At 45.4% G+C, this 57,671-nt stretch carries 53 protein-coding genes (1 of these 53 only partly in view); 34 read left to right on the top strand and 19 right to left on the bottom strand.

Features of this window, described 5'->3' with window-relative positions:
- Positions 1-91 precede the first annotated feature (91 nt).
- Together LEP1GSC047_RS10095 and glf are read left to right on the top strand one after the other, a co-directional pair.
- Positions 92-1,876: a glycosyltransferase family 2 protein gene (locus LEP1GSC047_RS10095; RefSeq protein WP_020988650.1), complete on the top strand. Its 1,785-nt coding sequence runs from the start codon at positions 92-94 to the stop codon at positions 1,874-1,876.
- Entirely contained in the window at positions 1,860-3,005 is a 1,146-nt protein-coding gene (glf, locus tag LEP1GSC047_RS10090) for a UDP-galactopyranose mutase (RefSeq protein ID WP_010418525.1), read from the top strand. Before LEP1GSC047_RS10095 ends, glf begins: the two co-directional genes overlap by 17 nt.
- 11 nt (positions 3,006-3,016) lie before the next feature.
- Here the strand turns inward: glf and LEP1GSC047_RS10085 are convergent, their stop codons facing one another.
- Together LEP1GSC047_RS10085 and LEP1GSC047_RS10080 are read right to left on the bottom strand one after the other, a co-directional pair.
- Positions 3,017-4,567 carry a glycosyltransferase gene (locus tag LEP1GSC047_RS10085; RefSeq protein WP_010418526.1) on the bottom strand — a complete coding sequence of 517 codons (1,551 nt, stop codon included), beginning with the start codon at positions 4,565-4,567 and terminating at the stop codon, positions 3,017-3,019.
- A gap of 9 nt (positions 4,568-4,576) precedes the next feature.
- Entirely contained in the window at positions 4,577-5,347 is a 771-nt protein-coding gene (locus LEP1GSC047_RS10080) for a glycosyltransferase family 2 protein (RefSeq protein ID WP_020988770.1), read from the bottom strand.
- 176 nt (positions 5,348-5,523) lie between these two features.
- Here LEP1GSC047_RS10080 and LEP1GSC047_RS10075 point away from each other — a divergent pair, with 176 nt between their 5' ends.
- The 17 genes from LEP1GSC047_RS10075 to LEP1GSC047_RS09995 all read left to right on the top strand — a co-directional run bounded on the left by LEP1GSC047_RS10075 (position 5,524) and on the right by LEP1GSC047_RS09995 (position 23,128).
- Entirely contained in the window at positions 5,524-6,933 is a 1,410-nt protein-coding gene (locus LEP1GSC047_RS10075) for an SLC13 family permease (RefSeq protein WP_010418531.1), read from the top strand.
- A 9-nt stretch (positions 6,934-6,942) separates the two neighbouring features.
- Complete coding sequence (locus LEP1GSC047_RS10070) at positions 6,943-7,869, top strand: NAD-dependent epimerase/dehydratase family protein (RefSeq protein WP_010418532.1); 927 nt, start codon at positions 6,943-6,945, stop codon at positions 7,867-7,869.
- Positions 7,870-7,960: 91 nt separating this feature from the next.
- Positions 7,961-9,235, top strand: coding sequence for a CapA family protein (locus LEP1GSC047_RS10065; RefSeq protein ID WP_020988730.1), 1,275 nt, complete (start codon positions 7,961-7,963; stop codon positions 9,233-9,235).
- A 160-nt stretch (positions 9,236-9,395) separates the two neighbouring features.
- A complete protein-coding gene (gene rpsF / locus LEP1GSC047_RS10060; protein ID WP_010418535.1) occupies positions 9,396-9,671 on the top strand; it encodes a 30S ribosomal protein S6 in 276 nt (91 codons plus the stop codon).
- Entirely contained in the window at positions 9,664-10,104 is a 441-nt protein-coding gene (locus LEP1GSC047_RS10055; protein ID WP_010418537.1) for a single-stranded DNA-binding protein, read from the top strand. The genes rpsF and LEP1GSC047_RS10055 overlap by 8 nt, the downstream gene beginning before the upstream one ends.
- A 15-nt stretch (positions 10,105-10,119) precedes the next feature.
- Complete coding sequence (gene rpsR, locus LEP1GSC047_RS10050) at positions 10,120-10,440, top strand: 30S ribosomal protein S18 (protein ID WP_010418539.1); 321 nt, start codon at positions 10,120-10,122, stop codon at positions 10,438-10,440.
- Between the two features lie 11 nt (positions 10,441-10,451).
- Positions 10,452-10,916 (top strand): 50S ribosomal protein L9, encoded by a 465-nt coding sequence (gene rplI, locus LEP1GSC047_RS10045; protein ID WP_010418540.1) that lies wholly within the window; start codon positions 10,452-10,454, stop codon positions 10,914-10,916.
- 10 nt (positions 10,917-10,926) lie between these two features.
- Entirely contained in the window at positions 10,927-12,249 is a 1,323-nt protein-coding gene (dnaB, locus tag LEP1GSC047_RS10040) for a replicative DNA helicase (protein ID WP_010418544.1), read from the top strand.
- A 75-nt stretch (positions 12,250-12,324) separates the two neighbouring features.
- A complete protein-coding gene (gene aspS / locus LEP1GSC047_RS10035) occupies positions 12,325-14,130 on the top strand; it encodes an aspartate--tRNA ligase (RefSeq protein WP_039934807.1) in 1,806 nt (601 codons plus the stop codon).
- A gap of 5 nt (positions 14,131-14,135) precedes the next feature.
- The gene (locus LEP1GSC047_RS10030) at positions 14,136-15,104 is read left to right on the top strand and encodes a PhoH family protein (RefSeq protein ID WP_039934804.1); all 969 of its coding nucleotides are present in this window, start codon (positions 14,136-14,138) and stop codon (positions 15,102-15,104) included.
- A 4-nt stretch (positions 15,105-15,108) separates the two neighbouring features.
- Positions 15,109-17,517 (top strand): HD family phosphohydrolase, encoded by a 2,409-nt coding sequence (locus LEP1GSC047_RS10025; RefSeq protein ID WP_010418552.1) that lies wholly within the window; start codon positions 15,109-15,111, stop codon positions 17,515-17,517.
- 95 nt (positions 17,518-17,612) lie between these two features.
- A complete protein-coding gene (gene ybeY / locus LEP1GSC047_RS10020; RefSeq protein ID WP_039934803.1) occupies positions 17,613-18,011 on the top strand; it encodes an rRNA maturation RNase YbeY in 399 nt (132 codons plus the stop codon).
- Positions 17,984-18,757 (top strand): DNA repair protein RecO, encoded by a 774-nt coding sequence (recO, locus tag LEP1GSC047_RS10015; protein ID WP_039934606.1) that lies wholly within the window; start codon positions 17,984-17,986, stop codon positions 18,755-18,757. The genes ybeY and recO overlap by 28 nt, the downstream gene beginning before the upstream one ends.
- Positions 18,750-19,007 carry a hypothetical protein gene (locus LEP1GSC047_RS10010; RefSeq protein ID WP_010418559.1) on the top strand — a complete coding sequence of 86 codons (258 nt, stop codon included), beginning with the start codon at positions 18,750-18,752 and terminating at the stop codon, positions 19,005-19,007. The genes recO and LEP1GSC047_RS10010 overlap by 8 nt, the downstream gene beginning before the upstream one ends.
- Positions 19,008-19,026: 19 nt before the next feature.
- On the top strand, positions 19,027-20,790 hold the full coding sequence (argS, locus tag LEP1GSC047_RS10005) for an arginine--tRNA ligase (protein ID WP_010418562.1): 1,764 nt from the start codon (positions 19,027-19,029) through the stop codon (positions 20,788-20,790).
- Complete coding sequence (locus LEP1GSC047_RS10000) at positions 20,787-22,043, top strand: nicotinamide-nucleotide amidohydrolase family protein (protein ID WP_010418564.1); 1,257 nt, start codon at positions 20,787-20,789, stop codon at positions 22,041-22,043. The genes argS and LEP1GSC047_RS10000 overlap by 4 nt, the downstream gene beginning before the upstream one ends.
- Positions 22,040-23,128 carry a WD40 repeat domain-containing protein gene (locus tag LEP1GSC047_RS09995; RefSeq protein WP_010418568.1) on the top strand — a complete coding sequence of 363 codons (1,089 nt, stop codon included), beginning with the start codon at positions 22,040-22,042 and terminating at the stop codon, positions 23,126-23,128. Before LEP1GSC047_RS10000 ends, LEP1GSC047_RS09995 begins: the two co-directional genes overlap by 4 nt.
- A gap of 11 nt (positions 23,129-23,139) precedes the next feature.
- Here LEP1GSC047_RS09995 and LEP1GSC047_RS09990 read toward each other — a convergent pair whose 3' ends face one another.
- From LEP1GSC047_RS09990 to gap, 7 genes are all read right to left on the bottom strand, one after another.
- Positions 23,140-24,132, bottom strand: a complete 993-nt coding sequence (locus LEP1GSC047_RS09990) for a response regulator transcription factor (protein WP_010418571.1) — start codon at positions 24,130-24,132, stop codon at positions 23,140-23,142.
- A 2-nt stretch (positions 24,133-24,134) separates the two neighbouring features.
- Positions 24,135-25,259, bottom strand: coding sequence for an LIC_12097 family sensor histidine kinase (locus tag LEP1GSC047_RS09985; RefSeq protein WP_039934604.1), 1,125 nt, complete (start codon positions 25,257-25,259; stop codon positions 24,135-24,137).
- 5 nt (positions 25,260-25,264) lie between these two features.
- Positions 25,265-26,035 carry an endostatin-like outer membrane lipoprotein LenA gene (gene lenA, locus LEP1GSC047_RS09980; protein ID WP_020988712.1) on the bottom strand — a complete coding sequence of 257 codons (771 nt, stop codon included), beginning with the start codon at positions 26,033-26,035 and terminating at the stop codon, positions 25,265-25,267.
- Positions 25,971-26,357 carry a preprotein translocase subunit SecG gene (gene secG, locus LEP1GSC047_RS09975; RefSeq protein WP_010418579.1) on the bottom strand — a complete coding sequence of 129 codons (387 nt, stop codon included), beginning with the start codon at positions 26,355-26,357 and terminating at the stop codon, positions 25,971-25,973. Before secG ends, lenA begins: the two co-directional genes overlap by 65 nt.
- A 167-nt stretch (positions 26,358-26,524) precedes the next feature.
- Complete coding sequence (tpiA, locus tag LEP1GSC047_RS09970; RefSeq protein ID WP_010418581.1) at positions 26,525-27,277, bottom strand: triose-phosphate isomerase; 753 nt, start codon at positions 27,275-27,277, stop codon at positions 26,525-26,527.
- A gap of 38 nt (positions 27,278-27,315) precedes the next feature.
- Complete coding sequence (locus LEP1GSC047_RS09965) at positions 27,316-28,503, bottom strand: phosphoglycerate kinase (protein WP_180993200.1); 1,188 nt, start codon at positions 28,501-28,503, stop codon at positions 27,316-27,318.
- Positions 28,504-28,505: 2 nt separating this feature from the next.
- The gene (gap, locus tag LEP1GSC047_RS09960) at positions 28,506-29,513 is read right to left on the bottom strand and encodes a type I glyceraldehyde-3-phosphate dehydrogenase (protein WP_010418586.1); all 1,008 of its coding nucleotides are present in this window, start codon (positions 29,511-29,513) and stop codon (positions 28,506-28,508) included.
- 186 nt (positions 29,514-29,699) lie between these two features.
- On the opposite strand from gap, the gene LEP1GSC047_RS09955 reads away from it, so the two are divergent.
- The gene (locus tag LEP1GSC047_RS09955; protein WP_010418590.1) at positions 29,700-31,373 is read left to right on the top strand and encodes a hypothetical protein; all 1,674 of its coding nucleotides are present in this window, start codon (positions 29,700-29,702) and stop codon (positions 31,371-31,373) included.
- Here LEP1GSC047_RS09955 and lepB read toward each other — a convergent pair.
- Positions 31,368-31,925, bottom strand: coding sequence for a signal peptidase I (gene lepB, locus LEP1GSC047_RS09950; RefSeq protein ID WP_010418592.1), 558 nt, complete (start codon positions 31,923-31,925; stop codon positions 31,368-31,370). The two genes, LEP1GSC047_RS09955 and lepB, sit on opposite strands and share 6 nt — an antisense overlap.
- 107 nt (positions 31,926-32,032) lie before the next feature.
- Between lepB and LEP1GSC047_RS09945 the strand changes: the two genes are divergently transcribed.
- From LEP1GSC047_RS09945 to topA, 5 genes are all read left to right on the top strand, one after another.
- On the top strand, positions 32,033-32,605 hold the full coding sequence (locus LEP1GSC047_RS09945) for a gamma carbonic anhydrase family protein (RefSeq protein ID WP_010418595.1): 573 nt from the start codon (positions 32,033-32,035) through the stop codon (positions 32,603-32,605).
- Entirely contained in the window at positions 32,598-33,671 is a 1,074-nt protein-coding gene (locus LEP1GSC047_RS09940) for a hypothetical protein (protein WP_010418597.1), read from the top strand. The genes LEP1GSC047_RS09945 and LEP1GSC047_RS09940 overlap by 8 nt, the downstream gene beginning before the upstream one ends.
- Before the next feature lie 229 nt (positions 33,672-33,900).
- Positions 33,901-34,830 (top strand): cysteine synthase A, encoded by a 930-nt coding sequence (cysK, locus tag LEP1GSC047_RS09935; protein WP_010418600.1) that lies wholly within the window; start codon positions 33,901-33,903, stop codon positions 34,828-34,830.
- 720 nt (positions 34,831-35,550) lie between these two features.
- Positions 35,551-36,399 (top strand): oxygenase MpaB family protein, encoded by an 849-nt coding sequence (locus tag LEP1GSC047_RS09930; RefSeq protein ID WP_010418602.1) that lies wholly within the window; start codon positions 35,551-35,553, stop codon positions 36,397-36,399.
- 40 nt (positions 36,400-36,439) lie between these two features.
- Positions 36,440-38,284: a type I DNA topoisomerase gene (gene topA / locus LEP1GSC047_RS09925; protein WP_010418604.1), complete on the top strand. Its 1,845-nt coding sequence runs from the start codon at positions 36,440-36,442 to the stop codon at positions 38,282-38,284.
- 11 nt (positions 38,285-38,295) lie between these two features.
- Here topA and LEP1GSC047_RS09920 read toward each other — a convergent pair whose 3' ends face one another.
- Positions 38,296-39,093 (bottom strand): ABC transporter ATP-binding protein, encoded by a 798-nt coding sequence (locus LEP1GSC047_RS09920; RefSeq protein ID WP_010418606.1) that lies wholly within the window; start codon positions 39,091-39,093, stop codon positions 38,296-38,298.
- Positions 39,080-40,561, bottom strand: a complete 1,482-nt coding sequence (locus LEP1GSC047_RS09915; RefSeq protein WP_010418610.1) for an HDOD domain-containing protein — start codon at positions 40,559-40,561, stop codon at positions 39,080-39,082. Before LEP1GSC047_RS09915 ends, LEP1GSC047_RS09920 begins: the two co-directional genes overlap by 14 nt.
- A 117-nt stretch (positions 40,562-40,678) precedes the next feature.
- On the opposite strand from LEP1GSC047_RS09915, the gene LEP1GSC047_RS09910 reads away from it, so the two are divergent.
- Positions 40,679-40,972: a hypothetical protein gene (locus LEP1GSC047_RS09910; protein ID WP_052580695.1), complete on the top strand. Its 294-nt coding sequence runs from the start codon at positions 40,679-40,681 to the stop codon at positions 40,970-40,972.
- 97 nt (positions 40,973-41,069) lie between these two features.
- Positions 41,070-41,315 carry a hypothetical protein gene (locus LEP1GSC047_RS09905; protein WP_010418615.1) on the top strand — a complete coding sequence of 82 codons (246 nt, stop codon included), beginning with the start codon at positions 41,070-41,072 and terminating at the stop codon, positions 41,313-41,315.
- 104 nt (positions 41,316-41,419) lie between these two features.
- On the opposite strand, the gene LEP1GSC047_RS09900 is transcribed toward LEP1GSC047_RS09905, so the two are convergent.
- From LEP1GSC047_RS09900 to LEP1GSC047_RS09885, 3 genes are all read right to left on the bottom strand, one after another.
- A complete protein-coding gene (locus LEP1GSC047_RS09900) occupies positions 41,420-42,271 on the bottom strand; it encodes a hypothetical protein (RefSeq protein WP_010418617.1) in 852 nt (283 codons plus the stop codon).
- A 188-nt stretch (positions 42,272-42,459) separates the two neighbouring features.
- The gene (gene panD, locus LEP1GSC047_RS09890) at positions 42,460-42,816 is read right to left on the bottom strand and encodes an aspartate 1-decarboxylase (protein ID WP_010569412.1); all 357 of its coding nucleotides are present in this window, start codon (positions 42,814-42,816) and stop codon (positions 42,460-42,462) included.
- A 14-nt stretch (positions 42,817-42,830) separates the two neighbouring features.
- Positions 42,831-43,364 carry a type II toxin-antitoxin system antitoxin SocA domain-containing protein gene (locus LEP1GSC047_RS09885; protein WP_010418627.1) on the bottom strand — a complete coding sequence of 178 codons (534 nt, stop codon included), beginning with the start codon at positions 43,362-43,364 and terminating at the stop codon, positions 42,831-42,833.
- 12 nt (positions 43,365-43,376) lie between these two features.
- On the opposite strand from LEP1GSC047_RS09885, the gene lipB reads away from it, so the two are divergent.
- The 6 genes from lipB (at position 43,377) to LEP1GSC047_RS09850 (ending at position 53,527) form a co-directional block, all read left to right on the top strand.
- Positions 43,377-44,015, top strand: a complete 639-nt coding sequence (gene lipB / locus LEP1GSC047_RS09880; protein WP_010418629.1) for a lipoyl(octanoyl) transferase LipB — start codon at positions 43,377-43,379, stop codon at positions 44,013-44,015.
- 319 nt (positions 44,016-44,334) lie between these two features.
- Entirely contained in the window at positions 44,335-45,351 is a 1,017-nt protein-coding gene (locus LEP1GSC047_RS09870; protein WP_020988609.1) for an LIC_12071 family protein, read from the top strand.
- 6 nt (positions 45,352-45,357) lie between these two features.
- Positions 45,358-46,155, top strand: coding sequence for an STAS domain-containing protein (locus LEP1GSC047_RS09865; RefSeq protein WP_010418633.1), 798 nt, complete (start codon positions 45,358-45,360; stop codon positions 46,153-46,155).
- A 2-nt stretch (positions 46,156-46,157) separates the two neighbouring features.
- Positions 46,158-47,747, top strand: a complete 1,590-nt coding sequence (gene murJ / locus LEP1GSC047_RS09860; protein WP_010418637.1) for a murein biosynthesis integral membrane protein MurJ — start codon at positions 46,158-46,160, stop codon at positions 47,745-47,747.
- Positions 47,748-47,771: 24 nt separating this feature from the next.
- Entirely contained in the window at positions 47,772-47,996 is a 225-nt protein-coding gene (locus LEP1GSC047_RS09855; protein WP_010418640.1) for a DUF167 domain-containing protein, read from the top strand.
- Positions 47,997-48,001: 5 nt separating this feature from the next.
- On the top strand, positions 48,002-53,527 hold the full coding sequence (locus LEP1GSC047_RS09850; RefSeq protein WP_010418642.1) for an LA_1737 family protein: 5,526 nt from the start codon (positions 48,002-48,004) through the stop codon (positions 53,525-53,527).
- A gap of 71 nt (positions 53,528-53,598) precedes the next feature.
- On the opposite strand, the gene groL is transcribed toward LEP1GSC047_RS09850, so the two are convergent.
- Positions 53,599-55,236, bottom strand: coding sequence for a chaperonin GroEL (groL, locus tag LEP1GSC047_RS09845; RefSeq protein WP_010418645.1), 1,638 nt, complete (start codon positions 55,234-55,236; stop codon positions 53,599-53,601).
- A 19-nt stretch (positions 55,237-55,255) separates the two neighbouring features.
- A complete protein-coding gene (gene groES / locus LEP1GSC047_RS09840) occupies positions 55,256-55,543 on the bottom strand; it encodes a co-chaperone GroES (protein ID WP_010418648.1) in 288 nt (95 codons plus the stop codon).
- Between the two features lie 882 nt (positions 55,544-56,425).
- Here groES and LEP1GSC047_RS09830 point away from each other — a divergent pair.
- On the top strand, positions 56,426-56,761 hold the full coding sequence (locus LEP1GSC047_RS09830; protein ID WP_010418652.1) for an Mpo1-like protein: 336 nt from the start codon (positions 56,426-56,428) through the stop codon (positions 56,759-56,761).
- Positions 56,762-57,145: 384 nt separating this feature from the next.
- Here LEP1GSC047_RS09830 and LEP1GSC047_RS09825 read toward each other — a convergent pair whose 3' ends face one another.
- Entirely contained in the window at positions 57,146-57,559 is a 414-nt protein-coding gene (locus LEP1GSC047_RS09825) for a DUF5360 family protein (RefSeq protein ID WP_010418655.1), read from the bottom strand.
- A gap of 3 nt (positions 57,560-57,562) precedes the next feature.
- Positions 57,563-57,671, bottom strand: the final stretch of a protein-coding gene (locus tag LEP1GSC047_RS09820; RefSeq protein WP_020988760.1) for an adenylate/guanylate cyclase domain-containing protein. Its footprint extends 1,169 nt past the window's final position; 109 of the gene's 1,278 nt are visible here — the last part of the coding sequence; its start codon lies off the right edge, out of view; it ends in the stop codon at positions 57,563-57,565.

The following is a 57,671-nucleotide window of genomic DNA, read 5'->3' as shown; positions in this document are numbered from 1 at the left end:
CAATTTGATGCGGTACGATTTAACCGTTAAGATGGATATTGATGGAGGAATTCTATGATGCCTATAAATAATATGATCGGATCCCTTTCTAATGCATGAGGTTCAGAGGCTCGTCACTCCTATATTAAAAGGATCCGAATCTCTTTTTTTCGAGCCTTCTTCCGGCATAACCGGCATTTCTTCCGTCTCGAAAAATGATACTTCGACAATAATTCTTTCGGCAAAGGAGTCGCTTTCCTTCGCTTCTTATTTTAACGCGATTTTTCCACGGCATTTGGTTCGAATGTACGGCAGCGGGAAATACTATTTCGAATGTTTATTGGAGGGGGAGGGTAATCTTGGAATCGAATTCCGTTTTAGAAACGGCAAGAGGTTTAGTTTCTTTTCAAAAGATATAAACGATTCGGACGGACAGGTTTTAGTAAAAGTCGAATTAGAGATAAATTCCGAGTCTCCCGAGATTATCTATCCGATATTGAAAGCCGGAAGCCGCCTAAAATTTTCCGATGGAAAATTAAAAAAAGCTTCGCCGGCACTTAGATCCGGGAAATTAGCGATTTGCATTTGTACGTACAAGCGCGAAGAATTTCTATTCAATAATCTAAATACCTGGCTGGCGGATCCTGCCGTTGTTAAAAGAATTGCAGTTTTTATTTCGGATAATGCCGGAACTATTCTAGCTTCTCAAATGCCGAAAGGTTTGGAGAGTCATCTTTTTCATAATCCGAATTACGGCGGCTCTGGCGGTTTTGCTCGAGCGTTTCTTGAAGCGAAGGATATTGGAAATTACGATTACTTCGCATTTTGCGACGATGATGCGGTGATCCATCCGGAATCTTTTTTTAGATTGATTTCAATACTTGATTCCTCGGAAAAACCGGAGAAATTGCTGCTATCAGGGGCAATGCTCGATTTAAAAAGGCCGAAGGAAGTTGTAGAGGCGGGCGCGAAATTCCACATTAATGATTCCCGGATCACTTCCTATTATGCGGGGACCGATTTGAGCCTATCGAAAAATTTGGAATCTTACGCGATAGAAGATATCGGGAATGCAAAGAATTACTCGGGCTTTTTTTTCACCGGATTCGGGACGAGAAGCGGCCAAGCGACCGAATTATATCCTCCTTTCTTTATTAGAGGCGACGACATAGCGTTCGGGCTGACTCGTTCCGAATCCGGATTGGAGGTCCTCTCTTATCCCGGAATAGCCGTTTGGCACGAGCCGTTTTATGCGAAAGTCAATCCGTGGGTGGAATATTATAATTATAGAAATTACGGAATTATACATTTTGCCTTCAATAAAGGCCGACCTTGGGCATTAATCAAAGTTTATGCGGTTCGTTTTTTTGCTTATCTATTCACATTCCAGTATGAGACGCTAAAGGCGGCTATAGACGGGGTCCGAGATATTTTAACGGGGCCGACCTTGTTGAACGGGTTGGACTTGGAAGCAAAACACCTTGAGGTGATGAGAAAATATGCTCACGAGGCGATCAGGACGGGAGGCCCGCTACTGAAACGAAACGGGTCAATGCAAATTATATTTAATGTAGTATTGCTGCCGTTTTCTTTAATTAGCTTCAATTTAATTTCTTTCCCTTTTTTTTCCGCTCGCATGAATCGCTCGCGGGGTGTAGCCGGCGCCGTATTCAACTCTTCCGGAAGTTCCTTGCTTTTCGATTTTGACGAAAGACGCCCGGAAGTTTACGTAAGAACCAGAAGTATCGGGAAAACTTTTAACCTTGCGCTATCCGCCCTGCGTATAATATTTGAAATTATTATTCATCATCGCCGTTTATCTTTACTTTGGAGTAAAGAATTTAGCGGATTAAGTTCCGAATCTTTTTGGAGACAAAAACTTGCACCATTCAGGTGACGAAAACTCTCGTAAGATACTTATCGTAGGTGCAGGTTTTTCCGGCGCCGTTGTCGCTCACGAACTATCCGAAAGTCTAGCTCCTGGACCGCTGATAACCGTGCTGGACCAACGTTCTCATATTGCAGGGAATTGTAATACTCATCGCGATCCATCGACAGGCGTAATGCTTCATGAATACGGCCCTCATATTTTCCATACGGATGATTTGGATACCTGGGAATATGTGAACTCCTTCGTTCGATTTAGGCCCTTCATCAATAGGGTTAAAGGCGTTCATCAAGGTGCAGTCTATTCGTTGCCGATAAATCTCCATACGATCAATCAACTTTTCGGAACTCAGTTTGGGCCCGAGGACGCGAAGAAATTCCTCAAGTCTCAAGCCGCAACGAATATCGACGAGCCTGCGAATTTCGAGGAACAGGCTTTGAAATTTCTAGGAGAGAAAATATACAAGGCCTTCTTTTACGGCTATACTCGAAAACAATGGGGCTGCGATCCTAGGGAGCTCCCCGCGTCGATTCTGAAACGGTTACCCGTTCGATTTAATTACGATGACAATTATTACGCGGATCCCTACCAAGGAATTCCTGAAGAAGGTTATACCGAAATCGTTCGCAAGATGTTGAACCATCCGAATATACGCGTGGAGTTGGAAAGAAAGTTCTTACCGGACCGGGATTTGATCGGTTATGATCATGTCTTTTATACCGGGCCGATCGACGAGTTTTTCTCCTTTCGTCACGGTCGATTGGGTTATAGAACGGTGACTTTCGAGCGCCATGAAGGTGAAGGCGATTTCCAAGGCAACGCAGTATTAAACTATTGCGATGTTGACGTGCCTTGGACTCGAATTCACGAGCATAAACATTTCGCTCCTTGGGAAATTCATGATCGAACCGTTTGGTTCAAAGAATTCAGCAAGGAAACTTCGCCTAACGATATTCCATATTATCCTAAGAGATTAAACGAAGATATGGAAAAATTCGCTAAATACGAAGCGGAAGCTGCTCAGCAGACTAAGGTCACTTTTTTAGGTCGATTAGCCACTTATCGATATATGGATATGCATCACGTGATTAAAGAGGCGAGGGCGGTCGCGAAAGAATTTATCGATAAAGCGAAATAACCACAATTCGCTTAACGGTTTAACTCGATCGTGGAATTCTTCTCATCATTCAAATTCAGATATTCGGACCAAAAAGGGAATTCGTAATAACGGTCCGCATCCTTTCTGATTTTGGCGGAAATTTCCGGAAAATTTTTCCAGATTCGAAACGTTAAAAACAGACATTTAAAAACCAGCGTGATCAAGGAATTCCGAGTAGGTTGCAGTGCAAGCACGGATTTCTGGAGCAACTCCGCATTTTCCGATTTTGGTAGTTCGCAGGTCTGAAAGTCGAATAAGGCTTTTCCGGTATACTCTAATGCAAGACGGTTCAAGGAGAATGCGTTCTTTAGCAATCGATAAAGAGAGAATTTTAAGAAATCGCTTCGATCGTAGTTTTTGAATCTAAGGATGTTTAAGAAAAGATAATTTCTAATTTGATAATAGTAGTTCCATTTTCGCGCCTTCTTGGGAAAGGCTTCATGCCAAGCTGCGATACCGTTTAACGCAAGGACTTTCGATCCGTTGCGAATCGAATATTCTACGTCGTCTCCCTTTAGAAAGAACGGGAGAGGCAGCCCTAATTTTTTAACCGATTTTACCGGAAGGCAACAAAACCACCAACCTGCGTATAATCCTTCCGTTTCGTCTTCGATCTCGTTCCGAATCAGATTTTCGGCCGTTCGAAGATCCATATCGTTTCCGTTGATTCGGGTCGACACTCCGTTCCACGCCGCGTTTCTTTCATATTGTAGATACGGTATCTCTATATCGACCAGCCCGCCTCCAACAAAATGTTCGGCATAATCCTCTTTGAGCATCGACACGAACGAATAAACAATTTCCAAAGACGTGATGGAGAATTTTATATCGTCGTCTAAGAGGAGAATATGGCTGAACGAAGAATCCGAAAGAGCTTCGATGATCCCTCTCGTAAATCCTCCGGCGCCGCCCAAATTCGGATTAGGAATCACGCGTATAAAATCCGGAACATTTTGATCGACTATAGTCCCTCCGTTATCGACTACGTACGTTTGAACGCTGCCTTTTAAGATGGAGGACTTGCGATGGAATATTCCGGTCGTCAGATTTTTTAGGTTGGCTTTGATGAATTCTTCTCGTTTGAAAGTACAGAATACGATCGCGAGTCGTATTTTATTTCTAGCAAAGTCGGAATAATAGCCTGCTCCGTATATTTCACAAGCCGTTTCCCTTGAGACGATTTCGGGAAACAATATATCGCAATCTAGATCGCTTAAATTAATCTTTCCGATAAAATTGCCCTGACATTCCTGCTCTAAAAGAACTTCGTACTTTACTCCTGCCTTCGTTAATTTCGCTCCGACAATTCGGGCGGAAAATTCCCCTTTTCCTTCGAATCGTATTTCTAGATCGGAGACGGTCGTGTATTTCTTCCACTTTCGCACCGAAAATGAATTAAAATAAGTGCAGAAACTCGCCTTGACTTCCGGGCCCAGAGATATTCGGTTATTAACGATTGATATAGGACCGTTGCTTTTTAGGTAGAGCTCGGATTCCTCCGTTTTGTTTTCGGGACCGAATCGGATTTCGTACAATTGCATGAGTAAAAATTAGATTCGATTAAAGTAATATTTTTTCATAGCCACTAAGCCCCATGCGCCCGTATAAAACGCGGCGGAAATCCAGCCTAGCTTTTCCCGGTTTTTAAGCATTCGGAAGTGGGGTAGAATTACGTTTTTCTTATTGGATGTCAGGGCTCCCTTTCTTACTCGGTAGCTGGCGAGTATTTTAGGGTTTCCGATACTGTACGGAATTTTTTTAAGAATGTCCAGCCAAAGTGCATAATCGTCTCGAAGACTTTTCAAACTCACGTCGAAATACATTTTTCCGAGCGTTTCAGTGTCGTAGATCGCCGTTAAAAGACCTACGCGATTATATAAAAGATTTTGCCGATAAGTGATCGGCCCGCCGGCGGCCATATAGGGTTTCAAAATTTCCCGATCCGATTCGTCCACGATCCGATAAGATGAAAAAGAAAAGGCCACTTTTTCATCCTGCATCAATTTGATTTGCTCGCTTAGGAATTCGGGGTCCCAAAGATCATCGGCATCCAAGAAAGCTATATAACGACCTTTAGCCGCCAGAATTCCTTGATTACGACTGTCCGCAGACCCTGAATTCCTTTCTTTGAAAATGGATTTGATTCTGGAATCCTTCTTCGAATAGGTTTGCATAATCTCGCGACTGGAATCTTTGGACTGGTCATCGACCAAAAGCAATTCCCAAGATCCGTATTTCTGATTTAAAACACTCTCTATACTGGCCGCTATGAATTTTTCCGCGTTATAAACGGGCATGATGATGGATACGAGTTGCGTCATTCGGATAGCTACTGAATTGAAGTCATTTTTTTCCGTAGAGTTAGTCGGACTACAATTTTTTGTACCGACGAATTCGAGGAAAGAATCGAATGAGTGCTTGCACTAAAGATTGACAGAATAGGAACTTGTTGTTGGAATTCCCAAGCGTTCTATTCTTTCGCTTCGATTAAAATCATATGACCCGCACGCTCATAAAGCTCTTCGTTTCGATCCTACTCGCCTGCCTTCCTCCTCTCTGCTCCTATTTCGGCTGGCTTCCGTATTCCGTCGGAGCCATGTTTTCCATATTATTACTCTCTGCATGTTTTTGGATTTTCGAAGTGATTCCGGGACATGCGACTTCCTTGCTTGTCATTTTTTTAGAAATTTTGCTCTTCTCTAATCCGGGGAAATGGGAATTTTTAAATTTGGTCAGGCCGATAAACGGTAAGCCCCTTGCCCCGAGCGTATTTCTCACTGCGATTGCCGACTCTGCCGTGATCCTCTTTTTAGGGGGTTTTGCGCTGGCTAAAGGTTGCGTGAAGGTGGGAGTCGATAGATGGCTCGCGAATCGAATTCTTCCTATTTTTGGCACTTCTCCCCGTTTTGTTTTGATGGGTTTGATGCTTGTTTCCGCCGGTATCTCTCTCTGGATGAGTAATACGGCAACCGCTTCCTTAATGATCGCGTTAGTGTTTCCTTTATTGCAGATTTTGCCGGAGGATGAAACGTTTCGGAAGGGAATTTTGATCGGAATTCCCTTCGCCGCCAATTTGGGAGGAATCGGTACGCCGATAGGATCTCCTCCTAATATAATAGCGTTCGCTAATTTAAAAAATCACGGTTTCGGAGATTCCATCTCCTTCGGTTCCTGGATGCTAGTCGCGATTCCATTGCTATTGATATTATTGTTTTTTGCATGGATTTGGATTTTAAAGGCATTTCCGGCCAGTCCCGGATTGGCCCTTTCTCTAAGCTTTGCCGAAGAGAACGATAAGGCATCAAGACGAAAATTGCGTTTTGTACTGGGTACCTTCCTTTTCACCGCTTGTCTATGGTTGTCGGAATCCTTTCACGGAATTCCTGCGGGAGTCGTGGCGATGATTCCTCTGGTCTTATTCACTTCGTTTGGAATATTAAATTCACATGATATTCGTTCCCTGGAATGGGACGTACTCATTCTCGTAGCGGGAGGTATCGCGCTCGGTACGGGAATCGAAAAGAGCGGAGCGGGAGAATGGTTCGGTTCGTTGATCGGCTCCAATGCGGGGCCGGCGGAAAGCATTTGGGTTTTGACGCTTTTCTTTTCGGTCGGATTATTTCTTTCGACGTTTTTATCCAATACGGCGACGGCGAACTTACTCGTTCCCTTGGCCATACCCGTAGCCGTTCTACTTTTGCCTGGGAACGAGGCATATGTGATCCAGCTTGTATTGGGGACGGCCTTGGGAGCCTCTCTGGCGATGTCCTTACCCGTTTCCACTCCACCCAATGCGGTCGCGTATGCCGTCGGCGGATTCGAGATAAAAGACATGGCGAAAATCGGAGTTCGAATCGGCTTACTAGGATTAGTTTTGGTTCTTCTCGGTTTTTTTATCTTCGGTTAATCGATACGAATGAAAGTTTTACTTACCGGATCTAACGGTTTCGTCGGCAGTCGTCTCGCTCCGCTCTTAAAGTCGCAGGGTATTCAAACAGTGATCGTATCTTCGAATCGCTTGGCAACGGGAGATACGAACGAATTGGACGAGTTGCTGTCGAAGCACTCGGGGCAAATCGACGCCATCGTGCATTTAGGAGGCCGCGCTCATGTTGTGCATGATAAGGAAGACGACCCGAAGCTCGCTTTCTTTAAGGCGAACGTCGAGACTACGAAACTTTTGGCCGAGTTTGCGATTCGATGTAAGATTCGGAAATTTATTTATATCAGTTCCGTAAAGGCTTTAGGAGAACGATCTCCCGCAGACAGACCTCTGACGATCGAGGACGAGCCCGAACCGGAAGACGATTACGGTGGAACGAAGTTGGAAGCGGAAAATACGTTACGCTACATTTGCTCAAAGGAGCTCCTACAGTATACGATCCTTCGCCCGCCATTGATCGTAGGAGCCGGAGCGAAAGGAAACCTGGATCGTCTCACCTGGCTCGTAAAAAAAGGAATTCCGTTGCCGTTTGCAGGGATTAAGAATAAAAGAAGCCTAGTTGGTGTTCGAAATTTCTGCGATGCAATATTGTTTAGTTTGACTGAAGCAAGTACGGACAATCGAGTTTTTTTAGTCAGCGATTCTTCGCTTTCCACACCGGAACTCTTTCGAGCGTTCTCCCGGGCTCTTTGCGTACGGGATTCGCTCTTCTATTTCCCCCCGGGTATTCTCCGCCTATTGCGATTCTTACCCGGGTTCCGAGGAATAATCGATCGCTTGTGCGGTTCCTTAGAAATCGATTCGTCTCCTTTGTTCGAATTGGGCTGGAATCCTAAAGTCCCGATTCAGGAAGAAATGCGAGCCCTTTGTTCCGATCGGCAAACAGGCGCTTCGAATTGAATTCCTTATATTCTCCTATCCTTTAAATCCTCTCTTTCCCTCCCCCAAAACTTATTTCCAAATTCCGTTCCTCCGCCAGGATGGTCGGGCGATGGGATTCCGCTTCAAACTCAGCAAATACTTTTCTTCAGCACGATCTCATTCAGTCTTTCTCTCCTTGGTTCTGCTCGTTTGCATATCTGCGCACGGATGCACTAGCTCTTCCAAAATTCCCGCTCCTCCCGCTACGGTAAGTTCATCGACGGAAACTTCCGGGTTTACCGACCAGCTTCGTAGCGGGTTGGAAAAGCTGATCGGACGGGAGGACGATCCGGAAGTTTTAAAAGTGTTGGTGGGTGGGGATGTCATGTTCAATTGGGGAATTCGCGATACGATCCGCGTCAAAGGGGAGCTGGCTCCCGTCCAAGGCTTGAAAAGTATATTCGAAGAAGTTGATTTACGAATGTTGAATCTAGAGACCCCGGTCGTATCGGAAAAATCCTGGGATTTGGGTAAGTCTTACGTATTCCAAGCCAAGGACAAGGATTTGGACTCCTTGTCCTATCTGGGAGTGGATCTTGTTTTTTTAGGAAATAATCATGCAATGGACCACGGTTCGGACGGAATCGCTGAGACTAGAAAATTCCTAAAAGATAGAGGGATTTCGTTTATCGGTGCGGGAAAAAATCTGGACGAAGCCTTAGGTCCCTGGTCTCTCGAAAAAAAAGGAACGAGGCTGACCGTTTATTCAGCTACGAACGTCGCCGAAACTCGCGAGAATTATGCGAGTGATAAGCCCGGAGTATTGTACTTCGAACCGTCGCTCATCTTGCCGAACTTAAAAAAAGATCCGCCGATCGTTCCGGAAAAATCCGGAAAAAAGGGCCGAAGGTTCAGAAAAGTCAGGGCAGTTCCGCCTTTGCGTAAAACGACGCCTCTCGATCCGGGGTTTAGAATGGTCTCTCTTCATTGGGGAGTAGAGTATTCTCCCCTTCCCACGAAAGAACAGCGAGATCAGGCAAGACTTCTACTCGAAAACGGAGTTCAAGTCATCGTGGGTCATCATCCTCATATTCCCCAGGGAATCGAGAGAATCGGTCGAGGGATCGTATTTTATTCTTTGGGAAATCTTATTTTCGGAAGCCGTAATACGTATCTAAACCACAACCTGATTGCGATACTTCATATAAAAAAAGGAAAATTACTCCGAGCGGAACTTGTGCCGATTTTCGGAAAATTCCAAACGGAAATTCATCAAGTCAGGCCTTTGGAAGGGGAAGAGGCTAGAGTGTTTCTAAAGGAGATCGCGGTTCTTTCGGAGGATTTAGGAACTAAGATTCGAATCGAGGGTGATCGAGGCTGGATTGAATTGGAGGACCTGAAATAAACTCCAACGCTTTGAAGGAAAGAAGCAAAGGGTCTTTCTAATTTGCGATTTTACTGATATATCAGACTTGACCCCTCGACCTACTGCCCAAAAATAGGGGAAAATCCGATTCTTCTGCTCGCCGCGAATCGCAGACGGGCTTTTTCCATAGGAGAAACTTTTGAGAAACTACGAGATAACCACAATTACGCGTTCTACCGCGAAGGAAGCCGCTAAGACTGAAGTTGTTGACATCTTCAAAAAGCATTCCGTCAACGTGACCGCCGAAGAAGATTGGGGCCAAAAAAAACTTTGGCATCCCATTAAACACCAGGACTACGGGACCTACACTCATTTCAAGGTAAACGCAGAACAAGCAGCAATCGAAAAGGTAGAACGAGACTTCAAGCTAAACCAGAATCTTCTCCGTTCTATGATCGTCCGGCTCAATGGCTAACGATATCAATCGGGTGACCCTGGTTGGGCGCCTAACCCGAGATCCGGAATTTAAAACGGTGAACGGGACTTCCCTGGTGAATTTTTCCCTGGCTAACGGCCGAACCTACGTCTCCAACGGTGAGAAGAAAGAGGAAACTCATTTCTTCGACTGTGAGGCTTGGGGCAAGGGAGCAGATATCATCCAGCAATACTGTAAGAAGGGCAAGCAGCTCGTCGTCGAAGGACGACTCAAGCAGGATACCTGGGAAACCATGGAAGGCAAGAAAGCCTCCCGGATCCGGATCGTCGTGGAGAACTTCCAGATGATCGGAGCTAAGGAAAGTGGGGGCGGAGACTACGGTTCATCCGCTGCTACAGGCGGATCTTCCTACGCGACTACTTCTCACGAAGAGTTCGGAAGTTCCGGAACCGACGACGATATACCCTTTTAACGAGGACACGAAACAATGGCAGAGAACGAAGTACAAGAAGAAGTTGGAAGAGCAGAAGCTTCCATGGACGGAATACCCGCCGGGGAACACGAAGGCGGCCGTCCTCCCAAAAAACAGAATAAATATAAGAAGAAAGTTTGCCGCTTTACCGCGGACCCCGAACTTGCAAAGCAGATCGACTATAAGAACATCGAGCTTTTGGAAAGATTCATTACCAATCGCGGTAAGATCATCCCTCGCAGAATCACCGGTACTTCCGCGAAATACCAGAGAATTCTTGCTCGCGAGATTCGCAAAGCACGTAGTATCGGTCTTCTTCCCTTTAAGGTGAACTGAGGAGAGCACGAATGAGAGTTGTTTTACAAAAAGACGTGTCAAACCTGGGTGACGCCGGGGATATCAAGGAAGTTGCGGACGGATTCGCTCGTAATTACCTTTTTCCGCAACGCTTAGCGGTTCGTGCCGACGAAGGCAAAACCAAGATGGCGATCCATCAGAAAAGATTAGCGGATCTTAAAAAAGAAAAACGTAAAAAAGCTATGGAATCGGTTTCCTCCGGCTTGAACGGAAAAGAATTCGATATCGTCGTTAAAACCGGCGGCGGAGACAAATTGTTCGGCGCGGTCACTGCCGCGGACGTCGCTTCTCTTTTAAAGAAAGACGGTTATGAAGTCGATAAGCGTAAGATCGAATTTCCCGAGCCTATCCGTAATTTGGGTTCCTATAAATTGAAAGTCCGCTTGGCGGAAGGTATCCTCCCGACGATCACCGTTAACGTGAAGAAAGAGGAAGAAGCCCTAGCCCAAGGCTGATTTTAGCCAAATGCAAGCCGACTCCCTTTTCGAACTTGAATCCGAGAAGTCCTTCTTGGGTTTCTTGCTCTTAAAGGGAGCCGAAAACTTGGTAGATATTCCGCTTCAAGCGGAAGACTTTTATCATGACACTCATAGACGAGTTTATAAAGCCATCCTAGATCTGGTCGATAAACGAACTGCGATCGATCCGGTTTCCGTTCTTAATTTCTTAAAAGAAAATTCGCTCCTCAAAGATCCGGAAAAAGAATACGAATATATCTATTCCCTATATAGAGATACCGTTGTCTCGCATCCGCTGGGTTATTATGCGGAAAGAATCAAGCGCCTTTCCGAACGTAGAACGTACGCGAAACTTTTGCATAGCGCTCTCGAATTAGTTCAAAAGGAGCCTGGCGAAAACGAATCCGTTTTTAACCAAATCGAGAGGAGCCTAACCGAAGTTTCCAGAGCTACGGATGTAAAAGGTTTGCTTCCGGTTTCTCAGGACAAGGCCGCCTTATCCGAATATATAAAGGATATCATGCAGAGTCGGGGCCAGATCAAAGGTCTTCGAACCAACTTTACTCAGTTCGATGAAATGACTTCCGGTTTGAAGGAATACGAGCTGATGGTTTTAGCGGCCCGTCCCGGAAACGGAAAGACGACGCTTGCAATGAATATTGCTTCGAATGTCGCGCTGATGCATAATAAACCGGTCGTGATCTTTTCTCTGGAGATGAGTAGGATGGAGCTCCTACTCAAACTAGTTTGCGCACACGCCCAGGTCGAATCCAATAAACTCAAGCGCTCCGAAGTAACCAAATCGGACGCGCCCAAGCTTTTAGACGCGATTATTAAGGTTACCTCGGCGCCCATCTACATAGACGACTCCGGAGCGCTGACTGTGGACGATTTTAAGGGAAGGATCCGTAAGCTACTGACGAACGAGACTTTGGGATTAATCATCGTGGATTATCTTCAGCTCATGAGCGATCCTAAAAGTCGAGACGGCGGAAGACAACAAGAAGTGGCTTCTATCTCCCGCACCCTGAAGCAAATCGCAAAAGAGGCGAGATGTCCCGTCGTGGCCTTGTCTCAGATGAACCGCTCCATCGAACAAAGGTCCAAGGATCAACGACCTCAATTGGCCGACCTTCGCGAGTCGGGTGCCATCGAACAGGATGCGGATATCGTAACTTTCATCTATCGGGGAACCGGTAAAGACGGCGAGCAGGACGATAGTGTTAGGCCGGGAACCGCCGAAATCATAGTAGCCAAGAACCGTTCAGGACCTACCGGTTCTTTTCCACTTGCCTTCAGGCCCGAACTTTCCAGATTTGATAACATCTAATTCGTTTAGCAGACGGTAAGAATGAACGAAAGCACCGCGGAAATCATAGATACTCATAAAAGGAACGGAATTTTTTTGGAAGATTGGATTCTAAATAATTACAGGAACAGATCTTGGGCGGGAGAGACTACTCAAGCGCAGGAAGGAAAGACGATCGGACTGTTCGGCTGGGCCTTCCGCTTCCGCGACCAAGGCGGAGTCATTTTCGTAGATTTGAGAGATCGCACCGGGATATTGCAAGTCGTTCTCCGAAAGGAAATTTTAGGCGAGGACTTCCACCTTGCCGAAAAAATTCGTTCCGAGTATGTGATTGCCGTGCAAGGAATCCTGCGGAAGAGAGATCCTGAAAGCGTCAATCCTAAGATGCAAACCGGAACGGTAGAACTCATAGTCGATAAATTGCAGATCTTAAACGGCGCCAAGACACCTCCTTTTTCTCTGGATGAATTCGAGGAAATATCCGAAGAGCATAGGCTTAAATATCGCTATCTGGATTTTCGTCGCGACGAATTAAAAAATAGAATCGTTAAGCGACATGAATTCATTTTCGCTATCCGTAATTATCTGAATTCCAGAAGATTCTTGGAGATAGAAACTCCGATTCTTAATAAGTCGACTCCGGAGGGCGCCCGGGACTTTTTAGTTCCGTCCAGGTTGAATCCGAATTCGTTTTACGCACTTCCCCAATCCCCTCAGATATTTAAGCAAATTCTAATGGTCGGCGGAGTTGAAAGATATTTTCAGATCGTAAAATGCTTCCGCGACGAGGATTTGCGCGCGGATAGACAGCCTGAATTTACGCAATTGGATATGGAATTCGCCTTCGTTTCCCAGGAGGAAATCTTGAGCGAAATCGAAGGTCTATTCTCGACGGTGTTCCAGGAAGTATTCGGCGTTTCGTTCAAGGGACCTTTTTCCCGCATGCCTTACAAACAGGCGATGGAAGAATACGGTTCCGACAAACCGGATTTGCGTTTTGGAATGAAACTCGTGAACGTTTCCGAATTCGTAAAAGACAGCGATTTCCAAGTCTTCTCCGGAGCGGTCGAGAGCGGAGGCGTTGTAAAAGCGATTTGCGTGCCGGGCGGGTCGGTCATTTCCCGTAAGGAAATCGAAGACCTGACGGCTTGGCTAAACCGGGATTATAAGGCCAAGGGCCTGGCTTACATGAAGCACGGAACGGACGGTCTCGAATCCACGATTACGAAACGCTTTTCTAAGGAAAGCCTGCAGGCAATCCAAAAAGCGGTCGGCTCCAAAGAGGGAGACATGGTCTTCTTCGGTGCGGATGAAGCCGGAATCGTGAACCATTCCCTAGGAGCGTTACGTCTAAAGTTATCGGAAAGATTTGACAAACCGCAGGAAGGGAGCTTCCATATTTCCTGGATTGTGGATTTTCCGATGTTTGAATGGAATAAGGACGCGAAGCGTTGGGATTCACTGCATCATCCGTTCACTTCTCCAGGGGACGAAAGCTTGGAAATTTTTTCTTCCGAAGAGGCGCTCCAAAAGGGGGCGGGTGATTCGCTCGCAAAAGCCTATGATCTCGTTCTAAACGGAGTCGAAATCGGAGGAGGATCCATTCGGATTCATTCCCGGGACATTCAAAATAAAGTCTTTTCCGTTTTAGGAATCGGTCCCGAAGAAGCGAAGGAAAAATTCGGATTCCTTCTCGATGCCCTGGAATATGGAGCTCCACCTCACGGTGGAATCGCGTTCGGAATCGATAGGATTTTAATGCTAATGACTGGCGGGAAATCGATTCGGGATGTGATCGCATTTCCCAAAACTCAGAAAGGCGTTTGTTTGATGAGCGAATGCCCTTCGACGGTAGAGGAAAAGCAACTGCAAGAGCTGAAGTTAAGACTAGTAAAGGTATAAACCCCATCAGGAAAGAACAATTTATTTTCGAGAGCCAGGATCTCTATCGTAAAATCTGCGGGATCAACGATAGTGGAGTAAAGATCCTGGAAAAACAATTAGAGGTGGATTTGATCCCGAGAGGGAACGGTTTCCAACTGGAAGGTAATTCGCCTAAGGTCGATTTTGCATTAGATTTTTTTCATCTTCTTGAAACGAATTACCGAGATCGCCCGGACAGGGAGTTCACGGATTCCTTCGACTTTGCCTACCTTTTAAAGCAGGTTACGAAGGAAAGAAAGAAGGAAGAACGAAAAGGCGAGGACGAACCCTTTAAGCCCTCTGAAAAGATTCTTACCACATATCGAGGTAAACATCTCTATCCTAGAACCAAAAACCAGGATAAGTATATTCAATCTTTCTTAAATAATCTGATCACGTTCGGCATCGGTCCCGCCGGAACCGGAAAAACCTTCTTATCCGTCGCAATGGCGTGTAGATTCCTACAGAACGGAATGGTCGATAAAATCGTACTTACCCGCCCTGCAGTGGAAGCGGGAGAAAATCTCGGTTTTCTCCCCGGCGATCTGAATCAAAAAGTAGACCCTTATTTGCGACCCGTTTACGACGCTTTGAACGAATGCATCGGTTTCGAAAAGACCCAGGAATATATCGCCTTAACGAAGATCGAAATCGCTCCCGTTGCCTTTATGAGAGGGCGTACGTTGTCTAAAAGTTTCATCATTTTGGACGAGGCCCAAAACTGCACTTTGTCCCAACTTAAAATGATTATGACTCGTTTAGGCAGAAACTCCCGTATGTGTATATCCGGGGACGTCACGCAGATCGATTTGGAGCACGGGCGCTCCGGTTTCGATAAGGTCGTAAATTTATTCAGAAGTACGGAAAGTATTGGTCAGATATTTTTTGGAAAGGAAGATATTACCAGACATCCTTTGGTGGAAACCATCGTGAGGAAATTCGAAGAGTTATAAAGAAATGTTTTCCTTAAGTTCTCACTTAGAAAACGGAATGGCTTGGATTACGGATACCTTGACCAAGGTGCGCCCGATTTCCTTTGTGAGAAAATTCCAGGTCACGCTTACGGTAATCACCTTGCTCGTCGTGACTTGGATGCTTGCTATCCCTTTTTTCGGCCAGGATAAAATCGATCTATCGCCGGACGGTCCTTACTCCGAAGGGAAGACCGCTCTGGACAAGATCGTTTCCACCAAGGACATCGTTTACGAAGATGAGGAAAAAACCAAGGCTAAGAAGCTGAAGGCATTTCAATCCGCTCCGAATTTCTTCGATAGGGATTACGCCATTCTAACGGAAACGATTCGACCGGCAATCCAAGAGGATATGGAAAATTATCGTAATTTTCGACCGAGTGCCGAAGGAAAGGGCGCGCAGGAACTATTGAACATCGCCCCTCGCTGGAAAAATAGGTCCAAGGAAGAGTTGGAAACCTTACTCAAAGCTCCCAGTAAGGCACGAGTACGGGACATGGTGCTTCAATATAGCAATCTCGTCTTTTCCAATTTTTGCATTTTGCGGGATTCGCCTCCCGACTATTCGTCCGTACGGACGGTGGAAGCGAGGGTTCGGAATGCGGGCGCGGGTAGCAATAAAGAACAGGTGTCCTCGCTAGAGGGAAGTCAAGTGATTCCCCGAACGTTTTTGTACCGGGATGATGCGACGATCATCACCTTAAATAGGATCGCTTCCGAAAAACTCCAAACCATTGATCCGTTGTTGCTAGGGATAATTCAAAGACTTTCTCTCACATACATATATTCCAACCCTGCCTGCACGTATAACTCCCAGGAAACCGCCGCTCAAAAGAAGTTTGCGATGGACCGTGCCGAGCCGGTAAACAGTCGGATCAATGCCGGAGAGATCATCGTCCGCGCCGGGGAGATCATCACTCGGGACATTTATCAAAAATTATTAATCGTTAATAAATATGCGACCCGTGCCAATATCGCTTCGATACTTTCGATTTTATTGATTCAGTCCATTTTCGTAATTATCGTCTATGCTTTCCTAAAGAAATATAATCCGAAGCGCTTAAATGACGTTTCCAGTAACGTGATCGTTTTTACCTTGATTTGGGCGCTCGTGCTTTGGGCTTATCTCGCATCTAAAGCTTTCTATAATTTCGAAAATAGTTATGATTCCGCCTTTTATTTCGCCCTAGTCGTTCCCACCGGAATGGTATGTCTGATATTATCGATGGTTTACGATGAGCAATTGTCGATCGCGATCGGGTTCTTCCTTGCCTTTTTCGTTTTTGCGGCATCCAGATATAATCCGACCTCCTTCATTCTGGCCTTCGTAATGACGGTCGTGGCGGCCACTTACGGCCGGAAAATGCGTAAGCGTATCGATTTTATCAAGGCCGGATTCTATATGGCTTTGGTTCAAATGTTGATCTCGTCCTCCGGATATCTTTTCGATTCTAGAAATTACTGGGTCGCGGTTCCCTCAGGCTCGTATTTAAGAGATTTATGGGAATCTAATATATTTAAATTATATCTGCTCTGCCTGGTGAACGGGTTTGTTTGTTCCACTCTGACCCAATTATTATTGCCGATTTACGAATACGTATTCAACATACCGACCCGTTTTAAACTGATGGAATTGGCCGATACGGGGCATCCGTTGCTACAGAGCCTTTTGACGAAGGCGCCTTCGACCTACACCCACACGTTTTTAGTGGCGGCAATGTCGGAAAGGGCGGCTCAGAATTTGGAGCTGGATTGGCTTTTAACGCGGGTCGGGGTCTATTTCCACGATATCGGAAAGATTCCGAACGCGGGCTTCTTTGTCGAGAATCAGCATTTAATTCCTAAGAAAGAGAATATCGATAAGAATAACCCGGCATTGGCGGCTAAGATCGTAATCGATCATGTCCTGGACGGAATCGAAATGGCAAAGAAAGCCAGACTTCCTAGGGAAGTAATCGATTTTATTCCCGAACACCACGGCACCTCCACGATGGCGTTCTTTTATCATAAAGCGTTAACGGAACTTTCTCCGTCCCAAAGAAAGAAATTAAGAAAGGAAGATTTTCAATATCCCGGACCCAAACCCCAGAGGAAGGAAACGGCGATCGTCATGATTGCGGATAGCTTGGAAGCGGCTAGCCGGTCTCTGGAGGAAGTTACTCCCGAGGCTTTGGAAAATCTTATTACAAAAATCGTAAATAGTAAGCTGGCAGAGAATCAATTGGACGAGTGCGGTTTGACTCTAGGCGACTTGGAAGTCGTAAAATCCTCCTTCAAGGAAGTCCTTCTTTCAAGCCTACATTCCCGGCCTAAATATCCCAAGCCGGAAGAAACGAAGGCTTTGGAAGAGAAGAATAAGAACGTTCTCCTTAAATCCGGGAGAAAGGCCTCTTAGGTTCGAGTTTGATCGATTTTTCCCCGGATATTCCGGAAAATCTACTTCCGTACTGGTTATCGAGCGATGAACTCCTACCAAGAATAAGGAAACTCTTGGAATTTTCCTTTCCTCAAACAGAATGCTCTCTTTCCATTCTTCTCGTCGACGACGAAGCGATCCGGGAGATCAACCGGGTTCGCAGGAATAAAGATAAGGAGACGGACGTATTATCTTTTCCATTAAGTTTCGATACGGAACCTTGGGTCTTACCTCCGGATAAAAGTAAACTCGGCTTCGGGCCAATTTTGAGTCTGGGTGAGATCGTAATCTCCTGGGACACTTGCAAGGTCCAAGCCAGGGAAATCGGACATACGGAAGAGGACGAATTCTTCCGTTTACTCGTGCACGGCTTTCTTCATCTGATCGGATACGATCATGAGAGGGGGCCTATAGACGAAGAGTTGATGAAGAGGAAGGAGGACCTGTGTCTGGATCTCATTCTGGAGCATTAAGAAAGACGAAGGGCATCGTAATGGAGAGCCGTATTCTTTCGGAAGGAGACGCTTTCCTAAGACTTCTACCGGAGGAAGGCGAGGTCGCGAGTTTTCGGGTTAAGGGAATAAAGAAGAGTAAATCGCGTCCCATCGCCGCGGTCGAGCCGGGATCGTTAACCGCTTTGGATTATTATATGACTCAGGGACGGGATACGTTCAACGTGAAGGAAATCGGCCTCCTAGAACGTTTCGATAATGCAAAGACGGGGTACGCTGGGACGGTGTTGGTATCCTATATAGTCGAGTTAGTGTCTTCATTCTTGACGGAAGGCGGCGTCCATCCGCAGGAATACAAGTTATTATATGCCGCGCTAAAGGAATTGGACGAGCGAGGATATCGTCCGATTTTCCTGCCTTTTTTTAAGTTCAAATTGCTGTACGTCGCGGGATTTATCTCCAAGGAAATTTCTTGTTCGGTTTGCGGGAAAGAACTGGGGGAGATGAGTTCCTGCAGTTTGGAGGATGAACATTTCGACGTCATCTGCGGAGATTGTCGTACCCCCAATCCTGATAGAGTCGGTTTGGTCAGGCTGATATTCGATTGTCTTCGTAGCCGGTACAAGGATTTAAAGGAAGAAAAGATTTCCCTTGAACTCCTCAAGGAAGCGGATAGGTTGAGTAACCGGGCGCTTAAGCCCTTGCTCGGCCGAAGATTAAAATCCGAGGCAATGCTTTACGAATCCCTGGGAGAAGCTCTTGGATAAAGTCTTTAAAACTTGTTTCGTTCTCATCTATACGATAGGCCTATTATTTCTTATCCTTCTGGATATTCGGTGGGGTAAGAAAGATTCCCTCCCTAAACCGGCTCTTCGGGAAGAAGGCAGAAGTTGCGTATCTCTTGAATGTATCCTTAGGGAAAAGAATGTGGTCTTAAAGTCCTTGGACAAAAGTTGGGAAACAGTCTCGTCCAAGCGTTTGTTCCCTGATTGGGATCGGACTTCTTCCAAAAAATAGGAAAACAAAAACCGTAAGAATGAAAGAAACGGAAACTATCAAACAAACCGTACTCTCCGTCCTAAACGAAGCTATCGAAGTATATTGCAAGACCGAAGCGACTTCCGTCAACCCTTCGGATCTTAAAATCAGAATCGAATATTCTAGAGAGGAATCCTTCGGCGATTACTCGACGTCGTTCGCACTGGAGAATTCTAAACTTTTAGGGCGTAAGCCGATGGAGTCCGCCGCTAGTTTGGTCGAAATCCTGCGGAAGAAAACCGATCTATTCGAAACGGTGGATTGCACTCCTCCCGGTTTTGTTAATTTCAGAATTTCCCCCTCTTATTTGATTCGATTTTTGGAATCTTCCGTTTTAGCAGGACAGGCCTTTCCGCAGCTAGCACATTCCAAAAAGGTAAATTTGGAATTCGTAAGTGCGAACCCGACGGGACCCTTGAATATCGTCTCGGCGAGGGCCGCTGCCACCGGTGATGCGATGGCAAACGTATTGAAGGCCGTCGGACACAAGGTCGAGAAAGAATTTTATGTGAACGATTACGGAAATCAAGTCTTTCTATTGGGAGTATCCGCTCTTGTTCGGATTCGGGAGCAATTAGGGGAAACCTCCTCCGTCCAAGAGTCCGAAGACGGTACTTCGTTGGACGAACTACTTGCAAAAAACGTAATTCCTTCGGAAGGTTATCGCGGAGAATATTTGAAAGAGATTGCCAAGCGATTGCTCGACGATCCAAAGATCGGTAATGAAATAAGAAGCCTTTTAAAGACTTCGCAATACAGATTGCTCGCCGAGAAGTGTTCCGCTTGGGCGGTAGAATCCAATCTCGTTTGGCAAAGAAAGGATTTGGATTTATTCGGAGTCGAATTCGATCGTTTCTTCTCCGAAACTAGTTTGCATGAGTCCGGCAAAGTTTTGGCCGTATTGGAAGATTTAAAAAAATCCGGAAAAATATTCGAGGAGGACGGAAAGCAGGTTTTTCGTTCCACCGATTATGGGGATGATAAGGACAGAGTAGTGGTTAGGGACGATGGTCGTCCCACGTATTTATTAGCGGATATCGCATATCATAGAAATAAGATAGAAAGAAATTACGATCGAATCATCGATATTTGGGGCCCGGACCATCATGGTTATATTGCGAGGCTGGCCGGGGCGGTACAGGCGCTCGGATTCGCTAAGGAAAATTTCCAAGTCGTGATCGCTCAACAGGTCAATTTATTAATGGCCGGACAAAAAATGAAAATGAGCAAGAGAGCCGGGGAATTTCAGACGATGGAGGATTTACTCGGTTATTTGGGAAACCATGCGAAAGATGTCGCTAGATATTTTTTTGTCATGCGTTCCTTGGATTCCCCCCTGGATTTCGATTTGGATCTGGCAAAGGACGAATCGGATAAGAATCCGGTTTTCTATCTCCAGTATGCCCATGCTCGGGTTTCGTCCATTTTTAGGGAGGTCGGGACCGACTCCAATCGGGCTGCACTGGAAAATTTGGAAATGACGGAAGAGAGGAAACGTTTGCTTTTTTGGGCGGCGCGCTTTCCGGAGGAAGTAGTCGATGCCGCACAAAGTTTGGAGCCGCATAGGCTTACGAATTATCTTCAAAATTTAGCTCGAGCCTTTACTCAATTCTATATCGCTAAGAACAATCGGTTGAAAGATGCGAACGAGACTACTAGATTAGGTTTGGCTCGAATTTGCAAATCAGCGCAAACCGTTCTATCTTTGGGACTCGGTTTATTGGGCGTATCCGCTCCGGAGCGATTGGATAAAGAAGCATGAATTCTCCGCGTTTTATAGTCGTTTCTACGGGATCGGAACTGACAGCCGGTCGCAGTCAGGATACGAACTCGTCTTGGATCGCTAACGAACTTTTCGGACTCGGATTTATCGTCGAAAAATTTCTAGTTCTCCCGGACTCTCCGGATCTGATTCGCAACGAGTTGAAATCTCTTACGGTCGGCGCCTCCGCTGATCGACCTATCGTTATCATAATGACGGGAGGCTTAGGACCCACCGAAGACGATTATACTTTGGAGGTCGTATGCGGACTGACCGACTCGCAACCGGTTCAGGATGTGACGGCTTTGGATCGACTAAAAGCTATCTATCGTTTACGGGGAAGACGCTTCGAAGAAAACTTGGAAACTGCCGTTCGTCAGGTCTCGATTCCTTCCAAATCCAAGGTTCTACCGAATGCTGTCGGAATTGCACCGGGGTTTTGGTCGGAGCTGGGGCCGGACGTTCACCTTGGATGTATGCCGGGCGTTCCTAAAGAAATGACGGCTATGTTTTCCGGCGAGCTGAGTCCGATCCTAAAACGTTTATTCCATTCGGCGGAATTGCATTCAGATTTTCTATTCATCTGGGGAATGAGCGAATCGACGTTTCAGCAGGAGTTCATACAGGGAATCGCTTCTCTAAAAGAAGGAAAAGCCGTCTGGGGAGTCGCCGCAAAACGCGGATTTTTACGCGTCACATATCAATCCTCGGATCGAAACGTCGTCGATCAACTAATCACCTCAACTCTGGAAAAATACGGCGATTTGTGTACTGGAGACGTTTTTGAGGAATTACCGAAATTGTTAATCGAAAGAAAGCTGACTGTCGGTACTGCGGAAAGTTGTACCGGAGGTTTGGTGGCTAAGTTGTTTACGGACCGCGCAGGGTCCTCCGAATATTTTATCGGTTCCATCGTATCGTATGCCAATTCGGTTAAGCAGGCACAGCTCGGAGTTCGACGGGAAACCTTAGAAACATACGGAGCCGTAAGTTCCGAGACTGCGACAGAAATGGCGGAGGGTGCCGCAAAAGTATTGAATACCGACTTAACAATCAGTATTACCGGAATTGCCGGACCGGGTGGGGCAACGGAGACCAAAAGAGTCGGGACGGTCTTTATCGGAATATACATTCGCGATAAAGGATCGACGGTTAAGGAACTTTACTTCCCGTTCAAACGAGATTTGTTTCGCGACGCCGTCGCTACGACCGCATTGTACCTGCTTTACGATCGCTTAAGGAAGAACGCATGATTGCACAGGTTGCAGGATTAACTCTGATTTTCTTTTTGGGTTTTTATTTTTTTCTGGGAAATCCCTATGGCACGGCCAGGGGGATCCAAAGGACCTGGGCTTGGAGCAAGGAGGGAAAGTTAGGAATGTTTCCCGATCCGAGAACCTCGTTTGAACCGGAAAAAAGATTAAACGGATATAAAACGAAATCGAATTATATAAGAATTCCGGAAGGAACCGAAACTTCGATCGATGATTCGAATCGAATCGAATATCCGATTACCGCAAAAGGATTTCTTTCTTATAAAAAGATTGGATCGGCGGTGGAACTTTTTTCCGAAGCGGGGGAATTGCTTTGGACTAAGGAATATAAAAGTTATCCTCGAATTCACCCGGACGGAAATATAATCCTATTTTTGTCGGGAGATAATAACCAGGTTTTGGTTTCCGATATCAACGGAAATCCGGTAGGAATAAAAAAACTGGACGGACGATTTCTGACCGATCTGGCATTTTCTCCCAAGCCGCTTTCCAAAGGAGAGAGCGCGGTTCTCTTTTCCGGCGGAGAGATTTTTCTTCTGGACGGTGCCGGTAATCTTCTGTTTTCAAAAACGATCGGCGACAAGGATCCTGTTTTTGCAAAGAGCCTCGCGCTTTCTTCGGACGGAAATCGGATCGCAGTCCATTTTCTAAAAGGAAATCGGGATTATATCCGCGTCTTTGATCATGGGGGAGGAGAAAAGGAAGAGTGGAATTTGGGGAAAGTCTTTCCTCATAAAATCAATCTTGCCGTTTCCCAGGAAGGTGAGGTCCTTGCCGGAGTTTCCGACGCGCTGGTATTGTATTCAAAAAACGGAAAGGTACTTTTCGAAAAGAAGAGGACGAAGATGAATTCGGTGTACCAAACCGTTTTTCATTCCGGTTCTTGGTTTGCGGGAGAGGCGGAAGGGATTTTATATTTTCTAAACGAAAAGGGAGTTTTGCTTCGGGAAGAGAGGATTTCTTCCTCGGAGAAACCGTTTCGATTTTTTTCGACCGGAACCGTCGGAACCGCGTTTATGGAAGGGGCCAAGGAGATCGTTCTCTTTCAAGAGCTGGCTAGATAAACCGATTTTTTTCACGCCTCGTAAATGGAGAGGGATTTGTAACCCTTGTTGGTTTTCTTATCGAGCAACGCGATGATTTCCGTTTTTCTTTCCTTAGCGATATTGAAAATCAATTGGTCGGAAATTTCCCGGCATATATACAAACCCCTTCCGTGAGAATCGGCCAAGCCGGCAGGCAGTCCGCTCGTATCCTCCACCGTAATATGTCTGTCTAAACGTTTTAAGATTTCCTTTTTATTCAAGGATCCGAAATGGTCTCGGACTACGATGATATAAGAATTATCGGCGATCCCGTATCCGATTTCAAAATAATCGGTATCCGCGAGCTGGATATTCTCAAGCGGAACTACTAGATCTCGGGAGGGTAGCTCGAATTGGTATTTGGAATTTCCTTTGGAATCTCTCGGGGCGCGAATCATAGCATTGGAGGTCAACTCCTCCAGAATTTGATGGACCGCGTTAGGAGCTCCTTTTTCGATCAGGTACTTTGCGATCCGGTTGCATAAATAATTTCGTTCGTCATCGGAGTTGATTTTTTTAAATACGACTCCGTTTTCGGGCGGTTGGCTGAATCCTTCGGGCTCGCCGTCCATTAAGGAAAATCCGGGACCGAAGTATTTTTCCACACCGAATATGTCCTTATTTAATAATTTATGGACCATTACGGAAATAAGGTTAATATCAAGGAAGGAATACTTGGGAATGATATTCCAGATATCATGCTCGTATGCGAATTTTATGTAATCGTTAATATTATACGCCGTCATCAAGGAGTATAAAACGTTCGGATGATCTTTCTGAATCGTCTTGATCAGGTCCAAACCCGATTTTCCCGGCATTCGTATATCGGTAATGACTAAATCCACCGGATTAGAAGTTAGAATCCGCACCGCCTCGTCGTAATTTTCCGCGTCGAATACTTGGTAGTCGCGGGTCAAAATATCCTTGATCGCTTCGCGTATGGAATGAATATCTTCGACGACTAAGATTCGATGCTTGGACAAAGTCAGTTCCCTCGAGGTTGTTCTAGGGGAAGGGAGACTCTAAACCTAGTTTTGCGATCATAGGAGCGGACCGTCAGTTCTCCGCTGTGCTCCCTAACGATGGAGTGGCAGATCGATAATCCTAAACCGGTGCCGACTCCCGATTTATTCTTAGTAAAGAATGGAGAGAAGATTTTGTCCAACATGTTTTCTGGAATTCCGCCTGCCGTGTCCTCGACGAATATATGCAGCATATTTTTGGTTCGTCGGGCTTCTATTCGGATCTTGCCTTCGCCGTAATCGTATGCCTGTAGGGAATTCTTAAATAAATTTATAAATAATCTTTCTATCTTTACCGGATTGAATTGAAAATAAATCCCCGGCTCGCAAAATATTTCCCATTCTATGTTCTTCGATAAAACCGGGTAAACCCAAATAACGGAATCCTTGGCTTTCATTATAGTTTCGTAAATATCGGCCGAAGTAGTTACTAATTTATCGGGTTTGGCAAAACTGATGATATCCGCTACGATCATCGCCGCTCTAGTTAAATCTTCCTTAATCATCTCGAGTCTTTTCCGGAAAAAATCCGGATCCAAGCTGGAAAGATTATTCATAAGATTTTGTAGAGTTAAGCTCATTCCGGTGAGAGGGTTATTCAACTCATGGGCTACGCCTGAGATGAAAATTCCGAGGGAGGCAAGGTTCCGAATTCTGAGATTCTCCTCCTCTTTCTCTTTGATCCGAGTTATATTGCTGATTTTCTCGACAACCGATACTACATTCCCGTCTTTCTTGATGGGAAAGAAGTCCAAATATAAGGTTTCTTTTTGATGATTCGAAATATGGAAAATCTCGCGGCTGATACCGTTTCTACCTTCGAACTCACGATTGAAATCGGACTCGTTTTCATGATGGTCTTTCATGGGGCAGAAAGGGCAAACGACGGAACGATTGTATAAGAGGGAGTAGCATTGCCTTCCCAATACCGTAGGGAAATCCGGCTCCTCCGAAAACTCCAAGGTGGCCCTGTTTACGCGACGAACCCTAAACCCCGGATCGATCAATACGAGGGGTTCCGTAATACCGTCGAGAATTGCTTGGAGTTCCTCCGCCCGCTCGTGGAGGTTTTCCATTAGGGATGACATCCGAATCAATATTCTAGGGATTCTTTAAAAGTTTGCAGTAATTTTTTTTGATTTTTCGCCGTTTGTTGGTTCTGCATTTCCTGAATTCGGAGGACGTGGATGAAAAAATCTTCGATCAGTTTTAGATAAAATTCCTTCTTAAATTCCGATCGTTCCCGATTTACGCCTTCGTCCGGAAGAAAATTGAGAGGGTATTGCGCCTCCCTACCGTTTCGATCGGCATGAATCATAAGGTCGTCCACGTTATTATCCAGCGGAGTATTATCCGTCATGCGCACCGAAGTGGTATCTTCCGTGGCGTAATTAGCGGTCTTGATTTCGGATTCGACCTTGGACAATGTGGATCCGTTAAATTCCAGCAAAATGGATTTCTCTTCCGATCGATCGATTCCACCCGGAATTTGATGGGATTGTGTTACGGAGAATTTAGTGATTTTGACTCCCTTTCGATTGGGAAAATTTCCTACCCAAGTGACCACCGTCCCTTGAGGGAGGCTTTCCATTCGCTCCAATTTTAGGAGTTCCCGAGCGACTCCTAGACTTTCATAGGCCTTTAAAATCCTTTGATTCAGGATCTGCGCCGTACTAGAGGCCTGCGATTTCTGTGCATCTGGAGATTGGGAGAACGCGGAAGATGCAGTAATGAAAAGTAAGAGAACGCAGCCGAGAAGGATCCTTTCGACCGATCTCGGCTTTTTTGTAGGGATAAATTTACGGTTTGGCTTGTCCCTGAGGAGTAGTCGCTGGGTTTGGGGTCGGCTGAGCTGGCTGGGCATTGGAGCCTCCTTGATTCTCTGGGGTTCCATCAACCGGAGCGGACTGAGCTGGTACCACCTCCGGAACCGGAGTCGTATTGTATCCACTAGTCTTAGCAAAAAGGAAAGAAAGAATCAAAGAGAGTGCCAAAAAAAGGAGACCTGCAACACGGGTGGCTTTCGTTAAGACATCCGCCGTCGAAGAACCGAATACCGATTGGCTTGCTCCTCCGCCCAAAACGCCGCCCATTCCACCTTTTCCAGTTTGGATCATTACCAGTAGAATTAGAAAAAGGCTCACGAAAACGAAGAGGACAAGAATAGTTCCAGTAATAAATCCCATATTGCAAAAATCCTATATAGTATCGGGTCGGTTTGCGGGGTAAAAGAAGCCGCCACAATCCAAGCTACGCTGTGCGTCCGTGGTGACAATTAAAAACCCGTCCAAACCGTTCAACGATCCGGCGTTCTCTAATTGCAAAAAGATTCCGATTCGATTCGGAGAGGAGGTTAAAACAAACCCAGGAAGCTTTCCAGTTTTTGGCTGGCTCCGCCGACTAGGCCACCGTCGATATCCGGCTGGGATAAAAGTTCCTGTACGTTATCCGGTTTGACGGATCCTCCGTATAGGATCGGAAGCGAGGCCGCAATTTCGGTCCCGTTCTGGAAAAGTCCCGCAATTTCTTTCCGAAGGAAGGAATGTGCTTCTTGGGCCTGAGTCGGAGTGGCGACTTTACCGGTTCCGATCGCCCAGACCGGCTCGTAAGCAACCCAGATTCGGGAGAATAAATCGCTAGGAATGTTTCCCAAACCTTCCCGTACTTGCGTTCCTAAAATTTCCAAGGTTTTACCGGCTTCCCGTTCCGCCAGTGTTTCCCCCACACAGTAAATTACGGTAAATTCATGGGAGGCTAGGTAGGCGACTTTTTGGTTACAAAAGAAGTTAGTCTCACCCAAAAATTGCCGGCGTTCCGAATGACCGACTAAGGCGAATTTCAGACCGAGTTCTTTCAGGTGATCCGGACTGGTTTCCCCCGTCATCGCGGTCAAGGAAGATGGATAGATGTTTTGAGCGCCCACACCAATCGGCGAACCCTCTAAAATTTTAGCCACAGAGGCAAGATGGATCGTAGAAGGAAAGACGATCGCCTTTTTGTCCTTCTGAATCGACGGCAACTTCTCCTTGAGTCCGATCGCCAATGCGAGTGCCTCTTTTTGGGAGAGATTCATTTTCCAATTACCGGCAATTATTTTAGGTCGCATATCGTCTTTCCTCGACTATAATCAAAATCTAAAGCGGATTACTCCGCTTTTTTAAGAAGAGCCTGTACGCCGGGAAGTTTTTTCCCTTCCAAGAATTCCAGGGAGGCTCCCCCGCCTGTAGAAACGTGTGTGATCTTGTCTTCCACTTTAGCCTTATTAATAGCCGCGATGGAATCCCCTCCGCCTACGATGGTTTTTGCCTTTGACTTTGCGACCGCTTTCGCAATTGCCATAGTTCCTTCTGCAAATTTATCGAATTCGAAAACTCCCATCGGTCCGTTCCACACGATAGTCGAAGCGTTCTTGATCACTTTTTCATAATTTGAAACCGTTTTCGGACCTATGTCCATTCCCATCCACCCGTCCAAAATTCCCATCTTATCGACGGTTTTACTTTTGGCTTTCGGATCGAACTTATCAGCTATGATATGATCGACGGGAAGTTGAAAATCCACTCCCGCTACTCCGGCTCGTTCGATTAATTGAAATGCCTCGACTTCGAAATCCTTTTCGACCAGGGAATTTCCCACCGGAATCGCCCGCGACTTGAGGAAGGTATAAGCCATTCCCCCGCCGATCAAAATATGATCCACTTTATCGATCAGATTTTTAATCACACTGATCTTTGAAGAGACCTTGGAACCGCCTATGATGGCTACGAAGGGTTTTGCAGGCCTGGAAAGTAGGCTGGACAGCTCCGTGATTTCCTTGTACATCAAAAGTCCGGCAAAGGACGGAAGGAGATGCGCGATTCCTTCCGTGGAAGAATGGGCCCGGTGTGCGGCTCCGAACGCATCGTTGACGTATACCTCGGCCAAGGCCGCAAGTTTCTTGGAAAATCCGAGATCGTTCTCTTCTTCTTCTTTATGAAAACGTAAATTTTCCAGAACCAGAATTTCCCCGTCCTTCAATTCTTTGGAGAGTTTGACTACCGGATCTCCGACGACATTTTTCGAGAAAGAAACAGGCGCGTTAGTCAGTCCTTTGAAGACTTCAAAAACCGGCTCCATCGAAAATTGAGGATCCGGTTTTCCTTTCGGACGTCCAAGGTGGCTTCCTATGATGATTCGGGCTCCTTTTTTTACAAGGAGCTCGATAGTCGGGAGTGTTTTTTCAATTCGGGTCGAATCCGTGACTTTACCGTTTTCGATAGGAACGTTAAAATCCACGCGGAGGAAGACTCGTTTACCTTTAAGATCTTCGTGCTCGAGTCTAGGTAGCTGTATCATCAACTTTTTTTTGCCATATAGCGAATTAAGTCTAGAACGCGATTGGAATACCCCATTTCGTTGTCGTACCAAGAAACCAGCTTAAAAAAGCGGGAATTCAATTCGATACTCGCGTCGTGATCGAATATCGAGGAAAGCGTGGAGCTCAAGAAATCGGTGGAGACGACCATTTCATCGGTGTACCCCAAAATTCCTTTCATGGCGCCTTCCGAAGTCGCTTTTATTTTTGCCGAAATTTCCTTTAGACTCGTTTCTTTTACGGTTCGAACCGTGAGGTCTACGACGGAAACGTCCGGAACGGGAATCCGGAAAGACATACCGGTGAGTTTTCCGTTCACTTCAGGAATGCAAAGACCGACCGCTTTGGCCGCACCGGTAGAAGCCGGGATGATATTCTGCATGGCTCCTCTTCCACCTCTCCAGTCTTTCTTGGAGGGGCCGTCTACGGTAGGTTGAGTGGATGTGGTCGCGTGAATCGTAGTCATCAATCCTTCCTCGATTCCGAAATTGTCCAGAACCACTTTTACGATCGGAGCCAGGCAATTGGTCGTGCAGGAAGCGTTGGATACTACGTGATCGGTTGCCGAGCTGTATTTCTCGTTATTGACTCCCATCACAAAGGTCGGGATGTCCTTATCCTTAGCGGGAGCGGAGATGACTACTTTTTTGGCCCCGGCCTTCAGGTGTTTTTCTGCTCCGGCTCGATCGGTAAATAAACCGGTGGACTCAACGACGTAATCTACCTTGAGATCTTTCCAGGGGAGTTTTTCAGGGTCCCGTTCGGAAACGCAGAGAACTTTCTTTCCGTCTATGATGATTTCTTTGTCGCTGTGTTCCACCGTTCCGTCGTAGCGGCCATGGGTAGAATCATATTTTAATAAATAGGCCAGGTTATCCGGCGTTACGAGGTCGTTGATAGCTACGAATTCGAGATTCGGATCTTTGATACCGGCCCGAAATACCAGTCTTCCGATCCTTCCAAAACCGTTGATAGCGATTCTTGTCATGTTCTTCCCTTTTTTCCTTAGGCTTTCTGTGGAGATGGGCGCGTTGAAACCCGCTCAGGAACATATTTTTAGGATAAAACCTTCCTGAAAATCCGTTTTTTGACGGGAAAAGAGGGACTTAGAGCAATCATTTTCACTTGAAATTAACAGGACTAAGAGGGGATCTTCCTTTAGCGAAACTCAAGAATGAAAACACAGAAAATCCGGTTGCTTCTCCTATTCATCTCCGTCGGAATTGCCATCGGTTTTGCGGCAAATCTACTGGAATTCTACTCATCCTTCCTGCGTTGGCCGGCGTATTTGAGCTTAGATGCATCTCAGCTGCGCATAGAATCCGTTTTATTGGGAACGGGTAAATTACCGTATCTGGAATTTTATTCGTTTAATCTACCGGGTACCCACTGGACGAATTTGCTTCTTTTGCGCATTTTCGGGACCTCCGATTTCGGGATTCGGCTTTCCGAACTGGTTTGGATTTTGATTTGTGCCGGATTGCTTTGTATATTTTTATATCGCAGTTCAGGATTCGTCTCCGCGATTGTCGGCGGATTCTTATTTTTAATGTTGCCGGAGGAAGCGGCTCCGTACGGGAGTTTTCAGAGGGAAACAATCTTCTTACTTCCGCTTTTCCTGCTTTGGAATTTACTCCTTCCGCAAAAAGGAGAAGATACTTCGGTTAGGGAAGAATATTCCCGATTGTTTAGAAGATTACCGATCCTAGTCGCCGTTTCCATCTTCTCGGCGATGATCAAGCCTTTCTTCCTTTTGTTTCCGATCATCCTGATCGGAGAAAGATATTATTCTTTCATAATGCAATTTAGGAAATTAGGCCAAAGGCCGCCGAGGTTTTCCAAAAAGGAATATATATCTATCCTCATTTCCTGTTTTGCCGGCGTATCCGTTCTCATTCTTCTTTTTTGGCCTATTTTAGCCTCAGGAAAGGCGATTTCGATTCTGGATGCGCTGGTATCGAATATCCAAACCCATAATCGATTATTTCGTACGCCGTCTTGGGAATCTTCGATTCTCTCCTTGGTCTCGTTTTCGGTATCCGATTTTCTGATTCCGCTCAGTAACGCGAGAGATGGAAAGCTTGGTGGATATTTCCTGCTCGTACTTTTCTTATTTATTTTTACCAAAAAATATCGAGAAGTTCCGTTACTCCTACCTTCTTTACTTGCTGGATTTTTAACTTACTGGATTCAAATTCGGGGATTTCATTATTATCTGATTCCGACTTGGGTGATTTTGCAATGCATGGCGGCGATTTTGGTCGGAGGCGCATATTCCACATTTATTAAATTTCTCTCCGATAAAGAGTCGACGAGGATAACGACCGTCTTTTTTTCGATTTTCTTATTTTGCGGAATTCTTTACTGCAATTTCAAAAAACAAAACATTTCCTTGCGGCTATACAAAGGAAACGGCCTCGTCGGTCCCCGCCTTGCCCAAGGATGGCAACCGTTGCGATTGTACGAAGAGTTGGATCGAATCGTTCCCGAATTACGAAGCGAAAAGAAAACGATCTCTTATGTTCCGATGGATAGCGCAACGTTTTCTTTAGCTGCGATTTTACGATACGGCTTGGGCTTCGATTCCTATTTCACTTTGGATTACGGGCTTTGGGTGGACTCGGATCAAAAGGAAGAGTTGCGTAAAAAATTTCTCTCGGAGATGGATCGATTTCAGTTTGATCTTATCGTGATTGCCGATGAGCCGATCAATAGGGGATTTATGGCTAAGAAAGACAGATGGCCGGAGTTCTCGGAACGTTTAAAACGAAATTACGATTCCATATCCGCCTTTTCGGACGTGACCGGAGTCGCTTTCGAAATCTTCCGGAAGAAAAAAATCCTATAACACTTTGCCGACGAGTTTTTCGAAAGGAATCGGGCCAAAGTCTCTGGAATCCAGACAATCGTCTCGATTATCGCATAGCAGAAAAAAATTTCTGTCCTCGATTAAGAGAGCCGGAAAATTGTCCCGATTCGAATGCAATGCGGGGAAGGCGTTTCTAGTATCGCGGTGAGAAATGATATAGGGTAGGTTGCCTTCCGTTTCCGGTATATTATTCCGAAATAGAACTTTCTCTTTCATGGAAAGAGTATCCCCCGGCTTGCCTACGATTCTTCCTAAAATCACGCTTCCGCTCTGAGTCGGATGTTCCGCTAAAACGACATCCCCTAAAAATAAGGAGGAAGGTTGAATCCAGCGATAGATATAGACTCTTTTTCCTTTGGGAATCGCAGGATTCATTTCCGAGGTCTCCGGAAGGAACGGAAAAAGAATCCAGGATCTGAGAAGCAAGGCAGAGAGCAGACCGATCGTTACGGAAAGTCCGAGTAACTTCGCGAATCTTTTTTTATCGAACTTCTTTTCCTTTTCTCCGAATCCTTTGCGTGGCGTAAACATTCATCCCATCCTTTGTCGTAGTGCCTAGTCGGTCAAAAGGAATTTCGACTTGTGGGCGGACTTGACGGGCCGGAAAATGGAACGGAAAGGATCGGGAGATTTTCCTCATGATGAGCGATGTGCGCGGATATGGAATGGTTTTGGAATATTTGGGAAAGAGTCCGAATATCCACGATAGCGTTTTTTTGGCTCCCGGTTCTCAAATAGTCGGAGACGTTGCGATCGGCAAGGATTCTTCCGTTTGGTTCCAGACGCTCGTAAGAGGGGACGTAAATTATATTCGCATCGGCGAGAATGTGAATATCCAAGACATGACGGTTATCCATGTCGCGAGAGACGTATATCCCGTCGAAATCGGAGATAATGTTTCGATCGGCCATAGAGCCACAATTCACGGATGCATTTTAAAGGACTTTTCATTCGTCGGAATGGGGGCAACCATCATGGATGGAGTCGAGTTGGGGGAATACTCGTTTGTAGCGGCTGGTGCGCTGGTCACACCCGGGAAAAAGATTCCATCCGGAGTGATGGTGATGGGATCTCCGGCTAAGATCGTAAGAGATATTACCGAAAAAGAAAGAGAGATCATCACAAGAACTACGGGGAATTACGTGAAATACAAAACGAATTATATGAACGATCCTTATTATTCCCGGCCGAGTTTTTCCAAAAATGACTGACTCCCACGGAAGTCCAGGAGTCTATCTACGCGGGACCGGCGTAATCGGTTGGCCACTGGCCTCGATTTTATTATTGATAAAGGCAAAGTTCGGAAGGTTTCGGGTTTTTGTAGAACCCTATCAGCTTCGGAAGGCGGAGATTCCTCAAATTCTTTCTCTTTTAGAAAAAGGAGCTGAGTTAGTCGACGACGGGGAAAATCATGTTCGGGATTTTTTTCCGCAATGGATACAAAAACAGGAAGCGCTTCGAAATTCTTATGTTCTATGCGACTCTTCTCCCCCTGGGATAGCGGAGAAGAGAATTCCGGAATATGAATCCGCTTTGTACGATGGGATTCGATTATTCATTGCACAAGGAAGCGAACATAAATTCGGCCCGCAGTTTCTTTATCCGGAAAATGCGGTGATTCTTGAAAAGGAGATCCCTAGATTCGTACACGTTTCTACTTGCAATACTCACACGTTAGCCGGAATACTTCGTCCGTTTTATGAGAAAGATGCGGACGAACTTCCGTCCGTTTTGGAAGACGCCGATTTCTTCGTGATTCGGAGGGATGCGGATATGGCTAAAAACGATCCCCACGTGACCGGACCTCTATTAGTCTTACCGGAATCGGAAACCGGAACCCACCATGGGAGACTCCTCAACGAAGTCTATGCTACTCTCGGTTTTAAGATCAAGTTGAGCTCTTCCTCCATTACGATTAACTCACCGTACATGCATTTGATTCGGTTCCGACTCAGGTTGAAGCGGGAAGTGAAACTGGAGGAAGTGATCGATAAAATTCAGACCGATCCGTTTCTTTCCGTAACGGACCTGATATCGACGAACTCGATTTTTTCATCGGGGCGGGACCGGGGATTGTACGGTAGAATCTTTTCTCACGCGGTTTTTCCTCTAGCATCATTGGAAGTTGGAGGGAGGGAGGTACGCGGATACGCGGCAACACCTGGAGATTCTAACGTTCATATTTCCACTTTGTACGCCGTTTTCAAGGGTTTAAAATTAGAATGGGGACCGGAGGTGGAGGCATTTTTAGCGGGAATCGTGCTTAAGACCGTTTAATCTTTGAGTCCTTATTGCGGTGGAATGATTGTGAATTTTCCGGAATCTTATCTCCCAAATCCGATTTCCTAGAAACGTAGAATGGAAGTTTATTTTAAAAGAGTTCGGGAGAGAGACGAAAAATGGCCCTGCAAGCCCTTTTTTTTATTGAAATATTTGATATATTGAAAACTGTTTCCAATATAGTAGCAATTGACCGGAATCAATATTGAAAAGGTAGGAACAATCAATGAAAGCAAATAATATCTTAGAGACTATAGGAAATACTCCTCATGTGAAGATTAATCGTCTCTTCGATTCCAAGCACACTGTTTACGCTAAACTTGAGCGATCTAACCCCGGCGGTTCTATCAAAGATCGTATCGCTCTTTCTATGATCGAAGATGCGGAGAAGAGCGGAAAATTAACGAAAAATACCGTGATTATAGAACCTACTTCCGGAAACACGGGAATCGGATTGGCGCTGGTTGCTGCCGTAAAAGGATATCGATTAATTCTCGTCATGCCCGAATCGATGAGCGTCGAAAGACGAAGAATCATGGCAGCCTATGGAGCCGAATTCGATCTTACTCCTAGAGAAAAAGGAATGCCTGGTGCGATCGAGCGTGCGAAGCAACTTGTATCAGAAAATCATAATTCTTGGATGCCTCAGCAGTTCGAAAACGAAGCAAATATCCAAGTTCATATAGAGACAACGGCCGCTGAAATCGTAAAAGATTTCCCGAACGGGGTAGATGTATTGATCACCGGAGTCGGAACGGGCGGTCATATCACCGGAGTTGCGAAAGTTCTAAAAGAGAAATTTCCGAAAACGAAAGTCTATGCAGTGGAGCCGGAGGCTTCTCCGGTTATTTCGGGAGGAAAACCGGGACCCCATCCGATCCAAGGAATCGGTGCCGGTTTTATTCCTAAAAACCTACATGTGGATCTGTTGGACGGAGTCATTCAAGTGACTAAAGATGAGGCCTTCGCGTATGCACTGCGGGCCGCGCGTGAAGAGGGAATTTTCTTGGGAGTTTCTTCGGGCGCTTCTTTAGCCGCAGTCGCTAAAAAACTGCCTGATATTCCGGAAGGTGCAACGATATTAACGTTCAATTACGATACCGGAGAGAGATATCTTTCGATTGAAGGTTTGTTTCCGGTTCCTTCTAACGGTTGAACTAAGTTTACCGCGACAGTGAAGTCGAAGGTGATTCGCCCTAAAAAAGCCCTACGAAATCCCGGCAAAGCCGGGTTTTTTTTATGGTCTTGGATTGCAGAGGACAGAGGACAGAGGACAGAGGACAGAACATTGATGAGCCGAGTTTCCATGCTCTATGGAAAGATTCCTACATTACAGTAGATATCTCCTCTACTTCTATAACCTTCACAACATCGAGCAGCTTCTGTCTAGCGTGAGCAAAGCGAACGCATCTGTCTTCTGCGCGGGAGCTCCCACAAAAAGCTTATTTAAAAAAAGCTTGGCGAATCCAGAGATTTATGATATAGAGCCAAGCACCCTCTCCCACGAGCCCTCCTCCGCCACCCGAAATCAGGGTGGGGGCTCGCCGAATAACCCACACTAGTACGATAGTACCGCTGCCTTTCCAAAAAAGTGCGGCTCAGTCCTCCGTAACTTTTCCAACATCGAGCAGCTTCTGTCTAGCGTGAGCAAAGCGAATGCATCTGTCTTCTGACCTCTGTCCTCTGAAAGCGAACGCGTCTGTCCTCTGCCTTCAGTCCTCTGTTTTATATAAAACTAATCGGTCCTCGGCAAGGTTGTGGTTTGTTATCCAACCTCTCGCATATTTTAGAAAAAGTCTTGTGCAATCAGCGTTCCATTTAGGATTAGCTTTTTGTAAATGATTTCTCACAATAATAAGGAGAGACAGGAATCTATATGTTTGATCGATTACGAATTTTACGAGAAATTGAAAGGCTGGATCCGGAGAAAGATGCTCATCGAATCGCATTTCTTTCCGGCAGCTACGATTTCCCGCAGGATGTGGAAATTTCTTTAGCGTTGGCGTTTTTCCGCACGTACGCGATTCCTTCCATCGCGAAAATCCTAGATGAAACCAAACAGTTCGAAAATTTCGGTCAAAAAAGATACGACGATACCACACTTATCCTAGGGGAATTTTTGGAAAACGGATTGGATAGCGAAAACGGTCGAAGAGCGATTCGCCGCTTGAATCAAATTCACAAACAATATAAGATTAAGAACGAAGACTTCCTCTATACCCTCACCACTTTTATTTTTGAACCGTCTCGCTGGAATGCCAGATTCGGTTGGAGAAAAAGTTCGCAACGGGAAAAACTAGCCAATTTCTATTTGTGGAGACGAATCGGTGAATTGATGAATATCAAAGATTTACCGAAGACATATGAACAGATGGAGAATTTTAATCGGACTTTCGAATCCAAGAACTTTAAACAGACGCCGGAAGGAATAAGATTGGGAGCGGCGACTCTACGGATTGCGCTAGGAAGATTGCCTAAAATTCCGGGACTTTCTTTTTTCGTCTCTCAAGTTCTATTTTCCTTAATGGATGCCCCTTTGAGATCCACTATGGGATTTCCGAATCCTAATTTTCTGATACAATGGGTAACGATTGCGGTTTTTAAACTGAGGGCTTTTATCCTCAGATATTTTTGGCCGCCGCGTCGGAAACCGTTCTTCGTAACGAAAAGAAAGAACCCTACCTATCCGGACGGATATTTGATTGAAAGCCTAGGACCTTTTTAAAAAATACAGGCGGGTTGTCTGCTCGGCTACCCGTCTTACGATGCCTCAACTTTTACTTGTCGAATCTCCTACGAAAGTTCGGACCCTGTCTTCTTACTTAGGCGGCGATTTTCAAATTCTAGCGACTTTCGGCCATCTTGTGGATCTACCTTCGGATCGACTGGGCGTGGATATCGTTCATGATTTTTTACCCGAATATGAGCTCTTACCCGGCAAGAAAAAAGTTTTGGCTCAGATCTTGAAAGCGGCGAAAGTTGCCGATCGTATTTTCATAGCTACCGATCCGGATCGAGAGGGGGAATTTATCGGTTCCGTCTTATCGGAAAGAATCGGCAAGCGTGGATCGGTGAAAAGAGTTAAATTCCGGGAGATCAGTAAAACTGCGGTTTTAGAAGCGGTATCACATCCGATCGAGATCGATTCTCGGCTGGTAGAATCGCAGGTCACTCGAAGGATCCTGGACAGACTGATCGGATACAAAATCAGCCCTTTTTTATGGAAGGCAATTTCTTCGGGATTGTCTGCGGGTAGGGTTCAATCCGTAGCCTTGAAATGGATTTGTGAGCGAGAGGCTGCGATCAGGGATTTTATTCCGGAAGATTCTTGGGAGGTGATTGCAAAAGTTCATTTTTCGCCGGAGAAAGAGGATTTTATTTTATTTCGTCGGAAGGACGGGGCCTTCGAAACCGAAGAGGAAGGCAAAACGGCTTTACGGAATCTTTTGGATCAAAATGCGGAATTGCGAGTGATCGATCGTTCCGAAAAAAAAGGAAAAACTCCCCCACCTGCGCCTTTTACTACCGCTAGTCTTCAACAAGAAGCATTCCGTTTTTTTAAATTTCCGGCGTCCAAGACCTTGAAATTGGCCCAGTCTCTATACGAAGGGGTGGATCTTGGAAACGGAAAACGCCAAGGTCTGATTACGTATATGAGAACCGATTCGGTTCGGATTTCCTCGCAAGCCCGATTCGCACTCAAGGAGGAGGCCATTTTATCCTTTGGCGCGGAATTCGTATCCTCGGAAGACGTTTCTCATAGGGAAAGAAAGGCAAAGGGAAAGACTCAGGATGCTCATGAGGCCATACGTCCCGTCGATCCTTCCTTGACTCCGAAAGACATTCAGCATCTTTCCGAACGTTCTTTGAATAAGGATGCAAAGAAATTATATGAATTGATCTGGAAACGGTCTCTCGCCTCTCAAATGAAACCGGAAAATTGGATTCGAATCCGGTTCCAGGCGGAAGCGGGTTCCGAAGTCTGGATCGGAGAAACGAAGAGGACGGAATTTCCAGGATACAGAATCGTTTACGGAGCCACTCAGGAAAGTCGACCTCCCTGGAAGGTCGGAGAAATACTATCTCCTACAAAATGGGAAATGCAAAAGAAAACTACCGAACCTCCTCCGCGATATACCGAAGCCACGCTGGTTGCGAAAATGGAAAAGGAAGGGATAGGCCGGCCGTCCACGTATGCCAGTATATTAGAAACTCTTTATAAACGAAACTACGCTATCCGGGATAAGATCGGGATTTTAGCCACCAATCTCGGAGAAAAAGTGAATTCATTCCTGCAAAAAGCGTTTCCGGATTTGTTTCGAGACGGATTTACGGCCGACATGGAAATGAAATTGGATCATATCGCGGAGGGTTCGGTTTCTCGAACTCAGTTACTGACCGACTTTTACTCGAAATTGGCGACGGTCCTAAAGGGCGCCGACATAAAATCGGTTTCCTCGGAATGGAAAAAAACATCCAAGACCGTCCTCGGATACGGCATTTGCCCGGTATGCGGGAAAGGTCAGAGAATTCGGAAGAGATCCTCCAAAAAAAAGGAATACTTCCTTTGCTCGCGGTTTCCGGACTGCGATTATGCGGAATATTTATGAGTAAATTCTCTTTAAGATCGATCGGCAATGGCAACCCAGGTTCCGTTTCGATTTTCCGCTAGAACCTTGCGGTCGTAGAGTTTCGTTAATCTTTCCGAGGTAAAGGCTTCGCCTATCGTACCGGAATATAAAATTTTTCCGGATTTTAAAAGTGCGGCGTGCTCGTAAAACGGCGGAATTTCATCCAATCGATGCGTTATGTAAATCGAAGTAAAATTTCGATTCTTCTTATAACCGTCCAAAAAATCGATGAATTCCTCTCTGGCCGTTAAATCCAATCCGGAGCAAGGTTCGTCTAGTATAACGAAATCCGGCGATGTCGACATCGCTCTCAAAAATAAGACTTTCTTCTTCTCTCCCGAGGAAAGGGTTCGAAATAACTGTTTGCGTTTTGCGCCCATTCCGTTCTCTTCTAAAATACGATCCGCTTCCTTTTCTTCCCAGGCGTCCGGGTCTCGATAATATCCGATCGTGTGGAAGAAACCGGTAAGAAGTACGTCGAACACGGTTAGACTTCTTTGCAAAGCGCTTTCTTGCTGGGACGAATCTAAGATTCCGATTTTGTTCCTCAGTTCTTGAATGGGAACTTCTCCGAACGCTTCCCCGAACAATTCGATCCGCCCGGCCGTCGGCCAATCCGTTCCATAAATCAAATTGACAAGGGTCGTCTTCCCTGCACCGTTTCTACCTAGCAAAACCCAATGTTCGTTTGGGTTGATTCGAAGATCGATTTCCTCTAAAATCGGCGTTCCGGAGCGAAAGAAACGGATTCCTTTCAGATTTAAGAGTGATTGCTCAGTTTTCTTCATTCGCGATCTCGTAAGCCTTAGTCAATCTTTCGCAAGTCTCTTCGAACTTCTGTTTATCGTCCAGTTCGAACTTACGCAGGATATTAGAGTCGACGGCATAATATGTGACTTTCCGTTCCGTATAATCACTCATCATATTTGCAAGATATACTGTTTCGACTAGATCGGCGTAAATCGTTCCATACGCCATGAAAGGGCGATGGTGGAACTCTATCATATTGACGAGATCGGGCGGAAAATCCCACTTTCGAGCTAGCATTCCTCCGAGCGTGGGATGGGAGATTCCGATCGAGATTTCTTCAAAAATCGTAGAATTATTTAAGTCCCTGTATTTTTGGAAGGCGCTCAGTTTTCTGAATAGATTCGGATCGAGAGCCAGCAAGACGAACTTTCCTAGATCATGAAGCAAAGCTCCAGCGGCGGCGATATCGCCGAGCTTGACGAGTCCAGCTCTTTGAGAAACTTGTCGAGCTAAATAGCTAGTCAGGTTGGAATGATTCCAGACCTCCTGTAGCTTGGTATATCGTCCTTCCATAATTTTTCGAACGCCTGAAACATAAAGAAGGTTCCTGACGTTTTTCAGTCCGACGACTTTGACCGCTTGAACGATCGTATTCACTTTGTTTCGGCTGGCGAAGCCCGCAGAGTTTGAAAGTTTAAGAAGGTCGGCACCGAGAGCGGGATTCCTTTCTATTTCATTTGCGATCACTCCCAAGTCCGAATCGGCATTATTGCAAAGACTGATGATTTTCGTGAGTGTATTGGGTAGAGGAGGAAGCCCTTCGACTTCGGTGAAAATTCGATCTTTCAATTTAGTCGTGACTTCCAATGGAACGATCTGTTTCGGGATCACCAAAGTCGCTCGAGTGATTTTCCCGTCGGATTCGATCTTGAACTTATCCATTCCAATTCCGGAATTTTTTAAAAGTAGCTGGATGAGTACGATTCCGAGTCCGGCACTTTCTTGGCTATCCGACATGGTAAGGAAGGCTTCCGATAAATCGTTGAATTTGCTGGCGGATTCCAGTCGAGCTTTGATTCGCTCGGATTCCTGGGCGAGAAGGGGACAATCGTTTTCTACCAGAAAAATCAGATTTTGATTCAGAATTTTAGCGCGTAAACGGACCGAAAAATTAGAACCTTTTAAGACAGGTTCCTGCTCGTCCCATCTATGAATGATCTCCTCTTGAAATCGTTTTATTCCACGTTGGTATTGAGCGGCGTCGGATATATTCAAACCTTCCGACAAAAAGAAGATTCTCTTTGCATTGGCCTTATTGGCATTCATCAGAAGCTCTTTCAGAATCGTGGAGACTACCTCGGTAAGAAAAAGGCGGTCTAAATGCCCGAGAATTTGTAATAGGAGCAAGTAAATCTGCTGGTGATCCTCATCGGAAATAAATCTATATTCGATATCAATTTCTTTCCCCGAGGAAAGCGAATCCGCATATTCTGAGACGTTCAACATTCGCCTCAAATTTAGGTTGGAACCCCGCACTCGCAAGAAAAAAAATGCGATCGCCGGAATCCGATCCGGAACCGTTTGTCCGGGAGAAAAGATATACTTTTTTCTACAGGAGGTCGAATGGAAATGGATCGAGACCAGGAAAAAGACGGATTGAAACTTGCAGACGGGACGTCTAACCACGATCTCCAGGAGGAGCTTCGATACTTTTTAGAGAATCGGTTGGACGGTCTTCTTGCAGAAGCGGAGAAACTCAGAGTCGTAAGGGGGACGAGGCGTGCGGGAAGCCGACAATTACGCAAAAAGACACTCCATTCGGACAGAGACCAAGGAAATTTGCCTTTTTTGTGGCCTCTTCCCGAGCCTCCCGAGGAGGAGATCCCTCTTTCAAAGGCCTCCGGCGAAGAGCCTTGATTTCCCCGAAAATCGACCTAGCAGTTCGATTCTTTTTATGTTCTCATTAGGTAAATAAGGATGGACAGGGCTAAGGAAACAGGTAGGGTATAGTTGAATGGATAGCAGCTTCTATTACGAAGACGCCCCCCAGGATGAACCGGAAAAACGCGATATTTTGGATATCATGGATTCCTACCGGTACATGAATTCCTCCTATTTCTTTGACTTTCTCTCAGACGGCCGTTGGGATCATGGAAAAGGCTGGGTTGAAAAGCATATAAACCGGGACCAATGGTCGACTCGCTTTGTTCCCGGGAGTATCGATCGGTACCGAAGACCTCGGGATTCCTCTAAACTTTAATGGAAACAGTAGACTCGGCGAAGCGAGCCGTGTCTTTGTGCGAACTCATAAAAAAAGGACCTTTCGGTCCTTTTTTTATTTCCAACTTTACCTTCGGTTCGAGTTCAATTCACTAGCTTTAGTCCATTGATATCTATAATCTTGCGATAGACCAACTTGTTCTTTTCCTTTTGGGGATTAAAGATCAAGACGGCTACCTTATTGAAAGTGAAGTAGCCTGGACGATATTCGGTATAATGATGGGAAAAGATTGTGCTCTTGTATTTCGCGCTATAGATCGTATAAGTATGTTTGCTTAACGATTCGTGACGTTGCTTTTGGAGGTCTTCCGGAGTTTGTGCCACAAAATTGCTGATCAGTACCTTATCCTTGGTTGGGCCCGCTTCTCCATAAAGTGTGATGGGAAGGGCAGTTTGAGGATTATTGGTCAAGTAGTGGACGAGTTCGTTAAAGGACGGATTTCCCAACTTCGCTTTTTCTCCGCGAACCAATTTATCCTCGTACTTTTTCTTGATTTCGTTATAACGTTGGTCTCCCCAAACGACTTTATTGTCCAATGGGGCGGGCATTAGATTGTGAAAGTTTACCACTTTTACGTCTTCTTCCACATCATAGGTGCGCCATTTCGGAAAAGGAACCAATTCGCGATGATCATCTACCTTGGCGGTGGAAGTTTCATTTAAAGCGAGAACGTAAATGGAAAAGTTTGCCGGATCGAAGTCTCTGTTTTCCAATTCGATCATCACATCCACAAATTCGCCCTTTCCGTTATCTGCATGTCTTCGGAAAAAGGAAACCTCCTTTACGAGCAATCGATCATCGTAATAGGCGAGGGGATAGAATTCCGGTCCCGAACCGGAATTAGCAGCGGTCGGCTTCTCCGCGTTCTGCCCGGATGCGGCGGTACCTAAGATAAATAATACTAAGGCGAAGGAGAATTTTGCAACGGATTTCATGCGTGTACTGATCCCAATACGGTTCTTCAAATTAAATATCGACCAATCATCCCCGAAACTTAGCCGGAACTTCCGGTTTTTTAGGAAAAACTCGCCCGGTTTAAACCTTGTCTCGAAATATTTTTCTATTTTAAACCGGAAGGCAAAATTCGTCCAGCGTGAATGTCGGTCCGTTTTCGCGGTTCAGGTTAGATCTTTTTGATATGATTTTTTTCGTCCACGAGGACGACTTTCGGCTGGTATCCTTTGGGAAGTTCTTTTTCTTCCAAGGAACCGTATGAGATGATAATTACCTTATCGCCTTTCATACCGAGGCGAGCTGCAGCCCCATTCAGGCAAATTTCTCCCGAACCGCGTTTGCCTTCGATGAGATATGTCTCGAATCTCGCGCCGTTATTGACGTTAACAACGGATACCTTTTCGTAGGGAAACATTCCGGCCGCATCCACCAAGTCCATATCTACTGTTAGGCTTCCCTCATAATTGAGGTCTGCGTCAGTAACCGTGGCGCGGTGTATTTTGCCTTTACAAACCGTTATAAGCATGCTTCCCGCCTTAGCTACTCGCTAAAAAGTACCTTAAATATTTTGCCGGAGATATTCAAAAGCGTTTTTCTCTTAAAGAAATGGATTTTGGTATTCATCGTCTCTTTGTTGAATTTAATTTCCGAGAAAAGAGGCGTAATGACGTAGTTTTCATAAAGATTCGGGTAAACTCGGTTTTCGTCGTAAACCTTCCCTTTAAAATTCTCCAATACCTTCCTCAAAATCCGTTTTTCCTGGCGATTTAAGTCGATTTCCTCTTCATGAGCGGGGCCGACCCAAATCAACAGATATCCGGCAATCCCCGTTTCGGTCAATTTTGGCTGTACATCTATTAGACGGTTTTCTTTCAGATGAAGCAACGCCTGATTCAATTCCATGGCGTAGGGAGAGTCTTCTAAATGAATGTATTTTTGTCCTGTGATGATCTTGGCGTATTTCTGGAAAAAGACCCCGTCCGCTAAATAAATTAACTTTGCCAACTCCTGGCGATTGCGTCCGGAGGGCGATCTCTGTAAGATAAAGGAGATGACTTCGAGTAGCTTTTCCATCGTAATGTTATCGTGGTACGGGCAATTTCCCTTAGGCACCCGGTCCCCTATGAGAGATACATTCTCTTTCAGGAGAGGGCGAGGGCAAAAAGAAAGGAAACCATTCTATTTTTAGAACACCCTCCCACGATTACCGCCGGGATCAATTACAATATCGGTAACCTTCTCCAGAACCCGGAATTCCTATCTAAAAATGGCATCGCTCTCCATTATATCAAACGGGGCGGGGATTTTACCGCCCATGAACCCGGACAAATCGTTACTTACTTTCATATCGATCTGAAGGGGCGGGGTCTGACGATTTCGAACTTCTTGGATCAGGTGCTTTCTTCGGCCATGGAAGCCGTAAAAAAAGTTTGGAATTTGGATCTAATTCGGCGCTCCGATTCGCCTGGATTGTATCTTTCCGCCGACCCGGAACGGAAAATTCTTTCGATTGGAGTTCTATTCAAGTCCTGGTTTACCGGCTACGGAATTGCCCTCAATGTATCCAATGATTTTTCCGCATTTCGATGCATTCATCCTTGCGGCGGGGACTGGCGAAACATGGTTTCCATTGCTAAACTGGGTTTGGACCCTAGCCTGGAAAAGCGAAACCATTGGATTGTAGAATTTCGAAAAATCATTCAGGAAACGCTTTCAGAAGACTGAAGACTGAAGACAGAAGCTGCTCGAGGTTGGAAACCCCCTGTGTTATCGCGGATTTTTCCCCGTCCTCTGTAACCTTTCCAACTAGTAGCAGCCTCTGTCTAGCGCGAGCGAAGCGAGCGCGTCTGTCTTCAGTCCTCAGTCCTCTGAATAGGAGCTCAACGGATTTCAGAACGAAAACTGTTGGCTGATTTTTGTGAAATAAGGCAATTCTACCGCTTCGCACCAACTAGGCATCGGGATAAAGATTAACGAAGGACTCCTTTTTTCTCCTTTAGAGAATCAGTCGTTACGACCGATTCTTAGGAAGAGAGGTCATCAGGTGCAGACTTTTAAACACGTTTTATTCTTTATTTTTGCTCTCATCGTTTGCGAAGGAATTGCAATCGGTGCTTCCGCCTGGTCCTTTTTGGAATCCTCTTTGGCTTCCTTCGATCAACTGAAAATTTCGTCGGACCATCGAGCGAGGGACACCATCAGTTCCCTTTCCAAATCCACGGAAAACAAATTGGACGGCGAAAAATTAGCGGATTTGAACTTTACCTTTGCGCGATTAGTGAAAGTGACCTCCGAAGATAAGGACGGGTTTCGGATCAAAGATATTTCCGTCGTAAATGATTCCGGGGTCGTTCTCGCTTCCTCAAACGAAGACTATCTCGAGGATCCCTTAAAGAAGAGAAAACCGGAAATCAAATTTCTTTCTCCCACGTACACGATCGCGCACAGGCTCAGAAAATGGCAGGTGGGAACTCCCGTATTACTCGGAAAACGGAATGTTTCTTCGGATCAGCCCGTATTAAAAGCCGTGGCTCCTATCTTTCCGGAAATTCTGGAACCGGACGTTTTATTATCCATGGGTGTGTATCACCCCGAGAAATTGGAAAGGGTCGCTTCCTTGTTTATGACTTATGAACGAGGAAATTTCGGGCATTTCGTACGAACGCAAACGGATCTTCTTTTATGGATAACTCAGAATAACGCGTGGATTGCTCTGATCTGCGCTATAGTCATCGGGTTAGTGCATCTTCTTATTAAAAGCGCCGGTTCCGGGTATGCACAAGCAAGCACAGCGACGATATCTAGCGCTCGAACTTCTTCCTCTCCTCCTCTTTGGGAAAAAGTGGACTTTGCTCAGACCGAAGGCCCGGTTCGCTGGCAAACCGGAAGCCAACCTGCCGCTTCTCGTCCATCTTCGCCGACTGCTCCAATTGCCGAGGTACAAAGACAGGTTCCCTCAAAAACGGAAGTTCTGGAAAAACCGATGCCGATTTCGAGCGCGGAAATAGTCTCTCAACGTTTGGATAAGCCTGAGATTCTGGATGCGATTTATTTAGGATAGGCTTTCTTGGAACTCAAGACTTCTCGCTTTCATAAGATTTTACGGATCGTTCCGAAAGGAACTCTCGATTCCCATTCTTCGCCCGACTTGATTCGTTTTTTAAAATCGCGTTGGGAAGAAGGGGATCGCCTTTTCTTAATGATTTGCGACTCCATTCACTATTTGGAAGAGGAGGGTATCGGTTCGTTATCCGAATTGAATTCCTTTCTGCAAAAGAACGGCGGGAACATCGCGTTTGTCGGATGGAATGAAGAATGCAAACTCGTACTCGGCCTTTTCGGTCTAACGACATCTTTGCGGATTTTTCCCGCCGAACGGGATGCGGAAGAATGGCTATCCTCCTTAAAAATCGAAGATCTTCGTTCTAAGCAGAATACGTCCGAGCATTCTATCGCCTCATTGAGGCAGACGAAACCTCTCCAATTTTATTCCGCTCCTAATGAATCGATTCCCGAAGAACGGGATGAATCGGTGCATATTCCAGAGATTAGGACGATTCCCGTCGCGGACGCAGGGAGAGCGCAGACGGCTGCAACTTCTTCGACTCGTAGCCGAGAATCTATTTCGAAAAAGGATGAGTTCGCCTCCGAGCTGAAATTGGAGCAGTCCTTGGAAAAACTGAAAGGTTCCGTCTCCGATAAAATTTTGTATTGCGAAAGTTGTCATTCCCGCTTGCGAATCCGACTTTCGGGGAGATACAAATGTCCGGCTTGCGGAATTGAGTTTGACGTGAACAGGTTGGGCGGAGTTCGTTACTTAGAACGACTTGTAGTCTCGCCGGAAACTTCCGGTCCAGCAGGGTAACCTTGTCCAAAGCAGCCACTCGTAGCTTCGCTCTTTCTTTCTACACTTTACTTTCCCGAATTCTAGGTTTATTCAGAGACCATTTCATGGCCGTGTCGTTCGGGACAGGCATGATCGCGTCCGCTTTTTCGGTCGCCTACAGACTGCCTAATATGTTCCGGAATCTTTTAGCGGAAGGAACTCTTTCGCAATCCTTTATGCCTCTCTATTCCGACGCGGGAAAGGAAGGAGAAGAAGCAGCGCGGAGAATGAGCGGAGCGGTTCTGGTTTTCTTAGCGCTGATTCTATTCGCATTCGTCCTACTGGTGTTTTCGCTCTCTCCGATCGCCATTCCGTTATTGGTCGGAGGCTCCAGGGAATATTCGACTCTTGTAATAGAGTTGACCTATATATTATTTTTTTTGATCGTTACGGCCAGCTTATCTTCGATCTTTATGGCGATTTCGAACGTTAAGAATCGGTTTTTTGTCCCTTCTCTTTCCCCGATTATATTAAATTTAAGTTATCTAGTCGTCTTTCTTTGCATCTTTCCTTTTTTAGAGTCGGATCTCCTGACGAAAGTTCGGATACTTTGCTTTGCCATCATATTCGGCGGCGTCATCCAATTATCCGTTCAAGTTTGGTACGTTTCTAAAAACGGCGAAGGCCCGATACTTTCTTGGAACTACAAACATCCCGCTATAAAAAAGATTTTTAGGCTGATGCTGCCTGCTGCTCTGGGAGGCGGTTTTTATCAGCTTGGTTTGTTGGTGGATATTTTTCTCGCGAACATGGTTCAAAACGCGAATCCGGGTTTGGGTGCCGTGGTAAGTTTAGACTATTCACAAAGGCTGGTTCAACTTCCGACCGGAATCATCGGCGTGGCCCTGGCTACGACTACGTTGCCTGCATTACTTTCCGCATTGAAGGAAGACCGACATTCGGAGGTACCGGGAGAAATGCTCGGGGTTTTAGGATTCGCATCGTTTCTTACGGTACCTGCGGCGCTCGGAATGGGAATCCTGGCCGGGCCGATCCTGGATTCGATTTATTACGGAGGAAGATGGGATCATGTCGCGACGGAAACCGCCACGATGCCTCTCATTCTCTATTCGATAGCGGTTCCTTTTTACAGCATGAACAAAGTTCTGATTTCCTCCTTTTATGCGTTTCAGGACACTAAGACTCCGTTGAAAATTCAGGCTTTTTCCTTAGGGTTGAATTTGCTTTTGAATCTTTCTTTGATTTACTATTTAAAGCATTCGGCGATCGCATTGGCTTCTGCAGTGACTTCGATTTCCACTTGGCTCTTTTTATCCAGAAGTCTTACGAAGCACGGAATCGTTTTCCCATGGCGAGGTTTTGTTCGAAAGACGCTACGTCTTTCGGTTCCCTTGATTTTAATGAGCCTTATTTTGATTTTGTACAGATATTTCTTGCATGATTCCCTATTATTCCTTTTGCAATCGGAAGGTCTGGGATACGCAAATTCCTCGAGAGTTTCCGTTTTGATCGCGGTTCTCTTTTCCGCAGGAATTTTTCTGGGAACCTGTCTGGTTTTAGGTATCGATGAGATAAGATTAATCGCTGGTAAATTTCGAAAAAAACGTTAGAGTTCGTTTCGAAATTTGTTCCAGATGCGTATCGAAGTAAGGGTCAAACCGAATTCTAAAAAGCCCTTTGTCAAAAAAGGGGAAGATCTGACTTGGATCGTTGCCGTCCGGGAGCCTGCGATCGAGGGAAAGGCAAACGATGCGGTTCTTGCAGCGATCGCCGAAGAATTCGGAGTTTCCCGACGATGCGTGCGATTAGTTCACGGTGAGAAGGGTAAAAGGAAACTCATTGAAATCGTCGAAGACTAAGCCGTATGAAACTTTTTTTAAATTTACCGGTTAAATTCTGCTTCGTTCTTATTTCCTTCCAACTAGTTTCCACTTCGATTTTGGAAGCGCAACCTAAGGATTTTTTCGACGAGTTGACTAGCGAACGAAAACCGATTTACGGAAGTGAAAAGGAGGAAAAATATCCTGTCCGCGCGATCATCATGAAAGTGGAATCCTGGCAGGATCATTTTTCGTGGGATGCTTTCTTTGCCGTAAGCTATACCGACTACCCGAAGTTCAAAGAATATACGGTTTACCCGTTCTATTATTATCTCAAAGATAAGAATTCCCCGTCCTATCAATCTTGGTCCTTTCCTTTTTATTTCAGTCAAAAAGTGGACCAGGGTCAAATTAAGGAGAGTTTTAACTTCTCTCTGTTGCATTATTATTCCTACGAACAAAACACGAATTATAAAAAGGAAACATATAGATTTCCTTCGTTTCTTCCTTTGGCCGGCACGGGGAATCGTGAGTTTGCGAATGGAGGGAAAAACTCCTTTCAGTATATGCTTCCGCTTCTTTTCTTTAAAGAAACTACGGAGAGTTCGAGTTGGACTCATTTTCTGATTTTTCACAAAGGAAGGGATCAAGATTCCGATTATGGAGCCCTTTTGCCTTTAGTATACTGGGGCTCGGGAAAAGCAAAATCTCATTTAACTTTATTGCCTCTTTTTTCCTACGAGTCCAGGAAAGACGGGACGGAAGGGATTTTTTTATCTCCGTTCTATTTACGAGCCTGGTCGGAGAACGCTCTTTTCGGACAGCCTGAAAAGAAAGAAGTAACAGGAATTCCTTTATTACTATCATTTAAAGTAACTTCCGAGCAGAACGGAGAAGTCCTCAAATCCAATTGGTACACTCCTATTTTCTTTAGAGGTTATGCTAAAGATTCCGGAACCAGAACGAATTTACTGTATTTAAGCGGATGGTATACCGATCCGGACGATTCTTTAAAGGGAGCCTACCTTTTTCCGCTTCTGTTTTACGAAAAAAATTCTTATTTTACCTTCCTTCCCGTTTATTTCTCGGGTACGTCTCCCCAAGGATCGTACTGGAATTTTTCGGGAATCGCCGGAAAAGGGGAAAACGGTCCGGAAAAATATTTCTATGTGTTTCCTTTTTTTCTTACAACGGAATCGAATCATGAATCGTACTCGCTATTCGGTCCCGTGGAATTTTCGAAACGTGGATCATCTTCCTCCTTCCGGATTTATCCGTTTTACTATTCGGGTAATTCTCCGGGGACCTCCTATTGGAATTTTGCAGGGTTATTCGGGAAAGGAGAAGACGGTCCGGACCGGTATGCGTATGCCTTTCCGTTCTTCGTAAAGACTTCCTCCCCCCAGGCATCGTACAGTCTATATGGACCCGTCGAATTTTCCTCGGTCGATCGGAATTCTTCGTTTAGAGTGTACCCTCTTTATTATTCCGGGGTCTCTTCTTCGGGATCGTATTGGAACTTCGCAGGTTTATTCGGAGCAGGGAAGGATGGGGGAAACGCTTACTCGTATGCGTTTCCTTTTTTTCTTCGGACAAAATCGGCGCAAAGTTCGTACGATTTATACGGCCCTATCGAAACGTCTCGTAACGGACCGAATTCGACGTTTCGAATCTATCCTGCGTATTTTTCAGGATCGTCTCCTACGGGTTCCTATTGGAATTTTGCCGGATTAGCGGGAAAGGGAAAAGAGGGAAATGATACGTATTCCTATTTGTTCCCTTTCTTTCTGAAGTCGGAATCCGCTTCCAGGTCTTACGGTTTGTACGGCCCCGTCGAATTGGAAAGCAACCATCTCGAATCTTCCTTTCGAATTTACCCGCTTTTCTATTCGGGGAAATGGCAAATCGGTTCCTACTGGAATTTCGCCGGGATCCTCGGAAACTGGAAGGAAGGAGACGTCTCCTATTCCTATCTTTTTCCGCTCTTTTTCAGAAATAGAGATGTAAAGGGTTCGTATTCCTTGTTCGGTCCGCTGGAAATAAGAGATAGCGAGAAGGAATCGAGTTTACGGGTTTACCCGATCTTCTTTTCCGGGAACTCCGAGTCGGGATCCTACTGGAATATTTTGGGTTTAGGCGGCAGAGGCTTTGACGGTTCCGGTAATCAAAGATACGGATATGCGTTTCCTCTTTATTACCATAATAAAAACGTTTTTCGAGTTTTCGTTCCATTCTTCTTTCGATTCGGGTACGAAGAAAACGATTACTCTTCGTTCGGTATTTTTCATTACGTAAAGCGATCGCCGGAGTTGGATCGAACCTGGGCAGTACTGTACTTTTCCAAGGAAGATCGGGTCGCAAAAGAAAGTTCCCAATTTCTCCTACCGATTTACTATTTCTGGGACACTCCTAGGAGCAAGGCGTCCGTCTTTCTGCCTTTTTATTTGAAATATGAGGAAGAGGACAAATCTCTTGATCTGAATATAGCAGGCTTTTCTTCTTCTAAGTCTCTTGGAACATTTCAGGGATCCGCCTCTGCCTCGATCGGAATGACAGAAAAAGAACTGTATCTGGACACGGATTTTGCCTGGTTTTACAACTTGATAAGAGTATCTTACCGGGAATCCATTTCTAAAGACTCGATTTTATGGTGGAAGAGAAAGCGGGAGAATTCGTTCGCCGAAAACGGGAATGTTCCTACCGATCCGCAAAACACCAAGAAGTTCCCGGTTAGCTCCGGTCCGGTTCCGGACGCGAATGAAGACGGACTTAGAAAATACAAAACGCTTTCCCGCGATGCGTCCAAATCTTTTTTCGGATTCAGCACCCTATTCGGGATTTTAAGCTACGAGAAAGGAGATGATCGAAGGCATTTCCGACTTTTACCTCTCGCTTGGTATTCTTGGTCGGAGGAGACCAAGGACAAGGTTACGATTTGGCTTTTGCCGCCGATTTTCAAAAGTAAAATCGGGGACCAAGAGTATAACGTTTATTTTCCGTTCTATGCCAGGCAGGACGATGCCGCCGATTTTCAAGAAGCTTGGATGATTTTCGGATTCCAAAGAGGTAAAAAAGGGGATACCAAGGATTACTCGGTGCTCTGGCCTTTCTTTCGAACCTACCATTCTCCGAATTCTTGGGGGTTCCGGATATTTCCCTTGGTCGTCCACGATTCGTCTCCGAATTCGGATCGTACCATAAGTATATTATATTATAATAAAAAGGAAATTTCCTCTCAGGCCGAAATTTCCGACTTTCACTCGATTCTTTTGCCTCTTTTTCATTCGAGAGATACTAAGACGTCTTCGGTTTTGGGTAATCAAGAGCGGGAAGGATATCAACTTTTTGTCCCGTTCTATTATCGTAAATACGATTCTATCGAAGGCGGGGCGGGCGGAAATTACTCTTCCAAGGTTCTGACTCTATTGTCTTACTACAGTTCCTTCAGCGATATTTCAGGCGGTTCCGAGACTAGTTTTCTCTTTCCTCTTTATTATTACAATCGTTCCAAGGCTCCCGGCGAACCGAAGGAAAAGACGACGAAAATCGATTTTTTGATTCCATTAGGACTTTATTATAAAAGAAACGGAGATTCGAGCCGCTTTTTCTTCCTTGCCTATTATTCCTCTTCGGACCCTAGGTCTACGTATACGAATGTGTTGGGAGTATTTTCCACCTCCGCCGTAAAAACCCAATTTGCGACGTTTTCGAAAACTAATTTATTTCCGTTCTACTTTTCCGATACCGCCGAATCGAACGACTACGTTAGATCGAAAACTCTGATTCCACTTTTGTTCAGCTCGAGCCGTTATCTTCAGAAAGACGGCTCTTCCTCGACTTCCGAAATGCTGACTCCGATCTACTATCGCTATAGGGAATCCTATTTGTCCGAAAAGGAATCCGTAAGGAAGGATATCGTATTTCCACTGGCCCTGTATTTCTATAAAGATTCATTCGAAGCGACTCGATTCGTTTTAGGATATTATTCCAACGAAACTAAGGATAGATCTTATTGGACTCTGTTCGGATTAGTTTCGTCCGAAATGTCCAGTTCCGTTACCGGGCAGAGGGAATCCCTGTCGATTTTTCCGTTTTACTTTTCCGAAGTCGAGAGGGAGAAGGAGGTGGTCATTCACAGTAAGACCACGGTTCCGATTCTATTCAGATACGATTCGAAACCGGATTCGTATTCGTTGAATATTCTTTTGTTCGGAAATAGGACAAAGTCACCGCGGGAATCCTCCTTTGCATTGTATCCGTTTTATTCGGACAGCGAAACGAATATTGCAGGAGTAAAAAGCAGAACGATTTGGGGACTGCCGTTTTATTTTGAAAGAACCGACCAAACTTCCGGGTCATGGGATTCTCTCTCGGTGAGTCCGATCGGTATTTTCTCTACGATCGGAAAGGGCGGCGATGCTCGGGAGGAAAGTAGCAGGAATTTCTTTTTGCTACCCTTTCCGACATTGTATACTTCCGCTTCTCAAAAGGAGACCACTGCCTTTTGGTTGGGATTCTATTATAACAGACTTGTCTCCGAGGCGGATGCGGAATCGAAAGAATTCAGCTTTCTTAAATTACTTTCCTATAATAGTTATAAAAACAACCGGGAGAGTTCGACGGACGTTTCCGTTTTTCCGCTAGTCTCCTTTTCCGGACAGGAATCGACGAGTGAAAAAGGAAAAGTCGATTCTACGAAGAATTATATGTTCCCTTTATTTTATTATAACCGGGAATCTAAGCCTTCCGGAAATTCCTTCCACTTCAATCTGGCGATACTTTTCGATCTTGCTCGAGATTCCGAGTCGGGTCGTTCCCGATTCATTTTCGGTCCGATCTATTCGATCAAAGGTTCCAATTCGGATTCTTGGGGTTTTTTCCCCCTCGTAATTCGTCGACTTAGCGCTGAGTCCAGTTTTTGGTTCGCATTAGGGTCCTATTCGTATGTCGATAAGAGAATAGATCGTTGGGGATTTGCCGGAATACTGGACGTCAATCGCGAATTGGCGCTTCAAAGGAGAAACGTGAACGTCTTTTTAGGATTGTTTCACGGAGAATATGATGCAAACCGAACACGTTGGGCGGTTCTGGGTGGATTGATCGCAGGATATGAATCCGCTCAGGATTACTCCGATGCGAATTTCCTGTGGCTTCGTCTCAAGCGTTCAGGGGGGGAAAGTATCGCGAATTTCCTTCCCGCGTATTATTATCATCGGGACGGGAACGAAGTCTCCACGTATGTTCCGCCCGTGCTCGGATATTTTTCCTCGGGTAAAAACGGTCGATACGATATGGTCGGCTTGGGTCTGCTATACTACAGAAGCGAATCGATCTCGACCGGAGAAGATACGATGCTCATCGGTCCCGGTTTATATTATTATCGTGCTAGGCCGGAGAGAGGGTATCGTTCGATGGGAATTTTAGCGTTACCCGGTATTGGCGGGTTGCTTTGGGATTGGGAATACGAGTTGCAGACCGATTACAGCAAATATTCCATTCTACAAATCTTATATAGTAACACGACGAATGCTGGTAAGAATTATAGCAGAATTTTCGGGATTCGACTTTAGAAGCGTTTAGAAAAAGAAAAGCCGGGGAATTTCTTCCCCGGCTTTTGGACGCTTCGAAAGAAACGGTCGGCTTACATCATGCCGCCCATTCCTCCCATACCGCCCATTCCACCCATCGGTGGTGCGCCGCCGTCTTTTTCCGGTTTGTCGGTGATCGTAACTTCGGTAGTTAGGATCATAGAACCGATGGATGCAGCGTTTTGCAGAGCAAAGCGGACTACTTTTGCAGGGTCGACGACTCCGGCCTGGAGTAAATCTTCCCAAACCATAGTCAGAGCGTTGAAGCCTTCGTTTCCTTTCTTAGTTTTGGCTTGTTCGACGATGACCGATCCTTCCAAACCTGCGTTAGAAGTGATCATTCTAATCGGCTCTTCCAAAGCGCGGAAGATGATTTTTGCTCCGGTCGCTTCGTCGCCTTCCAGTTTGAGTAAAGCTACCGCTTCTTGAGCTTTCAGAAGAGTCAAACCGCCGCCTGGAACGATGCCTTCTTCCACTGCTGCACGAGTAGCAGAAAGAGCGTCTTCGACGCGATGCTTTTTCTCTTTCATTTCGACTTCGGTAGCTGCACCAACGTGAATGACCGCAACCCCGCCTGCGAGTTTCGCAAGGCGCTCTTGCAGTTTTTCGCGATCGTACTCCGAAGTAGTGTCTTCGATTTGTTTTTTGATTTGTCCTACGCGACCTTGGATGTCTTTGGAAGCGCCTTGTCCTTCGATGATGGTGGTATTTTCCTTATCCACGATGACTTTTTTCGCGCGTCCGAGTTGTTGAACGGTAGCGTTTTCCAGTTTCATTCCGAGATCTTCGGAAATCACTTGTCCGCCGGTAAGAATAGCGATATCTTCCAACATCGCTTTACGACGATCGCCGAATCCGGGTGCTTTTACCGCGACGCAGGAAATCGTTTTACGGAGAGTGTTTACGACTATCGTTGCGAGAGCTTCTCCTTCCACTTCTTCCGAAATGATTACAAGAGGACGTCCTGCTTGAGCTACTTTTTCCAAAACCGGAAGAAGATCTCTCATGGACGCGATCTTTTTATCATAGATGAGAATGTAGGGATCGTTTAGAGTCGCGATCATCGCTTCGGGATCGGTTACCATGTACGGAGAAATGTATCCACGATCGAATTGCATACCTTCGACTACGTCGAGAGTCGTTTCGATGGATTTTGCCTCTTCTACCGTAATGACTCCGTCTTTGCCGACTTTGTCCATTGCGTCCGCGATTAGATTTCCGATTTCCTTGTCGTTATTGGCGGAAATGGTTGCAACGTTCGCGATATCTTTTTTATTTTCGATTTTTACGGAACGTTTTTTGATACTTTCCACGGCTGCCGATACGGCTTTGTCGATTCCGTGCTTGAGAGCCATCGGGTTTGCGCCTGCGGTAACGTTCTTCAATCCTTCGTTGATGATGGATTGGGCAAGAATCGTTGCAGTGGTGGTTCCGTCTCCGGCAACGTCGTTGGTTTTGGTGGATACTTCCTTAACCATTTGAGCGCCCATATTCTCGATCGAATCTTCCAATTCGATTTCTTTAGCTACAGTAACACCGTCTTTCGTGATGGTGGGTGAGCCGAACTTTTTGTCGATGACTACGTTACGGCCTTTCGGTCCGAGAGTCACTTTCACCGCATTCGCTAATTTGTTGACTCCCTCTAGGAGTTTGCGTCTCGCTGTTTCGTCGTATTCGATAATTTTAGCCATTTTAATTTCCTCCTAAGGATTACTTCTTCACGACGGCAAGAATATCGCTTTCGCGAATGATAAGGTATTCTTTGCCTTCGGATTTGATTTCGGTTCCGGAGTACTTGCCGTATAAAACTACGTCTCCGGATTTAACTTCTAGAGGTACGAGCTTGCCGTCTTCGTAACGACCGCTTCCAACCTCGATTACTTTTCCTTCTTGGGGCTTTTCTTTCGCGGTGTCGGGAACAAAGATGCTACCGATTTTTTCTTCGGCTTCTTGTTTCGGTTCGACTAGCACGCGGTCGCCTAGTGGTTTAATCGCCATAGACTTTTTCTCCTTTGAGATTTAAAATAATTCCTTAGCACTTTGATTATTAGAGTGCTTGGCCTTCCTTTTAGAAAAAACTAGGAAGCCGAAAATCGTCAAGCACTTTCAGATAGAGAGTGCTAATTTTTGTCTTAAAATGACCGTAAGGGCTTAAATTCCTGATTCTGGCTGCTTTCATAGAAGAATTCCTATCGGGATTTACTGGCCGGATAGAAAGAATCAGCCCTGCAAAGGTCCGATTCTATGTCTCTTTTTGTGTTCTTGAGCCGCTCTATTTTTAATTTAAATCCGGCAAAGAAGTTGGGAACAAGCCTTATTTTTCGAAAAAAAATCGAATCGGGATAAAAGATGCCAATAAAAAGTTTGAGAACGGTACAGTCGCTCTCTGGAAGAAATTGAGACTATAGAATCCTTGGAATCACGGATGGATTCTGCGCACTTGCAAAGAAATTTCCCGACCCCATCCTCTAGTGAAATCGAGGAGGGGAGGGAAAAGACTTTAAATCTTGCAAAGGGAGTTAGGAACGACGGGTTTTATCATTCTATTCCGGAAGTGAATTCCGATTCAAATGAATCAACGGCGGGAAGAGACGAACCGATTCTTTCCGACCATTTTCGAATTGAATCAGAATACGAGCGCTGGGAGTTTCGGAGCCTCCGATTGAAGGGGAGGTCCGAGCGCATACTGTCTTAAGAAAGGCTCAGTTTGCGTCCTAGGATTCTAGTTTAATCCGGAATCTTGCTCGGAATCGATCGGTTCGTTAGATCCGATTTCTCGCAATTCTCTTTTTATAACAAATGATCTATATCGCGAATTCGAGGTCGATTTAAGGTTGCGAAGAGATCGAATTAAGAGTATCCTGCGAATTGGAGTATTACATGTCTCAAGAAACGAATTATACTACGCTCGGGGAATTTTGGCCTTTCTATTTAAGAGAGCATTCCAATAAATTGAATCGTGTCCTGCACTTCATCGGTACCTCTATCGCGCTGGGATGGATCATATCTGCGGTAGCGTTTTTAAATCCTTGGTATTTACTCGGAGCGCTATTCAGCGGTTATTTATTTGCTTGGATCGGACATTTCTTTATAGAGAAGAACCGCCCGGCAACGTTTACGTATCCTATAAAATCTTTTTTAAGTGATTGGCGAATGTTCTTCTGCACTATAACCGGCCAATTGGGGAAAGAATTGCAAAAGGCCGGAGTGAAATAGGTCCTTCGAAAGTTTCATCTTACAGAGGACAGAGGACAGAGGACAGAAAATTATTCCTATACCCTGACAAGAATTTTTTTAAAAACGAATTATGTTGGAACTCCCACGTTCTAGAGGAAGATTCTCGTGTTATATTGGATCTTTCCTCTACCTCTATTACTTTTCCAACGTCTAGCAGCTACTGTCTTCCGTCTTCTGACCTCTGTCTTCTGCAGAGGACAGAGCATTGGTGAGCCGAGCTTCCTTGCTCTACAGAAAGATTCTTACGTTATAGTAAATCGGTCCTCTACCACAGCTGCCTTCCCAACTTCGAGCAGCTTCTGTCTAGCGTGAGCAAAGCGAACGCGTCTGTCCTCAGTCCTCTGTCTTCTGTACTGCCGAGAATCAATTTTTTAATAAGAATCGGACGTAGAACAAAGGATAGAAAATTAAATATAGATTGGGTGCCCACCATAAAAGTGAAACGTCTTCGCGGATGATCCAAAACGAAATCGCCTGAATTCCGGATGCGATCGTGAACCCCAAGGACAGGATCGCAAAATTTTTCCAAGCTGAAATTCGCTTATTAAACAAGTATAAACTTGTTAATCCCGTAAAAGAGATGAAAAGATCCAATGGAAGGAAGGACCAGTTCCAAGCGGATAAAATCGGGTCGCTATAATCTTTAAATAAAAATTCATCCGGGATGATTTTTATTGAGGTGATTCCCCAGTATAAAATAAATCCTATATCCGTTACTAGGAAGAACTGGCTGAGTCCTTTCGGTTTTCTAAACTGAATTTCCTGGGAGGATAACATCGATCATAGTCCTACTGCGATAACAGTAACTAATTTTTCTCTTCCTTTCACCTGAATCGGAGGAAGTGTTTCTCCGTTAAAATTCGCTCCGGCGAGTTTCCAGGTTTCCTCC

It is taken from the genome of Leptospira inadai serovar Lyme str. 10, assembly GCF_000243675.2.
Classification (GTDB): domain Bacteria; phylum Spirochaetota; class Leptospiria; order Leptospirales; family Leptospiraceae; genus Leptospira_B; species Leptospira_B inadai.
This window is presented reverse-complemented; position numbering and strand designations above follow the sequence as displayed.

Excerpts from the sequence above, each read along its gene's own strand:
- LEP1GSC047_RS10095 (WP_020988650.1), top strand. The coding sequence starts at position 92 with ATGCATGAGGTTCAGAGGCTCGTCACTCCTATATTAAAAGGATCCGAA.
- LEP1GSC047_RS10085 (WP_010418526.1), bottom strand. The coding sequence starts at position 4,567 with ATGCAATTGTACGAAATCCGATTCGGTCCCGAAAACAAAACGGAGGAA.
- LEP1GSC047_RS10080 (WP_020988770.1), bottom strand. The coding sequence starts at position 5,347 with ATGACGCAACTCGTATCCATCATCATGCCCGTTTATAACGCGGAAAAA.
- LEP1GSC047_RS10075 (WP_010418531.1), top strand. The coding sequence starts at position 5,524 with ATGACCCGCACGCTCATAAAGCTCTTCGTTTCGATCCTACTCGCCTGC.
- LEP1GSC047_RS10070 (WP_010418532.1), top strand. The coding sequence starts at position 6,943 with ATGAAAGTTTTACTTACCGGATCTAACGGTTTCGTCGGCAGTCGTCTC.
- LEP1GSC047_RS10065 (WP_020988730.1), top strand. The coding sequence starts at position 7,961 with ATGGGATTCCGCTTCAAACTCAGCAAATACTTTTCTTCAGCACGATCT.
- LEP1GSC047_RS10055 (WP_010418537.1), top strand. The coding sequence starts at position 9,664 with ATGGCTAACGATATCAATCGGGTGACCCTGGTTGGGCGCCTAACCCGA.
- rpsR (WP_010418539.1), top strand. The coding sequence starts at position 10,120 with ATGGCAGAGAACGAAGTACAAGAAGAAGTTGGAAGAGCAGAAGCTTCC.
- rplI (WP_010418540.1), top strand. The coding sequence starts at position 10,452 with ATGAGAGTTGTTTTACAAAAAGACGTGTCAAACCTGGGTGACGCCGGG.
- dnaB (WP_010418544.1), top strand. The coding sequence starts at position 10,927 with ATGCAAGCCGACTCCCTTTTCGAACTTGAATCCGAGAAGTCCTTCTTG.
- LEP1GSC047_RS10025 (WP_010418552.1), top strand. The coding sequence starts at position 15,109 with ATGTTTTCCTTAAGTTCTCACTTAGAAAACGGAATGGCTTGGATTACG.
- argS (WP_010418562.1), top strand. The coding sequence starts at position 19,027 with ATGAAAGAAACGGAAACTATCAAACAAACCGTACTCTCCGTCCTAAAC.
- LEP1GSC047_RS10000 (WP_010418564.1), top strand. The coding sequence starts at position 20,787 with ATGAATTCTCCGCGTTTTATAGTCGTTTCTACGGGATCGGAACTGACA.
- LEP1GSC047_RS09995 (WP_010418568.1), top strand. The coding sequence starts at position 22,040 with ATGATTGCACAGGTTGCAGGATTAACTCTGATTTTCTTTTTGGGTTTT.
- LEP1GSC047_RS09985 (WP_039934604.1), bottom strand. The coding sequence starts at position 25,259 with ATGTCATCCCTAATGGAAAACCTCCACGAGCGGGCGGAGGAACTCCAA.
- lenA (WP_020988712.1), bottom strand. The coding sequence starts at position 26,035 with ATGCCCAGCCAGCTCAGCCGACCCCAAACCCAGCGACTACTCCTCAGG.
- secG (WP_010418579.1), bottom strand. The coding sequence starts at position 26,357 with ATGGGATTTATTACTGGAACTATTCTTGTCCTCTTCGTTTTCGTGAGC.
- tpiA (WP_010418581.1), bottom strand. The coding sequence starts at position 27,277 with ATGCGACCTAAAATAATTGCCGGTAATTGGAAAATGAATCTCTCCCAA.
- gap (WP_010418586.1), bottom strand. The coding sequence starts at position 29,513 with ATGACAAGAATCGCTATCAACGGTTTTGGAAGGATCGGAAGACTGGTA.
- LEP1GSC047_RS09955 (WP_010418590.1), top strand. The coding sequence starts at position 29,700 with ATGAAAACACAGAAAATCCGGTTGCTTCTCCTATTCATCTCCGTCGGA.
- lepB (WP_010418592.1), bottom strand. The coding sequence starts at position 31,925 with ATGTTTACGCCACGCAAAGGATTCGGAGAAAAGGAAAAGAAGTTCGAT.
- LEP1GSC047_RS09945 (WP_010418595.1), top strand. The coding sequence starts at position 32,033 with ATGATGAGCGATGTGCGCGGATATGGAATGGTTTTGGAATATTTGGGA.
- LEP1GSC047_RS09940 (WP_010418597.1), top strand. The coding sequence starts at position 32,598 with ATGACTGACTCCCACGGAAGTCCAGGAGTCTATCTACGCGGGACCGGC.
- cysK (WP_010418600.1), top strand. The coding sequence starts at position 33,901 with ATGAAAGCAAATAATATCTTAGAGACTATAGGAAATACTCCTCATGTG.
- LEP1GSC047_RS09930 (WP_010418602.1), top strand. The coding sequence starts at position 35,551 with ATGTTTGATCGATTACGAATTTTACGAGAAATTGAAAGGCTGGATCCG.
- topA (WP_010418604.1), top strand. The coding sequence starts at position 36,440 with ATGCCTCAACTTTTACTTGTCGAATCTCCTACGAAAGTTCGGACCCTG.
- LEP1GSC047_RS09920 (WP_010418606.1), bottom strand. The coding sequence starts at position 39,093 with ATGAAGAAAACTGAGCAATCACTCTTAAATCTGAAAGGAATCCGTTTC.
- LEP1GSC047_RS09915 (WP_010418610.1), bottom strand. The coding sequence starts at position 40,561 with ATGTTGAACGTCTCAGAATATGCGGATTCGCTTTCCTCGGGGAAAGAA.
- LEP1GSC047_RS09910 (WP_052580695.1), top strand. The coding sequence starts at position 40,679 with ATGGAAATGGATCGAGACCAGGAAAAAGACGGATTGAAACTTGCAGAC.
- LEP1GSC047_RS09905 (WP_010418615.1), top strand. The coding sequence starts at position 41,070 with ATGGATAGCAGCTTCTATTACGAAGACGCCCCCCAGGATGAACCGGAA.
- LEP1GSC047_RS09900 (WP_010418617.1), bottom strand. The coding sequence starts at position 42,271 with ATGAAATCCGTTGCAAAATTCTCCTTCGCCTTAGTATTATTTATCTTA.
- panD (WP_010569412.1), bottom strand. The coding sequence starts at position 42,816 with ATGCTTATAACGGTTTGTAAAGGCAAAATACACCGCGCCACGGTTACT.
- LEP1GSC047_RS09885 (WP_010418627.1), bottom strand. The coding sequence starts at position 43,364 with ATGGAAAAGCTACTCGAAGTCATCTCCTTTATCTTACAGAGATCGCCC.
- LEP1GSC047_RS09855 (WP_010418640.1), top strand. The coding sequence starts at position 47,772 with ATGCGTATCGAAGTAAGGGTCAAACCGAATTCTAAAAAGCCCTTTGTC.
- LEP1GSC047_RS09850 (WP_010418642.1), top strand. The coding sequence starts at position 48,002 with ATGAAACTTTTTTTAAATTTACCGGTTAAATTCTGCTTCGTTCTTATT.
- groL (WP_010418645.1), bottom strand. The coding sequence starts at position 55,236 with ATGGCTAAAATTATCGAATACGACGAAACAGCGAGACGCAAACTCCTA.
- groES (WP_010418648.1), bottom strand. The coding sequence starts at position 55,543 with ATGGCGATTAAACCACTAGGCGACCGCGTGCTAGTCGAACCGAAACAA.
- LEP1GSC047_RS09830 (WP_010418652.1), top strand. The coding sequence starts at position 56,426 with ATGTCTCAAGAAACGAATTATACTACGCTCGGGGAATTTTGGCCTTTC.
- LEP1GSC047_RS09825 (WP_010418655.1), bottom strand. The coding sequence starts at position 57,559 with ATGTTATCCTCCCAGGAAATTCAGTTTAGAAAACCGAAAGGACTCAGC.